Here is a 54559-nt window from a genome sequence, read left to right on the forward strand (position 1 = left end):
GGCACTGCCGCTGTACCGGGCCGTGCACCGGGTGGACCCGGCGTTCATGGACACCGCGGCGCGGCTGACGGCGATCGAGGACAGCACCGACCCCGACGACATGGCCGGCCTGGCCGACGCCTTCGGGTACGGCGGGTACGGCGGCCACCTGAGCGAGGGCTCCGCGGGGCACTACGCGGCGGTCGCGCTGGGCAGCGGGGGCGGGGGCGGCGGGAGCGGCCCGGTCCAGGACATCGCGCCGGACGGGCAGGTGGACGCCGATCCGCCGACGCCCGGGGAACCGCCGGGGACGGGCCGGCTGGAGGGCGTGCGGCACCGGCTGCCGGTGCCCCCGCAGGGCGCCCCGCCCGGCCTGCCGGCCGGGCCGGCCGATCCGGCGCTGCTCGCCGAGGCGCTGGCGGAGCTGGAGCGGATGGTGGGCCTGGAGCCGGTGAAACGGCAGGTGAAGGCATTGTCGGCGCAGCTGCACATGGCCCGGCTGCGGGCCGCGCAGGGCCTTCCGGTGCAGCCGCCGAAGCGGCACTTCGTCTTCTCGGGGCCCTCGGGGACGGGCAAGACCACGGTGGCCCGGATCCTGGGCCGGGTCTTCTACGCGCTGGGGCTGCTGGGCGGGGACCACCTCGTGGAGGCGCAACGGGCCGACCTGGTCGGGGAGTTCCTCGGGCAGACCGCGGTCAAGGCGAACGAGCTGATCGACTCCGCGATCGGCGGGGTGCTGTTCGTGGACGAGGCGTACAGCCTGTCCAACTCGGGCTACAGCAAGGGCGACGCGTACGGCGACGAGGCCCTGCAGGTGCTGCTCAAGCGGGCCGAGGACAACCGGGACCACCTCGTGGTCATCCTGGCGGGCTACCCGGCGGGGATGGACCGGCTGCTGGCCGCCAATCCGGGGCTGTCCTCGCGGTTCACGACCCGGGTCGACTTCCCGAGCTACCGGCCGGCGGAACTGACCGCGATCGGCGGGGTGCTGGCGGAGGCGAACGGGGACTGCTGGGACGAGGAGGCGCGCGAGGAGCTGCGCAGCATCAGCGGGCACGTGGTGGAGCAGGGCTGGATCGACGAGCTGGGCAACGGGCGGTTCCTGCGGACCCTGTACGAGAAGAGCTGCGCGTACCGGGACCTGAGGCTGGCGGGCTTCGCGGGCGAGCCGTCGCGGGAGGACCTCGCCACGCTGCGCCTCCCGGACCTGATGCAGGCCTACGGGGAGGTCCTCTCGGGCCGCGGCCCGAGCCCGGCCTGACGGCTGCCGCCGGGGGCTGTCGGGACCGGGCTGCCGTGGGGCCGTACGTCGCCTGCGGGTGCCTCGCCGCTGCGCGGAGCGGTCCCCCACCCGCCCTTCCGCCGTTCCTCCCCCAGCCACCGCTGGGAGGTGCCCCCAGGCCCCCGCCCCGGCCCCCGCCCCGGCCCCCGCCCCGGCCCCCGGGGCGACCCGGTGGGCAGGCGGTGATCACCCGCGGGTAGGGTCGATCCGCAACACGACGCGAAGGGGAGCCTCAGTGGCGCGGGTTGCAGTGATCGGCGGGGGTATCAGCGGGCTGGGAACGGCCCTCATGCTCGGGCGGCGGGGCCATGCGGTCACCCTGTACGAGCAAGACGTACGGCGGGCCGGAGAGGACCTCGACCGGGACTTCTTCGACTGGGACCGGCCCCGGGTGCCGCAGGCCGTCCAGCCGCATTCCTTCCTCGCCCCCGTGCGCACCGTCCTGCGCGCCGAGGTACCCGACGTCTACGCGGACCTGCTGGCGCGCGGTGCCCGGGAGTACCACGACTTCGACTGGTTCGGCGCGCATCCGCCGGCCCGGGACGGGGACGACGAGCTGGTGACCCTGCGGACCCGCCGCATCGTGCTGGAGGCGGCGCTCGCCGCGGCCGTGCGGCGGGAAGCCGCCGTCGACGTGCGGCAGGGCAGCCGGGTGAGCGGCCTCGCCTTCGCGGAGGGCAGCCCGCCGCGGGTCACCGGCGTGCGGGTGGGGGCCCAGGAGCACCGGGCGGACCTGGTCGTCGACGCGTCCGGGCGCCGCTCGCCGGTTCCCGCCTGGCTCACCGGGGCCGGCTGCCGCCCGCCCGTGGTCGACGGCCACCGCACCGGGCTCGCGTACTTCTGCCGCTGGTACAGGCTGCGGGCCGACGGCCCCCGGGACCCCGGGAAGGTGAAGACCGGGTCGGCCGCGCCGTTCGCGCTCGCCGGGGTGTTCCCCTCCGACAACGACACCTTCGCGGTGCACCTGGTGCTCTCCACCGGCGACCCGACCCGGAGCGCGGTCACCGACCCGGCCGTGTTCGAGGCCGCCGCCCGCCGCTTCCCTGCGGCCGCCGCCTGGCTCGGCCTGGCCCCCGAACCGCAGTCGGCCGTCCTGCCCATGGCGGGCCTGCCCAACCGCTGGACCTCCCTCACCGACGACGCCGGGCCCGTGGTCACCGGCCTGGTCAACGCGGGCGACAGCCTGGTCCACACCAATCCCACGCTGGGGCACGGTGTCGCCTTCGGCCTGCGCGCCGCCCAGTACCTCGCCGCCCACGCCGACGCGACGGCCGCGGACCCGGCCGGCTACCACGACTGGACGGCCCGGAACCTGCGCCCGTGGTTCGACGCCCAGGTGGCCGCCGACCGCGTCAACGAGCAGCGCCTCGCCGAGAGCACGCCGCTCTCGGACCGGCGGGCCGCCGCCGTGGGCGCCTGCGCCTTCGAGGACCCCGTCGTCATGCGGGCCCGGGCCCAGGTCCGCCACCTCCTGCTGCCCGCCGCCGACGCCTACGGCACCGACGAGGTGGACCGGCACGTGACGGCCTGGCTGGAGGCCAACCCGGACTTCTCGCCGGGGCACGACGGCCCCACCCGGGACGAGTGGGAGGCACTCATCCCGGGGTGAGCCGGATCAGACGCGGGCGAAGGGCCGGTGGGCGGGGTCCCGGACCTCGCCGACCAGCATTTCGAGGACGTCCTCCATGGCCACCAGGCCCAGGATCCGGCCCGCGGGGTCGGCCACCTGGGCCAGGTGGGTGGCGTCGCGGCGCATGACGCTGAGGGCGTCGTCCAGCGGGAGGGTGGAGCACAGCGTGGTCATGCGGCGCCACACCCGCTGCGGCACCGCCCGCTCGCGGTCCTCCAGGTCGAGGACGTCCTTGACGTGGAGGTAGCCCATGAAGGCCCCGGTCTCGGAGCGGACGGGGAAGCGGGAGTAGCCCGTGCGCACCGTCAGCTGCTCGATCTGCCGGGGGGTGACGGCCGGGCCCACCGTGACGAGGCGGTCCCGCCGGAGCAGGACGTCGGTGACCGGGCGGCTGCCCAGTTCCAGGGCGTCCTCCAGGCGCTCCTGCTCGACCGGTTCGAGGAGTCCGGCCTGCCGGGAGTCCTCCACGAGCCGGCCCAGCTGCGCACTGGTGTAGACGGCCTCGACCTCGTCCTTCGGCTCGACGTTGAACAGCCGCAGGACGAGCGCCGCGCACGCTCCGAGCGCCGTGGTGACGGGGCCGCAGAGCCGGGCGAAGGCGACCAGCCCGGGGCTGAACCACAGGGAGGTCTTCTCCGGGGCGGCCATCGCGAGGTTCTTCGGGACCATCTCGCCGATGACCAGGTGCAGGAAGACCACCGCCGACAGGGCGACCACGTAGCCGAGGGGGTGGATCAGGCCCTCGGGCACGTGGAGGGCGTGGAAGACGGGCTCCAGCAGCCGGGCCACCGTGGGCTCGGCGACGGCGCCGAGGGTCAGCGAGCACATGGTGATGCCGAACTGGGCGGCGGCCATCATGCGCGGCAGGTTCTCCAGGCCGTACAGCACCTGGCGGGCCCGCTTGGACTCACCGGCCAGCGGCTCGATCTGGCTGCGGCGTACGGAGACGAGCGCGAACTCGGCGCCGACGAAGAATCCGTTGGCCAGGACGAGGAGCAGGGCGAAGACGAGCTGGAGCGCGTTCACCGGGCGGCGCCTTCCAGCTCGGCGGCCGGGCGGCCGCTCGCGGGGGCCGGCACCGCCGTGAGGCGTACCAGCCGTACCCGCTCCGCGCGGTTGCGCCGGACCTGGCGGACGGACAGCTTCCAGCCCGGCAGCTCGGCCCGGTCCCCGGGGGAGGGGATCCGGCCGAGGAGGTCGGCCACGAGCCCGGCGACGGTCTCGTAGGGCCCCTCGGGCACTTCGAGGCCTATCCGGCGCAGGGTGTGGACGCGGCAGCTGCCGTCGGCCTCCCAGGAGGGCCGGCCGTCCTCGCCGGGTACGGCGGCCAGTTCGGGGCTGTCGTCCTCGGCGAGGTCGTGCTCGTCGCGGACCTCTCCGACGAGTTCCTCCACGATGTCCTCCAGGGTGACCACGCCGGCGGTGCCGCCGTACTCGTCGACGACCACGGCCATCGGCTGTTCGCTGCGCAGCCGCTCCAGCAGCGGCTGGACCGGCAGGGAGCCGGGGACCAGCAGCGGGGCGACGCAGATCCGGCCGACGGAGGTGCGGGCGCGTTCGGACTCGGGCACGGCGAGGGCGTCCTTGAGGTGGACGACGCCGGTGACCTCGTCGATGCGCTCGCGGTAGACCGGGAAGCGGGACAGGCCGGTGGCCCGGGTCAGGTTCAGTACGTCGGCCGCGGTGGCCGTGTCCTGGAGGGCGCTGACCTTCACCCGGGGCGTCATGACGTGCTGGGCGGTGAGTTCGCCGAGCGACAGGGTCCGTACGAAGAGGTCGGCGGTGTCCTGTTCGAGGGCGCCGGCCTGGGCCGAATGGCGGACCAGGGAGACCAGTTCGCCGGGGGTCCGGGCGGAGGCCATCTCCTCGGCCGGTTCCACTCCGAGCGCCCGCACGAGGCGGTTGGCGACGGAGTTGAGGCCGGCGATGACGGGCCGGAAGGCCCGGGAGAAGGCCTGCTGCGGGCCGGCCACGAAACGGGCCACCTGGAGCGGCCGGGAGACCGCCCAGTTCTTCGGGACGAGCTCGCCGACGACCATCTGCACGGCGGAGGCGAGCAGCATGCCGGTGAAGACGGCGACGCCGGAGACGGCTCCGGCGGGCAGGCCGGTGGCGGCGAGCGGCCCCGACAGCAGGCCGGCGAGGGCCGGTTCGGCGAGCATGCCGACGACGAGTGAGGTGATGGTGATGCCGAGCTGGGTGCCGGAGAGCTGGAAGGACAGCTCCCCCAGGGCTTGGACGACCGTGCGGGCACGGCGGTCGCCCTCGGCTGCGGCGCGCTCGGCCTCGGGCTTCTCCACCGTGACGAGGCCGAACTCGGCCGCCACGAAGAAACCGTTGGCGAGGATCAGTGCGAATGCCGCCACGAGCAGCAGTAGCGGGATGGTCATGCCGCCGCCTCCGTGGGGAGGGCGGCGCGGGTACTACCGGACGATCCGTCCATTGCTGGAGGGAGTCACTCCTCTGGTCGCAGGTGCCCACGGGCCACGGGGTCCCGGGGCGGTGGGAGGGCGCACGGGCGCGCCCCGCCACCAGGGTAGTCATTGAGATCGCCGCCGCAATGGGACGCAGCGACGAGGCCCGGCCGGGTCAGTGGTCGTTTGCGCCGGTTCCGCGGGTTTCGGCGAGGGCGCGCAGGGCGCGGGCGTCGCCGATGGCCCGTGCCTTGGCCACGCCGGGCTGGATGCCGAGAACGGGCAGGCTGGTGCCGTCGTTGAGGTCGAGGAAGACCCACGGGTCGCCGGGGCGGAGGTTGACGCGGAGGATCTGCGCCCACTCCAGGCGGCGGGTGGTGGTGAGGTTCACCACGGTGACGCCGGTCTCGTCCGCGACCACCTTGGGGCGGCTGAGCAGGACGAGGACGGAGGCCATCAGGGCGGCGGTGAAGACGAAGCTGACCCGCTCGCCGGGGCTGAGGTTCTCCAGGAGCAGCGCGATCGCCGTGATGGTGGCGAACATGGCGAGCCCGACGCTGAGCAGCACCGCCCGGGTGCGGTTCGGCCGGAAGGTGACCGGCAGGGCGGGGGGTGCGGGGTGGGCGGCGGACTCGCTCATGGTGCGCTGGGCCTTCTGGGGTGGCGTACGGGAGGACGGCGCGGGGGTGGTGCGCCGTACGGGGAGGCGGCGGGGGCCGGCGGGCGGTCCGGGTGCGGACCCCTCGCCGGCCGGACGGGCCCTAGAGGCGGCAGGCGTGGATCGAGGTGGTGAGGATCGCGCGCGCGCCGAGCTCGTACAGGTCGTCCATGATCCGCTGGGCCTCCTTGGCGGGGACCATGGCGCGGACCGCGACCCAGCCCTCGTTGTGGAGCGGGGAGATCGTCGGGGACTCCAGGCCGGGGGTGAGGGCGACGGCGCGCTCCAGGTGCTCGGCGCGGCAGTCGTAGTCCATCATCACGTAGCTGCGGGCCACCAGGACGCCCTGGAGGCGGCGCAGGAACTGCGCGACCTTGGGGTCCTCGTTGTCGGCGCCGGTGCGGCGGATGACGGTCGCCTCGGACTTGAGGATCGGCTCGCCGATGACCTCCAGGCCGGCGTTGCGCAGGCTGGTGCCGGTCTCGACGACGTCGGCGATGACCTGCGCGACGCCGAGCTCGATGGCGGTCTCGACGGCGCCGTCCAGGTGGACGACGGAGGCGTCGACGCCCTGGTCGGCGAGGTGCTTGGCGACGATCCCCTCGTACGAGGTGGCGATCGTCATCCCGCCGAAGTCCTCGGGTCCCTTGGCGGTGCCGGGCTTGGTGGCGTAGCGGAAGGTGGACCGGCCGAAGTTCAGCGGCAGGATCTCCTCGGCGTTGGCGCCGGAGTCGAGGAGCAGGTCGCGGCCGGTGATGCCGATGTCCAGCTTGCCCGAGGCGACGTAGATCGCGATGTCCTTCGGGCGGAGGTAGAAGAACTCGACCTCGTTGTCGGGGTCGACCGTGACGAGTTCCTTGGACTCCTTGCGCTGGCGGTAGCCGGCCTCATGGAGCATCGCCGACGCCGGTCCGGAGAGTGAACCCTTGTTGGGGACGGCGATGCGCAGCATGGGGCTTCCTTTGGTGCGTAGGTGGGAAAGGGGTGGGCGGGGGCGGGGCCCCGGTCACGGGGCTCTCCGGCCTAGAGGTGCGCGTAGACGTCTTCGAGGGAGATCCCGCGCGCCACCATCATCACCTGGACGTGGTAGAGCAGCTGGGAGATCTCCTCGGCGGCGGCTTCCTTGCCCTCGTACTCGGCGGCCATCCAGACCTCTGCGGCCTCCTCGACGACCTTCTTGCCGATGGCATGGACGCCCTTGCCCACGAGCTCGGCGGTGCGGGAGGTGCTGGGGTCGCCGTTGGCGGCCTTGAGCTGGAGCTCGGCGAAGAGCTCTTCAAAGGTCTTAACGGATTCGTTCGCCATGATGCCCTTAGAGTACGGGCTCCGCCCCGTCGCCCGGTGCCGGGGTTCACTCCTTGGACTACCGCCAGGGTTCGCTGACCGTACGCAGGGTCATGGCGGTGGAGACGGCGGCGGTGACCGCTTCGTGCCCCTTGTCCTCGTTCGACCCCTCAAGGCCGGCGCGGTCCAGTGCCTGCTCGTCGTTGTCGCAGGTCAGGACGCCGAAGCCGACGGGGACTCCGGTGTCGATCGACACCTGCACCAGGCCCTGGGTGACGCCCTGGCAGACGTAGTCGAAGTGCGGGGTGCCGCCGCGGATGACCACGCCGAGCGCGACGATGGCGTCGTAGCCGCGGCCCGCCAGCACCTTCGCCACGACCGGGAGCTCGAAGCTGCCGGGGACGCGGAGCAGGGTGGGCTCGTCGATGCCCAGCTCGTGCAGGGCCCGCAGGGCGCCGTCGACCAGACCGTCCATGACCTTCTCGTGCCACTGGGCCGCGATCACGGCCACCCGGAGGTCTCCGCAGTTCTTCACGCTCAGTTCGGGTGCGCCCTTGCCGCTCACAGCTCTGCTCCTCGGTGTTTCGGTTCCGCTGGTGTGTACGAGTGGTGTGTCGTGTGTCTGGGTGGTGCCGGTTACCGGTTACTGGTTGCCGCAGGCGGAGGTGGGTACGGCACCCTCCAGCCAGGGCAGGTCGTGGCCCATCCGGTCCCGCTTGGTGCGCAGGTACCGCAGGTTGTGCTCGCCCGCCTCGACGGCCATGGGCTCCCGGCCGGTGACGGCGATGCCGTGGCGGACGAGGGCGGCCGACTTGTCGGGGTTGTTGGTCAGCAGCCGGACGCTGCGGACGCCGAGGTCGGCGAGGATCTGGGCGCCGGCCCCGTAGTCGCGGGCGTCGGCGGGCAGGCCGAGTTCCAGGTTGGCGTCCAGGGTGTCGCGGCCGCGCTCCTGGAGCTCGTAGGCGCGCAGCTTGGACAGCAGTCCGATGCCGCGGCCCTCGTGCCCGCGCAGGTAGACGACCACGCCGCGGCCGGCGTCCTGGATGCGGGCCATGGCGGCCTGGAGCTGGGGACCGCAGTCGCAGCGCTGGGACTGGAAGATGTCGCCGGTCAGGCATTCGGAGTGCATCCGGACCAGGACCTCCTCGCCGTCGCCGACCTCGCCGTGGACGAGGGCGACGTGCTCGACGCCGTCGACGGTGGAGCGGTACCCGTACGCCGTGAACTCGCCGGCGGCGGTGGGCAGGCTGACCTCGGCCTCGCGGCGCACGGTCGGCTCGGAGGAGCGGCGGTAGGCGATCAGGTCCTCGATGGAGATGATCGTCAGGCCGTGCTTGCGGGCGAAGGGGATCAGCTCGGGCAGCCGCAGCATGACCCCGTCCTCGCCGGCGATCTCCACGATGGCGCCGGCGGGGCGCAGGCCCGCGAGGCGGGCGAGGTCGACGGCGGCCTCGGTGTGGCCGTTACGGACCAGGACGCCGCCGGGCTTGGCCCGCAGCGGGAAGATGTGGCCGGGGCGGACGAAGTCGCCGGCCTCGGAGGTGCCGTTGGCCAGCAGCCGCAGGGTGGTGGCGCGGTCGGCGGCGGAGATGCCGGTGGTGACGCCGTGCTCGGCGCCGGCGTCGACGGAGACGGTGAAGGCGGTCTTCATCGACTCGGTGTTCTTCTGGACCATCTGCGGGAGCTCCAGGCGCTCCAGCTCGGGGCCCTCCATCGGCGCGCAGATCAGGCCCCGGCACTCGCTCATCATGAACGCGACGATCTCGGGGGTGGCCTTCTCGGCGGCGATGACGAGGTCGCCCTCGTTCTCGCGGTCCTCGTCGTCGACGACGACCACGGGGCGGCCGGCGGCGATGTCGCGGATGGCCTGCTCGACGGGGTCGAGGCGGAAGGTCTCCTGGGCGGCCTGCTCGGCCGGGTCCGGCACGGACTTGAGGATGGTGGTCATGCCGTTGCTCCTTCGAGGGCCGTGGCGGGGGTGGTGCGCGAGCGCTGGTACCAGTCGTAGGCGCCCCAGAGCACGAGGGCTCCGTAGATCACGTAGACGAACGCGGAGAAGGCGTAGCCGCTGCTGAAGGCGAGGGGGACGCCGACGGCGTCGACGAGCAGCCAGGCGAACCAGAACTCGACCAGTCCCTTGGCCTGGGCGTACATGGCGACGATGGTGCCGACGAAGATGTAGGCGTCCGGCAGCGGGTTCCAGGACATCCACGGGTAGAGGGTGAACAGCCCGGTGACGGCGAGGGTGCCGACGGCGGCGGCGCCGAGCAGCAGGCCGCGCTCGCGCCAGGTGGCGAAGCGGACGGCGAGGGAGGCGTCCTGGGCCTGCCGCTTGCCGCGGGTCCACTGGGCCCAGCCCCACAGGGCCACCAGCATGACGACGATCTGCTTGCCGGCGTTGCCGGAGAGGTGGCCGGCGGCGAAGGCGACGAAGAGGATGACGCCGGAGAGGAACTGGGTCGGCCAGGTCCATATGGAGCGCCGCCAGCCGAGGGCGAGGGCGGCGAGGCCCATGGTGTTGCCGATCGCGTCCGACCAGATGATCTTCTGGCCGAAGGCGGTGAAGGCCTCGGAGTTCAGCCAGGTCAGGGCGCTCACTTCGGCTCCTTGTCGGCGTGCAGCGGGTTCACGCCGGCGGCCAGCAGGCGCTCGACGTACTTCGCGAGGACGTCGACCTCGAGGTTGACCGGGTCGCCGCTCTGCTTGATGCCGAGGGTGGTCAGCGCGAGGGTGGTGGGGATGAGGCTGATGGTGAAGTAGTCGGCGGCGGCTTCCACCACGGTGAGGCTGACGCCGTCCACAGTGATAGAGCCCTTCTCTACGACGTACCTTGCGAGGTTCTCCGGCAGCGAGACCTTGACGATCTCCCAGTGCTCCGAGGGGGTGCGGGAGATGATCCGGCCGGTGCCGTCCACGTGTCCCTGTACGAGGTGGCCGCCGAGCCGTCCGCCGAGGGCCATGGGCCGCTCCAGGTTGACCCGGGAGCCGGCGGCGAGGGCGCCGAGGCTGGAGCGGTTGAGGGTCTCCTGCATGACGTCGGCGGTGAACTCGCCGTCCTCGGTCTCCACCACGGTCAGGCAGACGCCGTTGACGGCGATCGAGTCGCCGTGCTTGGCGCCTTCGGTGACGACGGGGCCGCGCAGGCGGAAGCGGGAGGCCTCGGCGAGCTGCTCGACGGCGGTGACCTCGCCCAGTTCTTCGACGATTCCGGTGAACACTCAGTGCTCCTTGGGGGCGTTGGTGGGGACGGCGGTGATGCGCAGATCGGGGCCGGTGCGGACGGCCTCGGTGATGTCGAGGCGTACGGCGTGGGCGATGTTCGTGATGCCGGCGTCCGCGAGGGCGGCGGGGCCGGCGCCGAGGAGGGCCGGGGCGATGTAGCCGACGACGCGGTCCACGGCTCCGGCCTCCAGGAAGGCTCCGGCGAGGGTGGGGCCGCCTTCGAGGAGGACGGAGCGCACGCCGCGCCCGTACAGCTCGGCGAGGAGGCGGTCGAGGGGGACGCGGCCGTCGCGCAGCGGCAGCCGCAGCACGTCGGTGCCGGGCAGGTGCGCGGTGTCGGCGTCCTCGCCGGTGACGATCAGGGTGGGGGCGGCGCCGTCGAGGATGCGGGCGGTGGCCGGGAGGCCGGCGCGCGCGTCGAGGGCGACGCGCAGCGGCTGGACGGCTCCGTCGACGCCCCGGACGGCGAGGTGGGGGTCGTCGGCGCGCAGGGTGCCGCCGCCGACGAGGACCGCGTCGGCCTCGGCGCGCAGCCGGTGCACGTCGGCACGGGACTCCGGGGAGGTGATCCAGCGGCTGCTGCCGTCCTCGGCGGCGCTGCGGCCGTCGAGGGTGGCGGCGTACTTCCAGGTGACGTGGGGGCGGCCGAGGCGTACGGAGGTCAGCCAGGCGGTGTTGCCCTGTTCGGCCTCGTCGGCCAGGAGCCCGGCCTCGGTGGCGACCCCGGCGGCACGCAGGGTGGCGCCGCCGCCGCTGGCCTGCGGGTTCGGGTCGGAGACGGCGTAGACCACGCGGGCGATCCCGGCGTCGACCAGGGCCTGCGCGCAGGGGCCGGTGCGGCCGGTGTGGTTGCAGGGTTCGAGGGTGACGTAGGCGGTGCCGCCGCGGGCGGCGTCTCCCGCCGCGCGCAGGGCGTGGACCTCGGCGTGCGGGCCGCCGGCCCGCTCGTGCCAGCCTTCGCCGACGACGGCGCCCGCGGGGTCGGTGATGACGCAGCCGACGACGGGGTTGGGGCTGGTGGAGCCGAGTCCGCGGGAGGCCAGCTCGATGGCCCGGCGCATCGCGGTGATGCTCGGGTCGGGTGCTGCCTGCGCGGCGTGTGTCGCCACCGGGTCCTCCTGCCTCATCGGGCACGGACTCCGGGGCCTGTCGGGATACGACAGATGAAGCGGGTAGCGCACGCGGGGACGCCGAGGCCGGAGAACACGGTCCGTCCGACACGTATCCGCAGGGAATACGCCGATGGACCGCCGACGGCGGCGTACCGGTGACTGGCCCGCCGCGCACTGCCTCCCATCCGGACTTTAACCGTCGGTCCAGGAATTTCACCTGGTCAACCGGCCGCTGGATGCGGACGGGTCGCGGACTATACCGCCGGTTCGGAATTACACCGACCCCGGAGTGCGCTGCTACTGGTACTAGGGCCAGTGTGCCACGGGTGATCGGGGGCCATGCGGGTGAGGCGCTGTGGCCTGGCTCACAGGGGCGCCGTTCTCGAGCGCTCCTCTTGCGCCACCGGTGTCGCGCTCTCCCCCTGCCCGGCTTTGGTCCAGACCTATTGACGGGTTGGTCTAGTCCTCTTAACGTTCCCTTCATCTTCCCCGGGAGCCGGCCTGTTGACGTGCGCACGTCACGGGCCAACCAGCGCCACCTTCCTGCCTGTTGCCGCACGTTGGCCCCGCCATCCTCCCCTCCCCAGGAGGCACCATGCCGTCCCCCACACGTATGAGAGCGATGCTCCTGGCATCCGGCGCGACGATCGCCGGACTGCTGGTCGGCGGGCTCTCCGCGGGCGTCTCGCACGCCGCCCCCGAGAACGAGAGCTGTCGCCCGGACGGGCTCTACAAGACGACCGGCGTCGACGTCCCGTACTGCTCGGTCTACGACTCCGAAGGCCGCGAGAAGATGGGCGCCGACCACCAGCGGCGCGTCATCGGCTACTTCACCGGCTGGCGCACCGGCAAGGACGGCAGCCCCGCCTACCTCGCCAACAACATCCCGTGGTCCAAGGTCACCCACCTGAACTACGCGTTCGCCCACGTCGGCGCGGACAACAAGCTCTCGGTCGGCGCGGACAACGCGAACAACGCCGCCACCGGGATGACCTGGCCGGGCGTCGCGGGGGCCGAGATGGACCCGGCCCTGCCGTACAAGGGCCACTTCAACCTGCTGAACAAGTTCAAGAAGCAGTACCCGAACGTGAAGACGCTGATCTCGGTCGGCGGCTGGGCCGAGACCGGCGGCTACTTCGGCGACGACGGCAACCGGGTCGCCTCCGGCGGCTTCTACTCGATGGCCACCAACGCCGACGGCTCGGTCAACCAGGCCGGCATCGAGACCTTCGCGGACTCCTCGGTGGAGTTCGTCCGCAAGTACGGGTTCAACGGCGTCGACATCGACTACGAGTACCCGACCACCATGAAGGACGCGGGCAACCCGCTGGACTGGCAGCTGTCCAACGCCCGCCGCGCCGGCCTGGTCAAGGGCTACGACGTCCTCATGAAGACCCTGCGCGAGAAGCTCGACCGCGCGGGCGCCGCCGACGGCAAGCACTACCTGCTCTCCGTCGCCGCCCCCTCCTCCGGCTACCTGCTGCGGGGCATGGAGACGTTCCAGATGCAGAAGTACCTGGACTACGTCAACATCATGTCCTACGACCTGCACGGTGCCTGGAACGAGTACGTCGGCCCCAACGCCTCCCTCTTCGACGACGGCAAGGACGCCGAGCTGGCGGCCGCGGGCGTCTACTCCACCTCCCAGTACGGCGGCGTCGGCTACCTCAACACCGACTGGGCCTACCACTACTTCCGCGGTTCGATGCCGTCGGGCCGGATCAACATCGGCCTGCCGTACTACACCCGCGGCTTCAAGAACGTGCAGGGCGGCACGGACGGCCTGTGGGGCAAGGCCCCGGCCACCAGCTGCCCGGCGGGCGCCGGTCTGACCAAGTGCGGCGACGGCGCGGTCGGCATCGACAACCTGTGGCACGACAAGGACGCCAACGGGGTCGAGTCCCCGGCCGGCTCCAACCCGATGTGGCACGCCAAGAACCTGGAGAAGGGCGTCGTCGGCGACTACGTCACCACGTACGGCTTCCCCGCGAACACCACCCTGACCGGCAGCTACGCCCGCAAGTACGACTCCACGCTCGTGGCGCCCTGGCTGTGGAACGCGCAGAAGAAGGTCTTCCTGTCGACCGAGGACGAGCAGTCGGTGGCGGCCAAGGCCGACTACGTGGTCGACAAGGGCATCGGCGGCACGATGGTCTGGGAACTGGCCGGCGACTACGCGTACAACGCGGCCAAGGGCCAGTACGAGATGGGCGACACGCTCACCTCGCTGATGTACGACAAGTTCAAGGCGGCCACCCCGTACGGCGCGAGGAAGGCGGGCACCACCGCGCCGCCGGCGCAGGCCGTGGACATCAAGACGGAGTTCACCGAGTTCAAGCTGGGCGACTCCAACTACCCGATCACCCCGAAGCTCAAGATCACCAACAACACGAAGAGCACGCTGCCCGGCGGAACCGAGTTCCAGTTCGACTACGGCACGTCGGCCCCGGCCAACGCCTCGGACCAGTCCGGCTTCGGTACGAAGGTGATCGCCACCGGCCACACCGGCAACAACGTCGGCGGCCTGAAGGGCGACTTCCAGCGGGTCTCCCTGAAGCTCCCGGCCTGGCAGACGCTGGCCCCGGGCGCCTCGGTCGACCTCTCGTTCAACTACTACCTGCCGGTGTCCACGCCCTCCAACTGGACGGTGAACATCTCCGGCACCACCTACGCCCTCGCCGGTGACCTGGCGCGCGGCACCACCACCGGCGAGCCGGGCGGCGGCAGCACCCCGCCCACCACTCCCCCGACGACCCCGCCGACCACCCCCGGGGCCTGCACCTCCCCGGCGTACGTGGCGGGCACGGTCTACAACTCCGGGAGCGTGGTCTCGCACAAGGGCCACACCTGGAAGGCCCAGTGGTGGACGCAGAACGAGGAGCCCGGCAGCACCGGCCAGTGGGGCGTCTGGAAGGACCAGGGCGCCTGCTGATCCCCTGCGGCCGAGCGTGAGCGAGGACCCGGTGGCCCGGCGGCCACCGGGTCCTCCCGCGTACGGAGCCCGCTCGGCGCGGGCTGTCACATTCCGCGGCCCCCGTCTGTCTCCTGGGAGAAGGCACACCCACGCGGAAGGACACCCATCATGAGCACGATCCTCGTCACCGGCGGCACCGGGAACCTCGGAGCACTGGCCGTCGCCCGGCTGCGGGACCGCGGCCAGGAGGTCCGGGTCCTGAGCAGGCGCTCCCCCGACTTCCCCGTCGATCTGCGGGACGGCGGCGGGCTGGACGCGGCGATGGCGGGCGCGCGGGTGGTGGTGCACTGCGCGAGCTCGCCGCGCGGGGGCGACGACACCGCGGCCCGGCACCTGATCGAGGCGGCCCGGCGCGCCGGGACCGTCACCAACATCGTCTACATCTCGATCGTCGGGGTGGACGTGGTGCCGTTGAACTACTACCGGACGAAGCTGCGGGTGGAGCGGATGCTGGAGGAGTCCGGGCTCGGGGTCACCATCCTGCGGACCACCCAGTTCCACGACCTGGTGGCCCGGGTGGTGGAGACGGCGGCCAAGCTGCCGGTGGTCCCGCTGCCCGGGGGCGTACGGGTCCAGCCCATCGCCGTCGAGGAGGTCGCGGACCGGCTGGCGGAGCTGGCCGTGCCGGCCCCGGCGGGGCGGGTGCCGGACATGGGCGGGCCCGAGATCCGCACCCTCCAGGAGTGGGGCCGCGCCTGCCTCGCGGCGACGGGGAGCAGGCGGCGCGTGGTCGCGCTGCCGCTCGCGGGGAAGGCGTACGCGGGCTTCCGGCGCGGCGGGAACCTGGCCCCCGGGCAGGCGGTGGGCCGGACCAGCTTCGGGGAGTTCCTGGAGCGGCGGAAGTAGCCTCCAGGGCCTGATCCGAAAGACACGGCCCAGGGCCTGTCCGACCCTGATCCACCGGACAGGCCCTAGCCGAACAGGTCGTCCTGGGCGGCCGCCCGGGCGGCCAGGCGGGCTCCCTCCAGGACGGCGGGGCCGCCGAGGGCGGTGGCGCGGACCTCCGTCGGGACGGGGGTCAGGGCGGCCAGGCGGTCCGCGACCCGGGCGGCGAGGCCGGGCCCGCCCGCGCGGCCGAGCTCCCCGCCGAGGACCACGCAGCCCGGGTCCAGGACGGCGGCGACGGCCGCCGCCCCGAGGGAGAGCCGCTCGGCGAGGGCGTCGAGGAAGTCCTCCCCCGCCGCGCCGGCCACGGCCTCCTCCACGGGTCCGGTGAAGCCGTGCTCCGCCGCCAGGGCGGCCACCGCCGCGCGTCCTGCCAGGGAGTGGAAGCCACCGCCGCAGTCGGTGGCGGAGGGCAGCCCGGCGGTCCCGGGGACGGGCAGGAAGCCGATCTCGCCGGCCCCGCCGGAGGCGCCCCGGCGCAGCCGTCCGTCCAGGACGACGGCGGCGCCGACGCCCGCGCCGAGCCACAGCAGCACGAAGGAGTCCAGGTCCCGGGCGGCGCCGACGCGCTGCTCGGCGAGGGCCGCCAGGTTGGTCTCGTTCTCCACCACCACCCTGGCCGGCAGGGTCTCCTGGAGGGCGGCCACCAGGTCCCGGTGCCAGGCGGGCAGACCGCCGGTGTCGCGCAGTTCGCCGCCGGCCGGGGCGACCAGTCCGGGCGCGCCGACGACCACGGTGTGCAGCTCCCGCGCGCCGGCCTCCCGGGTCAGCTCCGCCAGCCGGGCGACGGCCTCGCCGACCGCGTCGACGGGCAGGGAGGCGCGGGCCAGGGGGTGTCCGAGCAGGTCGGTGACCACGGCGGTCGCGCTGTCGGTCCGTACGTCCAGGGCGGCCAGGTGGGCGCGGCCGGCGACGATCCCGTAGAGGCGGGCGTTGGGGCCGCGGCGCTGTTCGCCGGACTCCCCCACGACCTCGATCAGCCCGGCCGCGCCGAGCCGTTCGACGAGGTCGGCGACGGAGGGGCGGGACAGCCCGGTCAGCCGCTTGAGCTGGGCTGCCGTCAGGGGCCCCTCCTCCTGGAGGAGTTCGAGGGCGAGGCGGTCGTTGATGGCCCGGGCCGTGCTCGGCGAGGCGGGGGACGGCACGGCCGTCGCGGCGGGGGTCAGCACCTTGGCAGGGGTCACGGCGCCCATCTTATGGAGGCGGAGGCTCTAACTATCAGGCAGGCTCCCTGATAGTTTACTCCCCATGACCGGGGAACCCGACCTCAGCCCGGCGCGCCTGCGCCACGCCCGCCACGCGGTGGCCGCCGTCTTCTGCGTCCACGGCGCCGTCACCGGCTCCTTCGCCACCCGCATCCCCTGGATCCAGGACCACGCCCAGCTCGGCGCGGGAACGCTGGGCCTGGCCCTCGGCTTCCCGGCCCTCGGCGCGGCGCTGGCGATGCCGCTGGCCGGCCGGATCAGCCACCGCTTCGGCGCCCGCGCCGCCCTGCGCGGGCTGCTGGCCCTGTGGACCCTGTCGCTGGCCCTGCCGGGCCTGGCCCCGAACCTGTGGACCCTGTGCGGGGCCCTCTTCGTCTACGGGGCCACCGCCGGCATGTCGGACGTGGCGATGAACGCCCTCGGCGTGGAGACCGAGAACCGGCTCGGCCGTTCGATCATGTCCTCGCTGCACGGCATGTGGAGCGTGGGCGCCCTGCTGGGTTCGGCCGCGGGCACGGTCGCCGCGCACGCGGGGGCCGACGCCCGGCTCCACCACCTGGTCGCGGCGCTGGCGCTGACCGCCGCCGGGCTGGTCGCCGTACGCGGGGTGCTGGACCTGCGCGCCGAGCACGAGGAGGAGGCCCCGCCGCGCTTCGCCCGGCCCCCGAGGACGGCCCTGCTGATCGGCGGGGTGGGCTTCTGCGCGGTCTTCGCGGAAGGGGCGAGCCTGGACTGGTCGGCGGTGTACCTGCGGGACGTACTGGGCTCGGCGGCCGGTCCGGCCGCGGCCTCCACCACCGCTTTCGCGCTGACCATGGCCCTGGCCCGGCTGGCCGGGGACCGGGTGGTGGACCGGTTCGGGGCGGTGCGGACCGTACGGGCGGGCGGGGTGCTGGCGGTCGCGGGCGGGCTGGTGGTGGTCGGCGTCCGGCAGCCGGCGGCGGCCATGGCGGGCTTCGCGCTGATCGGGCTCGGCATCGCGGTGGTGGTGCCGCTGGCCTTCGCGGCGGCGGCGCGCAGCGGTCCGGCTCCGGCGCAGGCCATCGCCGGCGTCGCGACGATCACGTACACCTCGGGCCTGATCGCGCCGTCGGCGATCGGCGCGGTGGCGGACGCCAGCTCGCTGGTGGTGTCGTTCGGGCTGGTGACCCTGCTGGCGTGCGTGCTGACCGCGGGGGCGGGGGTGCTGCGGACGGGGAGGGCGCCGGGCGCGGCCGGTCCCGTCAATCGGGACGAACCAGCATCTATCCGGCCGTAATATATCCGCTGGCCCACTGCGGTGATCTCTGCGGTGATCCCTGTGGTGATCTACCCGCAGGCGGCCAGGATCCTTGATCGGCCGACGGAACGGAAGTGGTGGGACATGGGCTTCGGCGTGCGCTGGACCCTGCACGGAGACGGGCGGACGCCCGCTCCCGGCGCGGTGGTGCGGCCCGAGGAGCGGCTGTCGTGGCCGCGCACGGCCGGGCTCGGCGCCCAGCACGTCGTGGCGATGTTCGGAGCGAGCTTCGTCGCGCCGGTCCTCATGGGCCTGGATCCGAACCTGGCGATCATGATGTCGGGCATCGCGACGGTGATCTTCCTGCTCGCGACGCGCGGCCGGGTCCCCTCCTACCTGGGCTGCTCGCTCTCCTTCGTGGGTGTCGCGGCGGCGATCCGGGCCGGTGGCGGGGACAGCGCGGTGGTCACCGGCGCGGTCTTCACCGTCGGCGCGGCGCTGTTCCTGGCGGGTCTGGCCGTCCAGCGGTTCGGGGCGCGGATCATCCACGCGGCGATGCCGCCGGTGGTGACCGGCGCGGTCGTGATGCTGATCGGCTTCAACCTGGCGCCGGTGACGGCCTCGACGTACTGGCCGCAGGACCAGTGGACGGCGCTGCTGACCATGCTGTTCACCGGGCTCGCGGTGGTGTGCCTGCGCGGATTCTGGTCGCGCATCGCGATCTTCCTGGGCCTGGTGTTCGGGTACGCGGTCTCCTGGGTCTTCGACCTGCTCTTCGGCAAGATCCACTCCACGGTGGGCGGGCCCGAGGCCGTGGACCACTGGCGGCTCGACCTCTCCGGCGTGGGCAAGGCCGACTGGATCGGTCTGCCGTCCTTCCACGCGCCGTCCTTCGAGTGGTCGGCCATCCTGATCGCGCTGCCGGTGGTGATCGCCCTGATCGCCGAGAACGCCGGGCACATCAAGGCCGTCGGCGAGATGACCGGCGACCCGCTCGACGACAAGCTCGGCACCGCCATCGCCGCCGACGGCGCGGCGTCCATGCTGTCCACGGCGGTCGGCGGCCCGCCCAACACCACGTACTCCGAGAACATCGGCGTCATGGCCGCCACCCGCGTCTACTCCACGGCGGCCTACTGGGCGGCGGCCGGCTTCGCCCTGCTCTTCGGCCTCTGCCCCAAGTTCGGGGCGGTCGTGGCCGCGATCCCCGGCGGCGTGCTGGGCGGCATCACCGTGATCCTCTACGGCATGATCGGCCTGCTCGGCGCGCAGATCTGGCTGAACGGGCGGGTGGACCTGCGCAATCCGCTGAACCTGGTGCCGGCCGCTGCGGGCATCATCATCGGCGTCGGCGGGGTCAAGCTGCACTTCACCGACAGCTTCGAGCTGGGCGGCATCGCGCTCGGCACGATCGTGGTCATCAGCGGCTACCACGCACTGCGCTACTTCGCCCCCGCGCACCTGAAGGAGCAGGAGCCGCTGCTGGACTCCGGCACGTCGGACTACGACGCCGGCCCGGCCGCCGGAGCCGAGGGCGACAAGCGGGGTTGACGGACCTTCGCCCGAACCGGCGAAGCGCACGGCCAAGTTCCCCGCGCGGGCCGTCCGGGCTGGGACGCTGCCCTGCATGGAAGCGGTACTCGCGCGGATGCGCGCCCTGGACGAGCGGCTCCCCGCGCAGGACGGTGTGGCCGTCTTCAACCGCGTGTACATGACCGTGACGCAGACCCTGCACCGGCGGATCGGCCAGGGCGGGTTCCCGGCGCCGCGGCGGGCCGAGACGCTGGCCGTGCGGTTCGCGGAGCGGTACCTGGCGGCGGTGGAGGCGGACCGTGCGCCTGCCTGCTGGCGCCCGCTGCTCCAGTACCGGCGCCACCCGGGCGTACGGCCCCTCCAGCACGCGCTGGCCGGGATCAACGCCCACATCGGGCACGACCTGGCCCTCGCGGTGGTGTCCACCTGTCGCGTGCTGGACTGCCCGCCGGCGGCCCTCGAAGCCGACTTCCACCAGGTCGGCGACACCCTGGTCTCCCTGGAGGAGCGCATCCGGGAGGACCTGATGCCGGGCCCGGACCTGCTGGAGGTCGCCGACCCGCTCACCCATCTGCTGGGGTCGTGGAGCCTGGAGCGGGCCCGGGCCGGGGCCTGGGCGTCGGCGCGGCTGCTGTGGACGCTGCGGCGCTCGCCCGACCTGGCGGAGGAGTTCGAGGAGTCCCTCGACGCCGGTGTGGGGCTGGTGGGCCGCTGTCTCCTGACCCCGACGGCCCTTCGGTCCGCTGCGCGGGGGTGCCCGTCCGGCCGGTGACACCGGTCCGCTGCCGCCGGTCCCGCCGGGCGGGGGTGCGCACCGGCCGGTGACGCCGCCGCGTTTTTGCGGGCGGGCCGCTGCGCGGGGCCGTCCCCTACCCGCCCTTCCACCGTTCCCCGGGGCTCCGCCCCGGACCCCCTGGGGGCTCCGCCCCCAGACCCTCCCCCAGCTACCGCTGGGAGGTGCCCCCAGCGCCTCAAACGCCGGCGAGGCTGGGAAACCCAGCCTCGCCGGCGTTTGAGGCGCGGGCGCGCAGCGCCCGTACGGGGTCAGGGGCAGCGCCCCTGGGAACGGTGGAAGGGCGGGTAGGGGAACTCCGCCCGCGCAGCGGCACACCACCCGCACACGACCCACCGGCCCCCGAAACACGAACCGGCCCCGCCCCGCCCACGCCGGACGGAGTCCGGCGCAGCGGCGCGAAGCCGGTAAGGCGCCCAGGCGCCGCACCGCGCGAGCGGCGCGTCAAGAAGGAGTGCGGCGCGTCAAGAAGGACTAGTCCTCGGGGAGTTCGACCGGGGCGATCTCGTCGAAGACGTCACCCGGGCCCGGGTTGGCGGCGTCCGTGGACCCGCCGAGGTGGTGCATGACGCCCCAGACGGCGTTCAGCGCGGTCTGGACCGCACCCTCGGCCCAGCCGGCCGTCCAGGAGATGTCGTCGCCCGCGAGGAAGATGCCGCGCTTGTCCTCGGGGAGGCGGTCCTGCATGAAGTGCGTGTACAGGCGCCGCTGGTAGCGGTAGTGGCCCGGCAGGTTGGCCTTGAACGCGCCCATGAAGTAGGGCTCGTTCTCCCAGGACACGGTCACCGGGTTGCCGATGATGTGACGGCGGATGTCGACCTTGGGGTAGATCTCGCCGAGGGACTTCAGCATGACCTCCATCCGCTCGTTCGCGGACAGCGGCAGCCACTTCAGGCTGTCGTCGCACCAGGTGTACGACAGGCAGATCACGGCCGGCTGGTCCGGGCCGTTGTCCAGCAGGTAGGTGCCGCGGGTCATCCGGTCGGTCAGCGTCATCGACATGACGTCGCGGCCGGTCTCCTCGTCCTTGTCCAGCCAGAACGGCCGGTCCACCGGGATGAAGAGCTTCGAGGACTCCATGTAGTGGGTGCGCTCGATCGCCGTCCAGTGGTCGATCGGGAAGAGCGTGTCGTCGCACGCGATCTTCGACAGCAGCATCCACGACTGGGCCGTGAAGATCGCGGCACGGTAGGTGCGGATGTCGCCCGACGCGTCGGTGACGGTGATGCGGTTGCCGGCCGTGCGGTGCAGGCGGGTGACCGCCGGACGCGGGGCGCCGTCGTGCAGCGAGGACAGGGACGTGCCCTGGGCCCAGTGCAGGATCTTCTCGGGCTCGCGCTCCCACAGGCGCACCGGCAGCTGCTGCGAGCCCCCGACGATGCCGCGGTGGTGGTCGTCCGCCTCGGTGTAGACGACGCGCAGGATCTCCAGGATGGAGTTCGGGAAGTCGGTGTCCCAGCCGCCGGTGCCGAAGCCGACCTGGCCGAAGATCTCGCGCTTGCGGAAGGACTTGAACGCCTCGGACTTGCAGAGGAAGCCGTAGAAGGTCTCGTCGTCGAGCTTCTCGACGAGCTTCGCCCAGATCTCGCGGATGCGCGGGACGTCCCGCTCGCGCATGGCGGTGTTCATGTCGGAGAAGTCGGCGCCCTCGTCGAGGCAGGCGTTCCACGCGGCGGCGACGTCGCGGTAGACCTGCGGGAGGTCGGCGATGGTCTCGGCGTAGTGGGTCTCGCCCTTGAGGTCCACGACCGTGGAGGGGGTGGCCTCGGCCAGCGGGTTCGGGAAGGGCTGGGTCTGCAGGCCCACGAGGTCGATGTAGTGCTGGAGCGCCGTGGAGGACGGCGGGAAGCGCATGGCGCCCATCTCCGCGGTCAGGCCCTCGGTGCCGGCGCCCTCGAAACCGACGGTGCGCAGACGGCCGCCGATCTGGTCGGCCTCGTACACGACGGGCTTGAGGCCCATCTTCATCAGCTCGTAGGCGGAGATGATGCCGGACAGGCCGCCGCCGATGACCGCGACCTCGGTGCCGTGCTCGGTCGCCGGTATCTGGCCCAGGCCCGCCGGGTGGGCGAGGAAGTCGTCGTAGGCGTACGGGAAGTCCGGCCCGAACATGGTGATCGGGGGCTGGCCGTCGCTGTGCGGAACGGCGGTGGTGGGCACCGTGGACGTCATGGGGGTACGTCTCCTTGCGGCAGAACAGGCGGGGCGGGAAGGGCGGGGGCGGAGCCGAGGGCTCAGACGAGGGAGGCGTAGAGCCCCGGGCGGCGGTCGCGCAGGTACGGGTTGGTCTCGCGGGAGGCTTCCAGGAGCTCCGGGTCGACCTGCCCGAACACCATTTCCTCGCCGCGGCCGGCCCGGGTACGGGTGACCCCGTCGGGGCTGGCGAGGCAGCTGAGGCCGACGAACTCGAACTCGCCCTCGGGGCCGGTCCGGTTGACGTACGCGATGTACATCTGGTTCTCGAAGGCCCGTACGGGGACCAGCTGTTCGGCGACGAACTGGAAGGGGTGCATCTGCGCGGTCGGGACCAGGAGGAGGTCGGTCCCGGCGAGCGCGTGGGCCCGTACGTTCTCGGGGAATTCCACGTCGTAGCAGATCATGATGCCGACGCGGAGGCCGTTCAGGTCCGCCTGGACGACGGGGGCGTCGCCGGGGGTGAAGGCGTCCTGCTCGAAGCAGCCGAACAGGTGGGTCTTGCGGTAGTTCGCCAGCCGGGCGCCGTCGGGGCCGATCAGCTGCGCCGAGTTGTAGACGGTGTCGCCGTCCCGCTCCGGGTAGCCGTACAGGACGGCGATCCCGTGGCGGCGGGCGATGCCCGCGATGGCGTGGGCGGACTCGCCGTCGGCCGGTTCGGCGTACCCCGGCACCTCCTGGAGGTCCAGCGCGTAGCCGGTCAGGAACATCTCCGAGGTCACGAGGAGCCCGGCCCCGCCCTGTGCGGCGCGCGACGCGGCCTCGTCGAGCCGCTTCAGGTTCTCGGCGGTGTCGCCGAGCCGTCCGGAGCTCTGGAGGAGTGCGGTGCGCAGCGGGGGCATGGGCGTACCTCTGTGACAGGTGGGGTGGGGGTCGTAAAACGGTACGTTCGCGCGTTCGACCCGGACAAGCCGTGACCGTTGCGCTGGGCGCATCGATTCGTTGCGCGTTCTGCCCGGTGGGCGGTGATTCGTTGCGCGGGCCCATTCGGGTGGGTCCGGGGCCCGGGCGGGAGCCCGCGACCGCGGGAAAAAGCGGCTGCTCAGCCGGGCCGTCGGGGCTTACCCTGCGGCCGTCCCCTACGGAAGGATCCCGCACCGCCATGGCCGCCGAGAATCCCGCCTCCCCGCTCGACAACCCGGTGTGGGCCTCCCTGAACGGCGCGCACCGCGCCTTCGCCGAGTTCTCGGGGAGCGGGGCCGCCCGCTACCTCCTGGAGGCGAACCCCTTCGCCTCCGTCGCCGACCCGGAGGACCCCGCCGCCTGGGCGGACCTGGCCGCGCTGACCGGGCCCGGCGAGGAGGTGTGGCTGACCGGCCTGCCGACCCCGCCGCCGGGCTGGGAGACGGTGCTGTGCATTCCGGGGGTCCAGCTGGACGGCCGGGCGGTAAGGGCCGAGCACGCGCCGGAGGCGGTCCGGCTCGGCCCCGCCGACGTGGCGGAGATGACGGCCCTGGTGAAGCTGACCGAGCCGGGCCCCTTCCTCCCCCGCACCGTCGAGCTGGGCACGTACCTCGGGATCCGGCAAGAGGGCCGGCTCGTGGCGATGGCCGGGGAGCGGATGCGGCCGCCGGGCTGGACCGAGATCAGCGCGGTGTGCACCCACCCGGACTTCCGCGGCCGGGGCCTGGCGGAACGGCTGGTCCGGTCGGTGGCGGCCGTGATCCGGGACCGCGGCGACCTGCCCTTCCTGCACGCGGCGGCGGCCAACACGGGCGCGATCCGGCTGTACGAGTCGATGGGCTTCACGCTGCGCCGCGAGCCGGTCTTCGTCGGCCTGCGCACCCCGGAACAGTGCATCCGTAACGCGGTTTAACACGGGGTTCATCGAGTTCCGCCGGAGTTGCCCGTAGCGTCGGCGGGACGGAGCGCGGGCGGCGGGAAGACGGCCGTGGCGATGAACACGCAGCAGATCAGCGGTCGTCCGGACCGCCGCCGCGCTCCCGGTTCCCACGGCGGTTGCGGGTTTCAGTGGGCGGCGAGTGGTCAGACGCGGGACGAGGCCACTGAAAGGAGCCGCCATGACCGACCTCTCGCGCCTGCCCGGCGCAGCCCTCCACCACTGGCAGTGGCAGTCCCGGGCCGCCTGCCGGGCGCTCGGGCCCAGCCGTTTCTTCCACCCCGCCGGTGAGCGGGGGGAGGAACGTGACGACCGGGACCGGGCGGCGAAGGAGGTCTGCGCCCGATGCCCGGTCCGCGCCGCCTGCCTGGAGCACGCGCTGCGCACCCGGGAGCCCTTCGGCGTCTGGGGCGGGCTGACGGAGGAGGAGCGCCGCGCGCTGACCGGCCCCGCCGCCCGCCGCGCCCTGGCGGTCTGACCCCCGCTACCGCCGCCTCTCCGCCCAGGCGCGGGCGAACAGCTCGTGCGGGGGCGCCGGGGCGAGCAGCCGCAGCAGCGATACGTGGAGCGTCGTACCCGAGGCCGACGCCAGGTGCGGGGCCAGCTTGGCGTGCTCCACGGGGAGGTGCGGGGCCTTGAGCTCCGTCCACTCGCCCGGGACGAACAGGGTGCGTCCCGCGCGGGCCCGCTTGCCGCTCTCCACCGCGCCGGAGGCCGCCAGCTCCGCCTGGGCGGCCTTGTGCCGGGCCGCCGTCCATCCGTTCCAGCGGCGGACGGCGCGGTCCGTCGGGCGGACCAGGGCCAGCAGCTGGAGGTACAGGGCGGCCGCGTCCGCGCCGACGCCCAGGGACGCGGCGGCCTCCGCGACCAGCTCGGGGGTGCTCAGCGCCGGGTTCGCCTCGTAGCCGCCCTCGGGCACCGGGGTGTCCGCGGCGCGGGCGGCCAGCCGGGCGAGGCCGTCGAGGAGGTCCCGGTGGCGGTGCAGGACGGTCAGCAGGTAGCCCTTCCGGACGGTGGAGGCGATCCGCTCGGTCCGCTCCGTCCGGGCCGGGTCGGTGAGGGCGGCCGCCCGCAGGAAGGCGTCCCCGCTGGGCACGGCCACCACGAACGCCCCGTCGTCGAGGGCCCTGGAGGTGCCGGCGGCGCCCTCCCGCAGCGGCTCCGGGCAGGGCAGTACGGGCCCCTCGTACGGGGTGAACGCCGGATCGCCCTCCGCGACGGCGGCCAGCTCCTTGAAGAACGGGCCCAGGGGGATGAGCGCGCCCGGGCCGTCCAGCTGGGCCCGCAGCCGCCCGTACAGGGACAGGGCGCCCCGGGCGCCGGCGTCGCCGACGGGCCGTTCCGTCAGCGCCCAGGCGATCACGGAGGCGGCGGCGTGGTGGGCGGCCTCGGAGCCGACCAGGCCCCCGATGGTGCCGTCCGGCCCGGTGTGGCGGAGGCCGATGCCTCCCATGCGGTCCCCGACGAGTACGAGGCCGTCCTCACCGAAGGGTGCCCCGTCGGGGGTGCGGCCTGCGGGCAGGGCCCGGGCCCAGGGCAGCGGCAGGCCCAGCTCGGCCTCCAGGGCGGCGGCCAGCTCCTCGTCCACCTGCTCCTCGGCGCCCAGCAGGCCGGTCCACACGGCGGCCATCCGCTCGGCGGCGCGGACGGTCCCGCCCGGTTCCCACAGGTCGGCGAGGTCCTGCGGCAGGCCGGCGGCGAGGACCGCGCAGCGGCCCGCGTCACCGAGCCGCCGGGAGAGCTCCCCGTACTCCGCGGCGAGGGACTTGTTCGCCTTGAACGGCGCGGCGGCCAGCAGCTTGAGGTGCTCGTCGTGGCGGTCGCGGCCGGGGAACCCGGCGAGGACCAGGCCCGCCACGGTGCCCCGGACCCCGGTCAGCCGGGTGAAGGCCTCGCGGGCGGCGGGCTCCACGGGCAGCGGGCCCCGCTCGGCGAGCAGCTCCAGCAGCCGGGGCAGGCGTACGGAGTCCTCGTCCTCGACGGTGGTGGTCACGCAGTCCTCGGCGCCCTCGGGGGCGGGGTCGGCGGCCCGCTGGAGGAACGGGGCCCGCCCGTCGCGGACGGCCCCGGAGGCCAGGGTGTGCCCGGCGGCGCGGAGGGCGGCCAGTGCCTCCTCCCCGGCCCGGCCGGTGCGCCAGGTGCCGCCCGCCTCGGCGAAGGGCTGCCCGCTCCAGGTCTCCAGCAGCGCGGCCAGTGCCGTCCGCTCCCCGTCGGGGGTGGTCGCGGCGGCGGCCCGCCAGGCGACGGCGCCGATCCGGCCGAGCAGCGGCTCCCAGGGCTCGGGGGCGGCGGGCCGGGCCAGTACGCGGGCCTCGTCGTCGATCTCGCCGCGCAGGTGGCGCCCGTCGGCGGCGACGGCGGTGAGCATCGCGGGCTGCTGGGCGGGCTCGGGCTCGCCGTAGTAGCGGGGGCGGAGGGACAGCAGCGGGTGGAGGGCGGGGGCGAGGACGGAGTCGGGCACCTCGGTGCGCAGGGTCACGACGGGCGCGGCCCGCATCACGGCGACCCGGCGGGCGAGCTCGCGGAGCCGGCGCAGGACGTCGGCGGCGAGCCGGGCGGCCCGGTCGACCCCGGCGGCGATGCGCGGTTCGAGGCCGCCGGGCAGGGCGGGGGCCGGGTCGCCGGCGAGGGCGGCGTCGAGCAGGGCGCGTACGGCGGTGTCACCGACGGTGCGCAGGGCCTTGGAGGAGGTTTCGCAGCGCGGCGTGAGGAAGTGCCAGAAGGCGGGCGGCGGGACCGGGCCGGCGTCCTCGCCGAAGCCGGGGGTGCGGCGCCGCTCGGAGCCGGGGAAGCCGTGCACCTGCCACAGGAGGGAGTTGTCCTCGGCGGCGTGGCAGCGGATGGCCTCCTGACCGACGAGCACCCCGTCCTCGCCGCCCTGGGGCATCCGCACGACGGCCCAGGGCTCGCGGCCCCAGCGGCGGCTGCGGTAGGGGGCGCGGCGGCCGTCGACGCCTTCCAGGACGAACGAGGTCGGCGAGGGGCCCGCGTAGGGGGTGTGGTGGAGGACGCGGAAGCCGACGAGCCGGCCGTCCTGGCCGAGCGGTGAGGCGGGGGCGCCTTCGGGGAGGGCGGCGAGGGTCTGGCAGGAGGAGGAGAAGCGCTGCGTGCCGGGCGGGAGTTCGGCGAAGGTGTGGAACTCCGGCGGCTCGGTGTCGGTGAGTACCTCGCCCGTCTCGGGGTGGACGCGGGTCAGGACCTGCCCGTACCGGTGGCCGACGCCGCCGGAGCTCCAGTAGCGCCGGCCGTCGGTCATCTGGACGTCGTACGAGCCGATGCCCTCCCGGCCGCCGGGGCGCAGGACGAGGCCGCCCTCGTGGCGGCCACCGCCGTCCGGGGTTTCGAAGTGGTAGCCGAGGCCGCCCTGGATCATGCCGCCGTAGCGGCGCAGGCCGAGCTGCTGCTCGGGCTCGAAGACGTCCTCGGGGCGGTCGGCCCAGAAGGCCCGGTCCCCGAAGGAGGCCTTGGGGGTGGTGCCGAAGCCGACCAGGAAGGCGCCGCCGACGTAGTGCACGGTGTGCGCGGTCGCTTCCCCGGGGAGCCGGAAGGAGCAGGAGGCGCGGGGGCCGGCGTGGTCGACGGCCACGGCCCGGTCGGGCCCGTAGACGGTCAGCAGCGGCCAGGTGCAGGTGACCCCGGTGACCGCGTCGGGGCCGCCGAGGCCGGCGACGGCCTCTTCCAGGGCGGGCCAGCCGTACTCCTCGGGCAGTCCGGCGCGCAGGGCGCGGGCGAGCGGGCCGGTGAGGTCCGGGGCGGCGAGGGCTTCGTCGATGCCGTCCAGGGCGCGGGCGGTGGGCCGGTCGAGGAGGGTGGCGAGCTCGTCGACGGCCTCGTCGGCGGCTCCGAGGCCGCCCCCGCGCAGGGCTCCCAGGAGGGTCTCGACGCGGCCGTGGACCTCGGCGGCGATGCCGGCGTTCTCGGGGAGGCGGCTGATGGCGGTGCCGGATCCGCGCAGGCCGGCGTGGACGGTGCCCTCCAGTCGGGGGCCGAAGACCGGGTCGGCGGCCAGGGCCTTGAGGTCGCGGCGGGAGCGGGCGTCCCAGAAGACCAGCTCCACGGCGACGCCGGGGTCCTGGACGGCGATGCCTTCGGCGAGGCAGGCGTCGAGGAGGTCGGCGTCCAGCCCCCGGTAGGTGTAGCGGTCCTCGTGCAGCCGCAGCGGGCCGTCGCCGGCGCGCAGCCGGGGGGCGAAGAGGGCGAGGAGCTCGAAGAGTTCGGCGGGCATGGGCTGGCGCATGACGCCGCCGCCGCTGCGGCCGTGGGCGTAGCGGCCGGCGTACCGGGAGAACCATTCGGTGAGGCCGCCCTCGGGGACGATCCGCCCGGTCGCGGCGGCCTCGGCGGCGCCGCAGCCGAGGAGCAGGCGCAGCCAGGAGGAGGCGTCGCCGCGGCTCTCGGGGAAGAGGCCGAGGAGCAGGGCCGCGGCCTCCTCCGTCGGGGGGTGGGCGGTCAGCAGCGGGGTGGCGGCGTCCAGCAGCCGGTCGGGGACCTCCTTGCCCCGCGCGGCGCCGAGGACGAGGCCGAGGACGCGGGCCTCCTCGGCGGCGTCGAGGCCCGCGGCGCGCGCCGAGAGCCGGACGCGGCGGGCCAGGTCGGCGGGGAGCTCGCCGGGCGAGCCGGCCCAGGCGTGCAGGACCCGTACGTACTCCTCGTGCGCGGCGGCGGGCTCCAGGTTCTCGGCCAGCCAGGCCTGGTGGCCGCTGAGCCCGGTGGCGGGCAGGGCTCCGGCCCGGGCGAAGAGCAGCAGGTTGGCCCGGTGCCAGTCGGGGTCGACGGGGAGGCGGTGGGTGCGCTCGGCCTTGCGGGCCAGGGCGTGGGCGCGGGCGGCGGAGCGCAGGTGCCAGGCGATGAGCCTGTGGCCGATGGTGTCCCAGAACCAGGGCAGGTGGGCGGGATCCAGTTCCCGTACGCGCCGCTCCAGGCCGTCCACGTAGCGGCCGGGCTTCTCGTAGGCCCGGTGGATCGTGCCGAGGGCCTCGTCGAGCAGCGCGACGGCGGCCGGCTCGGAGCCGGGGTCGTGTGCGCGGGCCCAGTCGGTGTAGACGGTCGAGAGGTGCGGGTCGGCAGGCGGCTGGATCTGGATCTTCATGCGGCCGATGGTGGCACGCGCCGCCGACAGCCGGTCCGCCGTACCTACGCCGACGCCCCCGCCGGATGGTCCGGCGGGGGCGTCGGTGTGTGTGCTCGGGGGTGTCCGGCGGGTCGGGGCCGGAACCCGGGCCCGGCCCTGACCCCGCCGGACTACGCGGGTGCTCCCGAGGTGAAGCGGCGCAGGAGCGGGCTGAGGACGAGGACGGACTTGGTCCGTTCCACGAAGGGCTCGCCCGCGATGCGCTCCAGGACGCGCTCGAAGTGCCTCATGTCGGAGGCGAAGACCTGGACGAGGGCGTCCGCGTCGCCGGTGACGGTCGACGCGGACACCACCTCGGGGTACCGCTCCAGCCCTCGCCGGATGTCGTCCGGCGAGGTGTTGTGGCGGCAGTAGATCTCGATGAAGCCCTCGGTCTCCCAGCCCATCGCGGCCGGGTCCACGCGGACGGTGAAGCCGGTGATGGCGCCTTCGGACCGCAGCCGGTCCACGCGCCGCTTCACGGCCGGGGCCGAGAGCCCGACCTCGGAGCCGATGTCCGCGTAGGAGCGGCGGGCATCCTCGGCGAGGGCGTGCACGATGCGTTCGTCGAGATCGTTCAGTCGCACTGCGGGCGGATCACTTCTCTGCTGTGGCCACTTCTTCCGTGGCCAGTCGGGAGCGGCGGATGCCGTACAGGAAGTAGAACACGAGGCCCACGACCATCCAGCCACCGAAGACCATCCACGTGGCCATATCGAGGCTGAACATCATGAAGCCGCAGGCGAGGAAGCCGAGGATCGGCGTGACGGGGAAGAGCGCCACCTTGAAGGTGCGCGGCATGTCGGGGCGCTTCACGCGCAGGATGATGACGGCGACGTTGACCAGGCCGAAGGCGAAGAGGGTGCCGATGCTGGTGGCGTCGGCGAGCTTGCCCAGCGGGATGAAGGCCGCGAGGACGCCGCAGAACAGGGAGACGATCACCACGTTGGCGCGGGGGGCGCCGGTCTTCTCGTCGACCTTGGCGAAGACCTTGGGGACGAGGCCGTCGCGGGACATCGCGAAGAGGATGCGGGTCTGGCCGTAGAGGACGGCGAAGACGACGGAGAAGATCGCGACGACGGCGCCGGCGGCGAGGACGACGCCCCAGACGCTGGTGCCGGTGACGTCGGTCATGATCTGGGCGAGCGCGGCCTCGGTGCCCTCGAAGTCCTGCCACGGCATGGCGCCGACGGCGACGAAGGCGACGAGGACGTAGAGGACGGTGACGATGGCCAGCGAGAGCATGATCGCCCGCGGCAGGTCCTTCTTCGGGTCCTTGGCCTCCTCGCCGGCGGTGGAGGCGGCGTCGAAGCCGATGTAGGAGAAGAAGAGGGTGGAGGCGCCGGCGGCGATACCGCTCATGCCCAGCGGGGCGAGCGGGGTGTAGTTGCCGGCCTTGATGCCCAGGACGCCGATGCCGATGAAGAGCAGGAGGGTGACGATCTTCACCGCGACCATGATCGAGTTGACCGTGGCGCTCTCCTTGGCGCCGCGCATCAGGAAGACCATCGAGAGCAGCACGACGACCAGGGCCGGCAGGTTGATGAACCCGCCCTCGCCCAGCGGTGCGGAGACCGACTCGGGGATGGTGACGCCGATGGTCCCGTCGAGGAACTCGTTGAGGTACTGGCCCCAGCCGACGGCGACGGCCGCGACGGAGACGGCGTACTCCAGGACCAGGCACCAGCCGCAGATCCAGGCTATGAGCTCGCCCATCGTGGCGTACGCGTACGAGTACGAGGAGCCGGAGACCGGGACGGAGCCGGCCAGCTCGGCGTAGGAGAGGGCCGAGAACAGTGCGGTCAGGCCCGCGATCACGAAGGAGATCGTCACGGCGGGGCCGGCCTTGGGGGCGGCGGTGCCGAGGACGACGAAGATTCCGGTGCCCAGGGTGGCGCCGATGCTGATCATGGTCAGCTGCCACATGGTGAGCGAGCGGCGCAGCGTGCCGCCCTCGCCCTGCCCGCCCTCGGAGACGAGCCGCTCGACCGGCTTGCGCCGCATCAGCGGGTTCACGGGCTTGCGCGTCTCCGGGGAGAGCGTGGGTGCCTGGCCCTGATCGAGCACGAGGGGACTCCTTTGACACTGCGGATGGGGACGGGTCGGGCGTCGACCGCAGCGGTCCGGAGCAGTTTGCAGACAGGGGTGAGCCCGTCTGGGCATGAGGGGACCGCCGAGCAGGCGGTCCGCGCCACTCCACGTACAGGGGGTGAGCCTACGAGCAGAGTGATACCGCCCGTAATGCACCATCCTTGCACATTGGCGGACGATCGTTGCGCGGATCCGCCCGCCATGGCCGTTTGTTGCGCACGGATGATCGATCGCTGCACGGGGCATCGTCGGGCGGTTTTATTGACACCTCGTCAGATGTGCCGCAGCGTGCCACCAGGGATCCGGCCGCGCCCCACACGGCCGGCGCCGGACTCCGCTTCCCGCACCACACGCTCGTTCAGATGTTCGAGAGGGGGGTCGTGATCGTCGCTGATCCGCCGCGTCCGGCGGCGGTACCCGGCGCGCCGGGAGATCCCGCGGCCCCGGTGTGCTCCGCCGCGGTCGAACCGGGCCCGCGCGGGGTACGGGTGAACGCAGCGGCCCCGGGGAAAGCGTGGACCCCGCAGGTCGCCGCAGCGCTCGGACCGGGGGGACGGGAGCGCGACGCCACCGGGGCACCCCCGGGCCGGGCCGGCGTGAAATCCCCGTACCCGACGATCGGAGACGCGGAGTGAGACCACCACTGGGCCCCGACGGGCGGTGGCAGGACCCCGGCCCCTTCCTGCGCGGGGTCGCCTGGCTGGACAAGGGCCGCCCGGTGCGCGCCGACCCGGACGACACCATGCGGCTGCCCTGGGACACCGGCGAGCGGGCCACCCTCCCCATAGGCGTGCGCCTGGAGTTCACGACGCGCACGGCGCACGCGGTGGAGATCCGCTACCGGGCCACCGTTCCCGGCCCCACCGACGCGCTGCGCGACCTCGCGCACGGCTTCGCCCTGTGGAACCGGCACGGGCTGCTCGCCGAGGTCTTCACCGAGCCCGCCGCCGAGTCCGTCGTACGCCTCGAACTGCCCCGGCAGCACGGCCCGTTCATCCTGCACCCGCCCGAGGGGCAGTCCCCGCTGATCCTGGGGCTGCGCGGCATCGGCGGCGATCTCGCCCCCGCCCCCGAGGCCCCCCGCTGGGTGGTGCACGGGGACTCCATCACCGAGGGGTGGTGGTCCACCCGCCCCGCCCACGGCTGGCCCGCCGTCGCCGGCCGGGCGCTGGGCTTCGACACCGTCAACCTCGGCTACGCGGGGGCCGCGCGCGGCGAGCTCGCCACCGCCGAGCAGCTCGCCGCGCTCCCCGCCGACGTCCTCACCCTCGCCTTCGGCACCAACTGCTGGTCCCGCGTGCCCTTCACCGCCCCGCTGCTGTACGAGACCACGCGCGTGTTCCTCGACCTGGTCCGCCAGGGCCACCCGCACACCCCCCTGCTGCTCCTGTCCCCCGTGCTGCGCCCCGACGCCGAGCGCACGCCCAACCGTCTGGGCGCCACCCTGGGGGCGCTGCGGGACGCGATGGAGCGGGCCGTCCGGGACCGGATCGCCGCCGGGGACGGCCGGCTGGCCCTGCTGCCGGGCCGGGACGTGCTCGGGCCCGAGCACCTCGCGGACGGGCTGCACCCCAACGACGCCGGACACCAGGTCCTCGGCCTCGCTGTGGTCACGGCCCTGAGGCGGGCCGGGTTCGACGGCGGGTGAGTGAGACACGCCATACCGCTCCCGCTGAACAGGGCGCCCCCGCGGCGCCGTGTCCCCCACAAGCAGCCGGGGTCCCGGGGCCGCGCACGACGCGGCGGACCGGCCCCGGACCCGGCGGACACACACGTGGGAGAGAACACCATGGGCATCAAGCGCGGAACCACCCTGGCCGCCGTCGCGGTCGTCGTCACCCTGGCGGCGACCGCCTGCGGGGCGAACGTCAAGGGCGACGCGACCGGTCCTGCCGGGGCCGCGTCCGCCCAGGCCCCCGCCGCCGACCCCTACGCCGACGGGCAGCAGCCCGCACAGCAGGCCGGCGACGCCAAGCCCGCCGGCCAGCTGGCGATCGCGGGCACCGACCAGCTCGGACAGGTCCTCACGGACAGCGCCGGCTTCACCCTGTACCGCTTCGACAAGGACACCGCGAAGCCGCCCGCCTCCAACTGCGAGGGAGACTGCGCCAAGGCCTGGCCGGTGGTCGCGGCGGGCGAGGTCACGGCGGCCGCCGGCATGGACCCCGCGCTGCTGGGCGAGGTGGTCCGCAAGGACGGCGGCAAGCAGCTGACGGTGGCCGGCTGGCCCGTGTACCGCTTCGCCAAGGACACCAAGGCGGGCGACCTGAACGGGCAGGGCGTCGGCGGCACCTGGTTCGCCTTCGCCCCCGACGGCAAGAAGGCCGCGAAGGCGGCGGCCTCGCCCGCCCCCGCCGGGGCCGGCCAGGCAGCGGGCGCGCTGACGGTGGCCAAGGACCCGAAGCTGGGCGACCACATCGTCGACGGCAACGGCATGACCGTCTACCGCTTCAAGCCGGACACCGCCTGGCCCATGGTCTCCAAGTGCACCGGCGACTGCCTGGCCAAGTGGCCGGTGGTACCGCCGGTGGACCGGGCGAACGCCAAGGGGATCACCGAGAAGAACTACCTGGTCCTGGACCGCCCCGACGGCAAGAAGCAGCAGACGGTGAACTGCTGGCCCGTCTACACCTTCACCGGCGACAAGAAGGCCGGCGACACCAACGGCCAGGGCGTCGGCGGCACCTGGTACGCCGTCGCCCCCGACGGCTCGCTGATCACCGCCCAGTAGCCCCCGGCCCCCACCCGGAACCGCGCGGCCCCCGCCTCCCTCCCCCCGGGCGGGGGCCGCGCACCGTTTGCCGTGCCGGAGGCCTTCCCTAGACTCGGCCCCATGCTGCGCGTACTGGCCGTCGACGACGAGAAGCCGCTCCTGGAGGAACTCCTCTACCTGTTGCGCTCCGACCCCCGGGTGCGCAGCGCCGAGGGCGCCTCGGACGCCACGGAGGCGCTGCGCCGGATCACCCGGGCGGTGGAGAGCGGGCCGGACGGGCCCGACGCGATCGACGTGGTCTTCCTGGACATCCAGATGGCCGGGCTGACCGGGCTGGACATCGCCCGGCTGCTGGCCGGGTTCGCCCGGCCGCCGCTGATCGTGTTCGTCACCGCGCACGAGGGCTTCGCCGTACAGGCCTTCGACCTCAAGGCGGTGGACTACGTGCTCAAGCCCGTGCGGCCGGAGCGGCTGGCCGAGGCGGTCCGGCGGGTCCGCGAGCTGCTGGCCCGGCCCGCCCGGGAGCAGCAGCCCGAGCCGGAGCGGGCGGCCGTCCCGGCGCCCCGCCGGCCGGCCGGCGAGGGGTCCGCGGCCGAGCGGGCTCCGGAGCAGATCGCCGTCGAACTGGGCGGGGTCACCCGGTTCGTGGCGATCTCGGACATCGCGTACGTGGAGGCCCAGGGGGACTACGCGCGGCTGCACACCGACGGGGGCAGCCACCTCGTGCGGATCCCGCTGTCCACGCTGGAGGAGCGCTGGGCGGCCCGCGGCTTCGTCCGGATCCACCGCCGGCACCTGGTGGCGCTGGGCCGGATCGACGAGCTCCGCCTGGACGCGGGCACCACCAGCGTCCGCGTGGGCCCGGCCGAGCTCCAGGTGAGCCGCCGCCACGCGCGCCAGCTCCGGGACCTGCTGATGCGCCAGGCCACCGGCTGAGGCCCGCCCGGGGCGGACCGGCGTACGACCGCCCGGCGTACCGACGCGCCGTTCGTCGCGCGGGGACGGGCGTACGGCGATCCGCCGGGCCCGTCGGCCGCAGGGCGGCCCCCGGCGGCGCGTCGCGGGGACCGCGCGCGCCTATCGTGGACCATCCGGCCCGGGAGGAGCGATATGTCCGAGATCCAGGCGCTGTTGGACGCGCTGAGCGGACTGCCCCGTACCGGGCCCTCGGGGCCCGCCGAGGCCGAAGAGCTGCTGGCCCGGCTGCGCAGCGCGGCCGCCCGCTGGGCCGATGTGCTGTACGAGGCCCAGGAGGGCGCCCGCCGCGTACTGCCGCCGCGCGCGGAGGCGGCCCTGACGCTCGCCTTCCGGCGCGCGGAGGAGTCGTACGTGGAGCTGGAGATCGCCCTGCGCGACTGCGCGGAACACCGCGATCCGGCGGTGTGATCCAGGGGCCGGAACGGGCCTGTTGTCCCGCTGGAGGCGCTGCGTAGACTCCCAGCACCCCCTCCCCCGTCGAAGGACCTCCGGTGAACCAGACGTACGCGCTGACCGCGGTCACCGTCGTCGTCCTGGTGACGGTGCTGGTCGGTGCGCTGGGGCTGCGGATATCCCGGACCACCTCCGACTTCTACGTGGCCTCGCGGACCGTCGGCCCCCGGCTGAACGCGGCGGCCATCAGCGGGGAGTACCTCTCCGCCGCCTCCTTCCTCGGCGTCGCCGGGCTGGTGCTGCTCCAGGGGCCGGAGATGCTCTGGTACCCCGTCGGCTACACGGCCGGATACCTGGTGCTGCTGGTGCTGGTCGCGGCACCGCTGCGGCGCTCGGGCGCGTACACCCTGCCGGACTTCGCGGAGGCCCGGCTCCAGTCGCAGGCCGTGCGGCGGATCGCGGTGGTGTTCGTGCTCGGGGTGGGCTGGCTGTACCTGCTGCCCCAGCTCCAGGGGGCGGGGCTGACCCTGACCGTGCTGACGGGGGCCCCGCACTGGGCGGGCGGGGTGGTCGTCGCCTTCGTGGTCACGGCGGCCGTGGCGGCGGGCGGGATGCGCAGCATCACCTTCGTGCAGGCCTTCCAGTACTGGCTCAAGCTCTGCGCCCTGCTGGTGCCCGCCTTCTTCCTGCTGGCCGCGTGGGCCGGGGACGGCGCGCCGCGCGCCTCCTTCGACGCCGCGGCGGTCTTCCGCGAGCACACCGCCGTCACCCTCGGGCAGGACGTCCGGCTGTCGCTGGACGAGCCGCTCACCGTGACGGTGACGGGGCGGGTGGACGGGCTCGACCACGCGGACGCCCGGCTGACCCTGGCGCCCGGCCGGCACACGGTACGGGCGCACACCCGGCTGGAGTTCGCCGCCGGGACCGCCGTCCCGGAAACCGCCTCCCGGGCGGGCACGGCGAGCGACTCGCCCGGCTGGGCGAAGCCGCTGTCGGCGGGCGACCGCGAGCACCGGCTGTACGCCACGTACGGGCTGATCCTGGCCACCTTCCTCGGCACGATGGGCCTGCCGCACGTGGCGGTGCGCTTCTACACCAGCCCCGACGGCCGGGCCGCCCGGCGGACCACCCTGGTGGTGCTGGGGCTGCTCGGGGTGTTCTACCTGCTGCCGCAGGTGTACGGGGCGCTGGGCCGGATCTACGCGCCCGAGCTGGCGCTGACCGGGGACGCGGACGCGGCGGTGCTGGTGCTGCCGGAGCGGATGCTGGGCGGCCCGCTCGGGGAGCTGCTGGGGGCGCTGCTGGCCGGGGGCGCGTTCGCGGCGTTCCTGTCGACGGCCTCGGGGCTGACGATGGCGGTGGCGGGGGTGCTGCACCAGGACGTGCTGCCGCGGCGCGGGGTGGGGAGCTTCCGCCTGGCGGTGGTGGTGGCGATGGCCGTGCCGCTGGCGGGCGGGGCGGTGAGCACGCGGGTGCCGGTCGCGGACGCGGTCGGGCTGGCCTTCGCGGTGTCGGCGTCCTCGTTCTGCCCGCTGCTGGTGCTCGGGATCTGGTGGCGGGGTCTGACCCCGCCGGGTGCGGTGGCCGGGCTGCTCACGGGCGGCGGTGCGGCGCTGGGCGCGGTGCTGGCGACGCGGGGCGGGGTGGCGCCGCGGGGGTGGGCGCACGCCCTGCTGGCCTGGCCGGCGGTGTGGTCGGTGCCGCTGGGGTTCCTGACGATGGTGCTGGTGTCGCTGGCCACCCGGTCCCGGGTTCCGGCGGGGACGGCGGCGGCGCTGGCGCGGCTGCACCTGCCCGAGGGCGTGGCCGGGGAGCGGGCGGCGGGGGGCGCCTGGTGACCGGGGCGGCGCTCGGGGTGCTGGCGGCGGCCGGGGCGGTGCTGCTGCCGGCGCTGGGCTGGGCCGGGGGCCGGTGGCAGGCGCGGCGCGGGGAGCGGGCGGCGGGGCTGGACCTGGGCACGCCGGTCGAGCGGGCCACCTTCCACACGCTGCACACCGCTTCGCTGGCCGCTCCCCCGCTGCGGGCGGGGCTGACCGAGGACGCCGCCCGCAAGGCGGCGCGGCGGCTGCGGTCGCTGCTCGGCACGGAGGCGCTGTGCCTGACGGACCGGGAGGCGGTGCTGGCCTGGGACGGCCCGGGCGCCGACCACCACGAGCGGCGGGCGATGGCCCGGGTGGCGGTGATGCTGGAGTCGGGGCGCAGCCAGAGCCTGCGTACGGAGTGCCAGCGGCCGGGGTGCCCGCTCAAGTGGGCGGTGTTCGCGCCGCTGACCGGTGAGGACGGGGTGCTGGGGGCGCTGGTCGCGTACGGGTCGCGGGAGTCGGCGGTGCTGGTGCGGGCCGCGACGGAGGTGGCGCGGTGGGTCTCCGTGCAGCTGGAGCTGTCGGAGCTGGACCGGGCGCGGACGCGGCTGATGGAGGCGGAGATCAAGGCGCTGCGGGCGCAGATCTCCCCGCACTTCATCTTCAACTCCCTCGCGGCGATCGCCTCGTTCGTGCGGACGGATCCGGAGCGGGCGCGGGAGCTGCTGCTGGAGTTCGCGGACTTCACGCGCTACTCCTTCCGCCGGCACGGGGAGTTCACCACGCTGGCCGAGGAGCTGCGGTCGATCGAGCGGTACCTGGCGCTGGCCGGGGCCCGGTTCGGGGACCGGCTGAAGGTGACGTTGCAGGTGGCGCCGGAGGTGCTGCCGGTGGCCCTGCCGTTCCTGTGTCTGCAGCCGCTGGTGGAGAACGCGGTCAAGCACGGGGTGGAGGACTCCACGGAGGAGTGCCGGATCACGATCGCGGCGCGGGACGCCGGGTCGGAGGCGGTGCTGACCATCGAGGACAACGGCGTGGGGATGGATCCGGAGCGGCTGCGGCGGATCCTGGCCGGGGAGCGGGCGGGGTCCGCGTCGGGGATCGGGCTGCCGAACGTCGACGAGCGGATGCGGCAGGTGTACGGGGACGCCTACGGGCTCGTCGTGGAGACGGGTCTGGGAGCGGGGACGAAGGTCACGGTCCGGATCCCCAAGTACCGGGCGGGAGTGCACACCTCGGCCCCGGGGCCCGGCCGGCCGGGCCCGCCGCCCGCGTAGGCCGGGCCCGCCGCCCGCGTAGGCCGGGCCCGCCGCCCGCGTACGGCGGGAACGCCCGTGGCCCCGCCCCCGCCGGAAGGGGCGGGGACGGGGCCACGGGGACACCCCTAGCTCCAGCTGGCGTGCAGCGGCTTGCCCTCGGCGTAGCCGGCGGCGGACTGGATGCCGACGACGGCCTTCTCCTCGAACTCGGCGAGCGAGCCGGCACCGGCGTAGGTGCAGGAGGAACGGACGCCCGCGATGATCGAGTCGATCAGGTCCTCGACGCCCGGGCGGGCCGGGTCGAGGAACATCCGCGAGGTGGAGATGCCCTCCTCGAACAGCGCCTTGCGGGCGCGGTCGTAGGCGGACTCCTCCGAGGTGCGGTTGCGCACGGCGCGCGCCGAGGCCATGCCGAAGGACTCCTTGTACAGGCGGCCGTCGGCCGCCTGCTGGAGGTCGCCCGGGGACTCGTACGTACCGGCGAACCAGGAGCCGATCATGACGTTGGAGGCGCCGGCGGCCAGCGCCATCGCCACGTCGCGCGGGTGGCGGACACCGCCGTCGGCCCAGACGTGCTTGCCGTACTTCTTGGCCTCGGCCGCGCACTCCAGCACCGCGGAGAACTGCGGGCGGCCCACGCCGGTCATCATGCGGGTGGTGCACATGGCGCCGGGGCCCACGCCGACCTTGATGATGTCGGCGCCGGCGTCGATGAGGTCCTTGACGCCCTCGGCGGCGACGATGTTGCCGGCGACGATCGGGACCTTCGGGTCCAGGGCGCGGACGGCCTTGATCGCGTTGATCATCGACTCCTGGTGGCCGTGGGCCGTGTCGATGACGATCGTGTCCACGCCGGCGTCGAGGAGCTGCTTGGCCTTGCCGACGAAGTCGCCGTTGATGCCGACGGCGGCCGCGATGCGGAGCTTGCCGTCGGCGTCGGTGGCGGGGGTGTAGAGGGTCGCGCGCAGGGCGCCCTTGCGGGTCAGGATGCCGACGAGCCTGCCGTCCTTGTCGACGGCCGGGGCCAGCTTGCGGTGGCCCGCGTCGAGCTGGTTGAAGGCGTCGCGGGGGTCGATGTCGGCGTCGATGAGCAGGAGCTCCTTCGACATGACCTCGGAGAGCTGGGTGAAGCGGTCCACGCCGGTGAGGTCGTGGTCGGTGACGACGCCGACGGGCCGGTTGTCCGCGTCGACGACCACACCCGCGCCGTGGGCGCGCTTGGGCAGCAGCGACAGCGCGTCGGCGACGGTCTGGGTGGGCGCCAGCGTGATCGGGGTGTCGAGCACGTGGTGGCGGGTCTTGACCCAGGAGATGACGTCGGTGACGACCTCGATCGGGATGTCCTGGGGGATGACGACGATTCCACCGCGGCGGGCGACGGTCTCGGCCATCCGGCGGCCCGCGATGGCGGTCATGTTCGCCACCACGAGCGGAATGGTGGTGCCGGTGCCGTCGGGCGAAGAAAGGTCCACGCCCTGGCGGGAGCCGACCGCGGAGCGGCTCGGCACCATGAACACATCGTCGTACGTCAGGTCGTACGGCACCGAAGGACGTAGCTCACGTTCACCAGTGCGAGGGTTGAGGAAGCGCATACCACCCAGGGTACGGGGCGCCTCCGGCGGCCGTAGGAAAGGCCATGCACGGTGCTACGCACCTGGTGGAAACGACAAAGCCCCGGTCGCCGAAGAGTGACCGGGGCTAGGAGGACCCTCTACTGAGGCAGCAACTCCCGCGCTTGCTTCATCAGCACCTCGTTGACGATCAGGCGGCGGGTCGTCCGCACCTTGCCGTTGACCTCTTCTTCGACCTCTTCCATTCCGTCGATCAGCGTCAGCCGGCCCGTGTACAGCTCCGAGTGCCCGTACATGAACGCCGTGCCCTTATCGCCGTCGGCGTCCCCGCGAGCGTCCACCTCCAAGTACCACTGGACGTCGTCGAGGGTCATGGAGCCGGGCTTCGGGACAGTCAACGAGGACCATCCCGTGCAGAGGATCCAGTTCGCCTTCGACATGGCTCCTGAGACGTGACGGGCCGCGACGTCGAAGAAGCTCACGTCCGGCACCTCAGGGATTGGGATGTACCCCACGACAGCCGTGGTGCCGAAATGTCCGCTGGACGTATACGCCATAACGCCGTATGTATCGGGCCACATGTGCAACAGCGGGGACAGGGTCACACGCCCCGTCCCCGTAAGCTCTCTCGCCATTCGCGCCTCTCCTCACCCATGGGTCAGCCCCGCCCTGGATCCTGCCAGAGCGGGGCCGTCCTTCACGCGTTTTGCTGGTCAGCTGGTGAAGTCGTCACCGCACCCGGTGGGCGGGTTACCTTCCTGCCCGTCGCTGCCGGCCCCGGTCTCGCCCTGGCTGTTCTCCTCGTTACCCCGAACGATGGCCCAGCGGTCCTCTACCTCGTACATGTGCCTTCCCTTCTTTCGTTGGGTGGTGCATGACTGGTGATCCGGTGGCGCTGATCTCCCGGCTGACACAGAGGCGGTCTCCACGCCGTCGTGCGCTTACAGTCCGTCCGGCTGCCGACCGTCCAAGAGGACAGCCGGACGGAGCCTTGCCCGCCCTCGTCAAGGTCCATGCCCCGCCATGGCGGCTTGGGGCGGATCATCTTGACGAGGACGGAGTCTGATGTGCCGCTCCGGGCGTCGTTAGCACTCGGAGTACTGCCCGGAGCGGCGCCCGTCCCGGAAGGGGCGGAAGCTTAGGTGCGGGGCTCCTGCGGGCGCTGAATGCGGTCCCGCATCTTCGCCGTCAGGGCCGCCCGCTCGTCGCGCTGCCGACGTCGTTCCGCGGCGTCCTTGGCGTCGGCAGCAGCCAGGGTGCCGATCGCGTGGGCCGCCATGCCTTCCCGACGGACCGGCCGGGGGTTGTTTCTCACGGGCGCTCTCCGGCGTCACGCCCGGTCTCGCGGGTGTTGTCGAGAAGCTGATCGAGCGGAACGGCGATGGCGCTCACGAGGTCGTACTCAGGATCTGTGATCTCCCAGGTGTGCCCGCCCGGGTGCCCCTCGAAGCCGCAGCACCCGCAGTTGCTGACTTCATCCTGGGTCGGGCAGTCCGGAAGCACCAAGACCGATACGGACCACGCCCCGGTCTCCCACTGCGCCCACAAGGTCTTCCCCTGAGTGTCGTCGAGGAGGAGATCGAAGTGGGGGCCGTCCTCGTGCTCCTCAATCATGCAGCGCACCGTCCGGGCCGTGCTGAGATCAGCCTTGAGCGAGCCGAACTCCGGCCCCAGGGCGTCGAGGGCGGCCCACATCTGGGAGCGGAGGGCAGTAGCGGGTGCGTTGCACACGTAGCGTCCGAGCGTCATGGCGAATCCTCCGTCACGCGGCACTGCGGGCACCTGCACGGCGGGAACTCGACGCCGAAGCCGTCCCAGTACCCGTCACGGCGGAACCGCGCGACGTCGACGGCCCTGCGGTAGATCCGCGTGCCCGGCTTGCCGGACTGCACCCGCTCCGGCGGGCGCCTCCAGACCTGGACGACCAGGGCGGGGCCGTTCAGTCGGCGGTGCACCCGGTACTTCGTGACGCGGACCGTCATCCGCGGCCGGCTCGATGCCGCGCCGGAGCCCTCAGGCAGCGTCGACGGCGGCCTTCGGCCAGCTAACTCCCGCGTCACGGACTTCAGCGCGTCGTCGAGGCGCCGCATCTGCGAATGACTCACGCCTCCCCCTTCTCGTAGTTGGTAATGGAGCGGGCAGGGCCCCGACCTCACCGCCTTGACCCTGCCGCCCCTCCGCCGTTCAGCTGACTAGGCAGCCGACGGCGGGTCTGTGGGGTGTTCTGTCGGGCCCTCCAGGACCGCAACAAGAGCGGTGGTGCATTCGTGCGTGAACCAGGCCTCTTCGCGCTCCTGGACGGCGTCTGCGACCACCTGTCTCAGCTCCGTCAGGAAGTCAGCGCTGTAGCGGTATCCGGCGCCGCTCACGCCATCCGCCCGGGTCGGCAGTGACGCCGAATCTCGACGGCTGTGTCCGTCGCTGCGGAAAGGTCGTACTCCGGGCTGGCCGGATTCTTCTGCCTGTGCCACTGAGAGAAGAGAGCCACACAGACGTCACACCCGGGAGCCGGCTTGGGCGTGACCGGGAAGAGTCGATTCAGGTCCGCCACAACTGGCGCGTTCATCTCGTACGACACACGTCGCCCCTCACCGCGATTGCTTCGTCACTCGCCGTGTTCCTGAATCCAGGTTGGCAGTTGCAGCACGACAATGCAACTACCCGAACGAGGTTTGCAACGTTGCAAGACTGGGCTTCAACTCCCGGACTCCTGTGGGAACATAGCGGCGGAAGGTTCGTCGATGGCTCGTCTTGGGGAGGATCTGTGAACGCACCTTCAGTGCGGCGTCGGAGACTGGGTTCTGAGCTGCGCGTCCTCCGCGAAGCGGCAGAACTTTCCCAGGAAGAGGCCGCTCGACTCATCGGCATGAGCTACGACAAGACGCGTCTCTCCAAGCTTGAGAACGCCCGTCTTGGCGTTACGCAGGACGCCCTGAAGGAGATGCTGAAGCTCTACGGCGTCGACGACGAGGGGAAGCGGGAGGTGTTGCTCTCCTTGGCACGCGACGGCGCCCGGCGTGGGTGGTGGCAGACCTACAAGGACATCATCTCGCCGACGTACGCGGAGCTGATCGCTCTGGAGGATGACGCGAAGAGCCTGCGGACCTACCAAACGCTACTGCTTCCCGGCCTCCTCCAGACGGCCGCGTATGCCCGCGCGTCCATCTCGGCAATCAACGTCGGGTCTTCCGCCGATGAGGTGAACACGCGCGTTGAAGTACGTATTCAGCGCCAAGCGGCGCTTACCCGCCCCAAGCCCTTGGAGGTCTGGGCGATCATCCACGAGGCGGCGCTCCGCCCCCGGCTCGACGATCCCCGCATCATGACCGACCAGCTTCAACGGCTCCTGGACCTCATCGAGTACCCGACCATCTCAATACAGGTGATCCCGCTGACCGCTCCGTTTCATCCTGGTATCAGCGGTCCCTTTACTGTCTTGGGTTTCCCCGAGAGTGCTGACCTGGATGTAGTCCACGTGGAGGGGTTGGCGTCGGCGCTGTACGTTGAGGAATCCGCGGACGTGGCGGTCTACGGAGCGGCGTTCGAGCATCTTCGCGCGCACGCGCTCCCGCTCGCCTCGTCAGCCGACCTCATCGCGCAACTGAAGAAGGACATCAGACCATGAACGTGATCCCGAACGCGGCCTCGCACGGCCTGTCGTGGACGAAGTCGAGCTACAGCAGCGACGGCGGAAACTGCATCGAGGTGGCCACCGGTCAGCTCCCCGGCGTCGTCCCGGTCCGGGACTCCAAGGTCCCTGCCGGCCCCGCTCTCGTCGTCGGTGACATCGGATGGGGCGTCTTCGTCGAGGCCGTCAAGGGCGGTCAGCTCTAGCTCCATCAGCACCCGGCGCCCGTCTCCACTGCTGGGGGCGGGCGCTTCGTCGTGTCCAGGGAGGGCACATGAGTGAGTCGGAAGATGCAGCGTGGGACGAGCAAGCCTGCAACTTCATCGCCGACAGGTCTCGGCTGGATGCCTGGGACCAGTACGACGGGCCGTGGGGCGAGAACGCGAACGCCTTCTACCGCATGGGCGGTCGCGCACTGGGACGGCACGACACTGACCCGGAGTTCTGGCTCAGTCATGCGGTGGAGCAGCAGCACCCTGGCGGCTACTTCCGCATGGCGCTCGTGCTCCTGCGCCAGGGTAGCGGCGCGAACAAGGTGATCAGCCACCTGCGGGCGGCGCAGTTCTGCGGGCATGCCGACGCAAAAGCCCTCATCAGTGCATGGGCGTCATGCCTCAGCAACGACGTCCATGGCGAGGAAGCAACGGCGGCACTCCTCCACGCCGTCGAGGAAGCGCCGGAGGACCCAGCCTTCGCCGCGGAGGTGGCCATCCTGCTTGCCCGGCTGTTGTAGCGGTCGCAGTCACCCAGACGGGTCCGCCGGCCAGACGCCAGCCCCTCCCCCGCGCCACTCGACGAGGGACGAGAGGGCCGCCGCCTCCGGGTCCAGCTCCAGCCCGGCGCGACGAAGGAACTCCACTAGGTCCCGCATGCTCGTCGCACGCCCCAGAATGACGCCATCGACGTGGACCCTACGGCCGCCCTCGTTGTCGGGCGGGTGGACGACTACGCGAAGGCTCATAAGTTTAGGGTGCGGCGTTGACGCTCAGCCGCACCCAGTGTGAGCCGTCTGGGTGACGGTGGGGGGTCACCGGTGCGGAAGCAGGACCGCGAACCGGTGGCCGCAGGGCTCGAACTTCGCGCCGGCGCTGATCGCTTCCCCGGTCGGCTTCCCCAAGTGCGTGGTGACCTCTCGCGCGGTCGCACCGCATGCCGGGCACTCGGGGCGCGCCTCCGCACCCAAGTGAACCCACCATTCGAGCGTCATCCCGAATGGCGGACCGACGTCAGGATCTTGCCCAGGTCGGGCAGTGGGCACCTGGGCTTCGGTCCAGCGGACGTGCGGAGCGCTGTGTTCGATGCCGCCGTGTACAGGCAGGACGCATTCGATGGCGTCGGGCTGGCCAGGCTGCCACATCACGAGCCGTGCCCGGCAAAGCCCAGCGGATGGCGTTGTCATGGGCCCTACCGATACCGCTTTCCGCCAGCGCACGACAGGGCGCACGGACTCACCCTCGGAACGCAAAAAGCCCCTGCCGGGTCCCCGGCAGGGGCTCAGTCTTGACCTTCTTGGGCTACATGCCTGACACCGTGTGTTCGTCCATGATCTGGAGAAGTTCCGCGACGCCCTTGTCCGCCACGGCAGCCGAGTAGGTGATGCCTTCGCCCTCGTCGCTCGTGTAGGCAAGGAACACCCGCGATGCGTCGACCGGCAGCGTCTCGCCGGGCTCCGCCTTCGCCTCGTCAGCACCGCGCAGAAGGGCGTGCGCCAGGGCGCGGGCGGTCTCAGGCGACAGGGCAGCCACCCTGCGCAACGTCGTGAGAGGGCGGCCGTCGTCTTGGGCCACCAGGGCCACGAAGACATCGTGGCCCGTCTCGGGGCCTACCGTGACGTCGACGATGTCCCCGACGAGGTCCGCGAACTCTTCCTTCACCGTTCCTCCTTAAACGCCGGCCGGGCGTCGGTTGCTGCGGTGTCGAGCGGTGCACTCGCCCAAGTCGACGAGGACGCCGCGGGAGCCCTCCGGGGAGAACTTCCGTACGTGCCCCTGGTTCGCCCATCCTCGAACGGTCGGCTCCGCCACCCCTAGAGTCTCGGCAACCTCAGCGTACGTCCTCAGGATGGGCTTCTGAGGCTCTACCGGGGGCACCGGGGCCGGTTCCTCGTCCGCCTTCGTTTCCGACCCCTCAGCAGGCAACTGCGGTTCCTGCGGGGCTCGTTCCGGCTCCGCCACTCCAGGCGTTGGCGCATTCCGCGAGTGGATCAGCAGCGAACCACCGAAGAAGGCGAGAACGGGCCAGCCCGCGACGGCCACGCGAAGCCAGACGGGCAGGTTCGCCATGTCGAGCACTCCGGCCGTCGCAACGTTCGCCCCGAGGGACGCCGCCAGGGACAGGACGAACCACAGCCACGGACCGGGCGCTCCCTCCCCCGCTCGTCGAGCCTGCCGGATCCTGCGCCACGCCATGACGAGGAGGAGATCCACACTGACCGGGTAGGCCCATGCCTTCCAACCGGTCTGGCCGGCGGCTGCCGCGACGTCATGGATGTGGCTGAAGCTGATGGCAGCCGCGATGACGGCCTGAATCAGGATGGGGTCGACGTCACGCAGGCGGGACAGTCTTTCTCTCATGGCTCCCTCAGTGTGCGTGGTGTGTACATGGGTGGAGCCCCTGCGTCCGCAATTCGCAGGGGCTCCGGTGGTTCGCTACTACTTACCGCAGCACTCAGGTGTGTCGCAGGAGTCGTCGCCCTTGACGAGGCGGCTCCAGCACTTGACGCACAGTCCGGCGCTGCACGGGTTGTTGCTGCGGTTCAGAACGTGGTGGGTGTCGGTGTCGGCCGTGTAGGTGGCCTCAGTCTGCGTGAAGCACACCGCGCAGACATGGAGAGTGTTCGACCGGAACGACAGTCCACCCCGATTCCACCCGATCAGGGCCGGCAGGCTCCACGTCACTGCCACGTCGTCCAGGTCAACCGCGTTGATGACGCTCATTTCGTCCCCCAAGTTCGTGTGGCCCTTGCGTGACTCCATAGTGACACGCTTGTGGAGTACTCCACAACCCCTACAGCCGACCTCCGTAAGGTGCCTTACGGTCCTTCCCGCAGCATCGCCACCAGCGCACCCGACGGGAGGGTGACGACGTGGCCGGCGCGGACCTGCGTAAGGCTCCAGCCACGCGCTACGGCCTGCCGTAACAGACGCCAGTACACCTCCACATCGACGAGCGCCCACGTACCGCTCTCGAACGTCACGCGGTACACGGGCGCTCCGCGACCATGCGGCGGACGGTGATCTCCTCGCAGCGCGGGAGGATTACCACTCCCCCGCCCACGGTGCTCACCTCGACGGCGCCACCGTCCCCCAGGATTCGCGGCTCCCGTGCCGCCACCCACTCACGTCCGTGGCGGGTGAAAACGTCGTGGCGCAGGATCCGGTGGGCGACGGTGGGGACGTCCTTCAGGACGCTCATCGTGATCACGCCCTCGACGCCGTGGCGAGCGCGACCGTCATGACGCGGGTCAGCTCGACACGAGACTTCGCGGGCATGCACCGCACCGCACTGTCGAATGCCTCGACGGCCTCCGCCTCGCTGTCGAACTCCGCCGTCACGTCGTCGTCCGTCGCGTCAACGCGTCGCAGGATGTAGCGCTCCTCGAACTGCACGGTGCCTCCTCAGTGAGTGACTCGCGAATAGGTGGAGCCCCTGCGTCCGCAATTCGCAGGGGCTCCGGGGTGACGTGCTACAGCACCTCGTAGGACTGCGACCACCCCTTCATGGTCTTAGCGACGTCGGCCGGGTCCACGTCCAGGTACCACATGCGACCCTCCTCGTCACGGAAGTCGAAGAGACGCCCTGACGGGGACACGCCTTCCACGTCCCCCACGGTGGTGAAGTGGACCTTCCCCGAGGGGGTGACGCGGGTGAAGCGGATGCGAGCACCGGCGGTGATGGTGGCAGTCATGGCGTCTCCTTCAGTAGCGGGAGCGTGCGTCCCTGGCGTGACTCCATCATGACACGGTTATGGAGTACGCCACAACCACCTTTCGCCGGTCAGACCATGATGACGAGGACGGCCATCACCAGGGCCGCCAGGGCCAGCGCGACGAGGGCGTGAAGACCGGGGTCGTCGGACCACTGGAGTCGGCAGCGCCGGACCGACGACGCCCAGATGACTCGGCCGCGCGCGTCGCGCACGTGGTACGGCTCCAGCAGATCGGCGTAGTAGTCCACGGCCGTCAGCCTCCCGCGGGTGCCGACGTAGAGCCCGGTGGGGGTGGAGGTGATCGCCACCCTGTCACCGGGGCGAAGGGGCCGTCTGGTCATGTCGTCTCCTGGCTTTTGGGCCAGCGGTGCGCGCTGGCGCATTCGAGGTGGGCGAACAGGGCGTCGCCCTTGATCCGGCCGACCACGCGCATGTGCCCGGTGCTGTCCCCCGGGCAGTAGACGCAGTCCCACCCGTCCAGCTGGAACGGCGTCAGCTCGTCGAGCGGCGGGAGGTCGAAGGGGTAGGGGTGGATGCTCACGCCGCCTCCAGCTCGTACGGGTGGTACGCGGCCGGCATCTGGTGCGGGTCGTCGTCCAGGAGCACGGAGTAACAGGCGAAGCATCCTCGCGTCTGCTTGATGGTGCCGAAGCTTCCGGCGGGGACGATCGTCTCGTCCTCCCCCGTCACCGGGGTGTCGACGGTGGTCCGGATGCGCTGGCCAACGGTGAACTCCATGGGTCCTCCACTGGGTGTTGGGTACTTCGAGTGCCCCGGGTGAGCTACGACGCTCGTACGGCTTGACCGTCCCGGGGCCGTGTCAACGCGACTTGGACGCCACAGTGACTTCCGAAACACGGACCACATGCCAGGTGCCGGGCACGGCCACCGCGTCAGCTTCCATGGCAGCTACCGCATCCGACTCGCGGTCGAATTCGGCCAGTACGCGCCACGACCCCGACGGGGCGCGGTAGTAAAGCCGGTACTTCTCTGGGCAGTTCACGAACGTTCTCCTATGCGGTCGGAGGGTGCTTCGAGTGCCCCGCCGCGGATTCGAACCGCGCACCCTCCGAGGGGGGCGGAGGGCGAAGCCTTTGCGGAACGGTGGTCACTCACAGAAGGCGGGCGCGCTCCCCTGCCTGTGCTTCAGGTTCATCTCCGACGCCCACTTGCCGGCACCTGCTCGGGTGGCGAAATAGGCGCGCGGACTGTCAGCGCCGTTCAACTGCGCCACCAGGCCAACGGTGTCATCCGCCACGGCCCACGGCATTCCGGGCAGCACCGAAGCGCTGACGACGAAGAATCGAGTCACCTGCCCGCGACCTTACGGAGACGCGCGGGGGATTCCGTGCGCTGGCCATGGTACGGACCGCTGGACCACTTGACCGTAACGTCCCACTCGATCAGTACGACATGCCCCACTGCTCCGGGACGGCGGGTGTGGGTAACCTCGTCGCCCAGATAGACCGTCTCCAGGCTTCGGCAGTTCGTGCGTACGGCGCCGGTGAACGATGTTTCCATCTCTCCTCCTTCGGCCTGCCTCATCAGCGCGGGGAGGCCACCCTCCGCGGACGCCCCTGAGGGCGTTTCGGCTAATTGCTGTGCTTCTCGACTTCCAACTTTCGCCAACTGGCCGCGAAGCAGATCCAGGATGTGAGAAGAAGGAGCACCGCCACGACCGGCAGTGCCGGGCTTCCCACGCCGTGAGCCCCAACGAGCCCCAGTACGATCGTCAGCCAGGTAGTGATCAGTCCTGCGGCGCACAGCTGGTTGCTGGTCATCGACATCTCTCCTCCAGTGGCCTGCCTCATCAGGAGTGGGAGGCCATTCCCACCCGACGCCCCGAAGGGCGTTTCGGTTAGTTGAAATACGCGTCCGAGTGATCCCACGCCGGTACGTAGCCGTCCGACGCCCCTTCGTCGCACGTTGGGCAGTAACCGTCACAGTGATCAGTGGGACGCTCGATGAAGAGCGCGGTACACCCCCGGCACATGCTCGTAATCTGGCCCGAGCGTCGGACGTCCTTCGCGGATACATACGGGTCAACGTTTCGCATAACTCCCCCTGCCCTCCGAGTGTGTGCTTCGAGTGCCCCGGGCCGGATTTGATCCGGCACCGTCGCGGCTTGGCCGGGGCGGGTGGTGCAGTTACAGCGTCTCGTCGAAGAAGGCGACGACCCCATCCCGGAGGAACCAGTCCCCGACGTCCACGAGGTCCGTAGGGGCGATGACGTGATCGCACGAAGCGTTTGTGCAGCCCAGCACCGTCGAGCGGAGCCGCGCGAACTCCCCGATGTTGCAGACGCCGCACTTCGGCTTGATCAGCATGGTGCACCTCCTGGAGTTTCCGTAAGTCCCTTGCGTGACTCCAGTGTGGCATAGTTGTGGAGTACTCCACAACCCCACCTAAGGGGTCAGGATTCCTCCAGATACAGGGCGACCTTCAGCACGTCGGGCGCTTCCGCGTGGGGGAAGAGCCGCATGGCGGTTTCGAGGAGTTCCAGGCGGGTGGGCGGACGCAGCCACGACGGGTCGACGGCGGGTGTCGGCGCCGGGTCGTCGGCCCGTACTACTTCCTGACACCACCACAAGCCGTCCTCGTCGCCGTGAATGCCGTCACCGAACTTGACTAGGAACGGCGATTCGTCGTTGTCCCGCAGCTTCAGCACTCCGACTCGGCCCACGAAAGATCCCCACCTGGGATCTTCGGCCTTCGTCACGCGCACACGATCACCCACCTCAACGCACTCAGGAGCGGCCGGCGTTGCGCCTCCCCCGTCCACCTCGTCCGCCAGAGCGAGGATGCTGCGGGCAAACATGCGGGCGCTGTCGGCGCTCGCGAACACATCCTTGGTTACTTCGCCGTCGCCGATGGCTTCGAAGATGAGCGGGTGGTGGCTCCCGTCGTGGTCCGTGGTTCGGCGGACTGCGATGCGGTCTCCGTCGTACACGCAGCACGACAGGGTGTGGTCGGTCACGATCTCTCCTCGCGTGAGTTCGGTAGGTCCGTAAGGTGCCTTACGGAGGTCACATGTCGTCGGGGTCGACGGCCATCAGGTCTCTCAGCTCGTCCACGGCGTAGCGGACGTCGTCACTCCAGAGCGCCGCCTCGTCAGGGCGGACGCCCTGGACGTCGTAGGCGTCGAGTGAGGGAAGTCGGGTCATGATCGTTCTCCTGGTAGGGTGCGTGCCTTACGCGACTACGCGGAAGGCAGTGGCCACGGAGCGCGCCCGCTCTACCCCCCGGTGGCGCATGGTGCTGACATGGCGCTTGTGCACTCCCAGCTCGTTGCAAAGCTCTTCGTCAGGGATTCGCTCCATGCCGATGCCGTAAAACGCGCGCAGAGCGTAGGCGTGCGCGGGCTTGACCTGTGTCAGCAGCCAGCGCGCCAAGTCCCGCTTATCGGTGATTGAGGCAAAGTCGCTTTCAGGGTCCGGAATGGTCTCAGCCAGGGTGTGAGCACTGTGCGGGTCGTAGTCCGTGGAGAGGGACACAGGGCAATCCAGAGACAGCGGCGCGGAAAGGATCTCGATGAGAGCTATGAACGTCTCACGCGCTACTTTCCGGTGCCGGTCCGCCGTGGACACAAGCATCCATGCTCCCTCGATGTCACCCTCCGCCTGATGCAGCGCTTGCTTAACCCGCAGTACGGCGGTGGGATCCACGGTGAGCCCCACCGTGGACCGGATCCACTGTTCCGCCACGGCGCGCCGGCATCCGCGGTAGGCGAAGGTGTGCAGCTTGGCCGCAGACGCCTCCGTGTTGTAGTCGCGGACGTGCTCCATGAGCGACACCCGCGCGTCCTGAAGCAGGTCCTCGGCTACTTCGGCAGGCGCCGTCGGCGCCACCGACCGCACGATGCCCCGGAGGATGGTGTCGTGAGCCTCCACGATTTCCCACATGGCGTCACGATCCCCACCCTGAGCGGCGCGGATGAGTTCGTCAGTAACCAGGGCGGCCGTCATGTCGTTCTCCTCATGAGTGCTTTTGGTGACAGGGGAGTTATGGGGGGATGCAGGGAAGAGTCATCACTAACATTTGTGACGTGGGTCACTCATGTGGGGCTGGGTGCAGATACGACGAAGCCCCCGTCCCTCGTGGAACGGGGGCAGGTCCGTAAGGTGCCTTACGGAGCTATGTCGTCAGGTCGTACATGGGGATGGCCAGTGCGTCAGCCATCGTGACGTCGGCGCGGGCCAGAGGGCAGGCGTTCCAGCCGGTGAGGCGGTAGAGGGCCCGGACTTCAGCCCAGACGATGTGGTGCTCGCTGACCAGTAGCGCGCCATGGACGCCGGCGACTTCCGCAAGCTCCCCGCGCTCGTCGGCCGTTCTCTGCGGCCCCGTCATCACGATCATTCACGCCCCCGAGGTACGAAGATTGCGTCCTCCCCTTCCCAACGGGCGAGTGCGCGATCCATTGATGCGGTGACGCCTAGCACGTATGCGGTGGCAGCGGCCAAGTACGAGGCGCCGATCTTGAGTTCGTCGTGCAGCGCCTGACGCGCGTCGTCCAGTGCAATGTCCTCAGTGGGACGAGAGGGCCCGCGCGGTGCAGCGCGGCCGGTCTCATCCGGGGCCGACCGCGGATTACGGCTGCGGGCGGTCGTAGCGTCGTCGTAGGCAGCGGACATCTGACGCAGCTCATCGAGCGCCCCCTGAAGACGTTCGACCAGATGTGACAGCTGATGTTCGCTGGCGTGGTCGACAACGTAAGTCACGCTCTGCTGCGGCGCAATCGCCGTGCGGCTTGAATATGCCAGCCGGTTCATCAAGAAAACTCCCCCTCTGTCCTGATATGGAAAAACCGCGTCGCACGGCGGGGCTTATGGCGTACTCCCCATCCCACCTGCGGATATGACGTACGCCACAAGCCAACGTTCAATTTTTCAGCGAGACCAAACCGTGACCTTATGGAGGAGTCGTGAACGTCCGGATCAGCCACGGGCGCAGCTCTCCGTATTCGGAGTGTCGCGCTCCGCTGACGTATCGCCAGCTAGGAGGGCCACCCAAGCCGTAATGTCCGTATCCGACTTGGCCCGGTTGCAGTCGCGGCACGCCGGCGCCAAGTTGCCCCACTCGTGAAGGCCGCCCTTCGCGAGCGGAGTGACGTGGTCCACCTCCGGCACAACGTCGCCCCCAAAGTCGGCGCCACAGTAGGCGCACGACCACTCATCCTCCTCTTCCCAAAGTGCGAAAACCTCGTGCCGCGAAGGACCACGTGGCGGTTCGACAGGCCGCAAGACAGGAGTAATGCGGACAACCCGGGTGCCTCGCAGCGAGTTTGGTGGTCTGTTTCCAGCCGATGGCCGGACTGCTGTCGTCACACTGCGTACAGGATCATGTGGTCCTCGGGCCGTCATGCGCGCGCCAGTTCAGCGGCTGCTGCCGCCTCCGGGTGCGCCGCGTACCACGGGTCGTTTTCGATCATGGTTGCCACCTTCTTCATGTACAGGGAGCCCCAACTCCGCCCGCCGACCTCCGGATCCGTGTCGAGCGGGACGCCGAAGAAGTCCATCCGCATGGCCGCGCCCACCTCCCGCGCCACGTCCTCCGCGATGTCGTCGGGGGCCGACCCAAGCACCTCGTCGTGAATCGGGAGGTACAGGAACTCGTCAACGAAGCCCTTGTCGTCCATGTCGATAAGGGCCTGACAGAGCACGTCACGCGCGGTCGACTGGACCACGTAGTTCGTGGCCGCGTACACCCGGTCCCGGTCAAGCGGCAGACGCCGGCCGACGGGAGTCCAGACGACGTAGCCGTCCGCCCTCGCGGTGCGCTGGAGCTTGGAGGAGTACCGCTTGATGGCCCGGTACGTCCGGTCGTACGCCGAGATGGCCTTCTGGACGTCGGGCAGCGGCGCCCCGGTCTGCCGACTGAGCGTTGTCGCACCGCCCCCGTAGACCTTGCCGAAGCCGACGCCCTTGCAGAGCTTCCGGTGGAAGGTCGTGTAGTCGGGCCCGTAGATCAACTCAGCCGTGAATCCGTGCAGGTCCCTGCCCTCCGCGATGGCGCGCTTCATCACCGACTCGTCCGCCAGCGCCGCCAACACGCGCATTTCGACGGCCGCGTAGTCAACGCTGAAGATCCTGTGGCCGGGCTCCGGCAACAGCGCTCGCCGGATCGTCCAGTCCCCCGAGGGAAGTTGCTGAAGCGGCGGGCCGGAAATGGACATGCGGGCCGTTCTGGCCTGGAGACTGTTCACCCTCGGGTGGCACCGACCGTCGACGTCGAGCCCATCCCGCATGGCTATGCCGTAGCTCGTACTCCACTTCCCCGCACGCTTCGACCGGAGCACCGCATCCGCAAGGAAGTTCGGACTCCGCGTCCCGCGCGGCTGCCAGTGCTGGTCGAGGTCAGCAAGGTCGAGCAAGATCGACTTGTCCACCTTCAGGGCTCCACTGTCAGTGGTCTCCGTTAGCGTCTCGCCCATGCCTACGAGAGCAGCCGACACCTGCGCCGGAGAGTTCACCGACGTCACGCCGTACTTCCGTGCCCGGGCGGCGTGATGGCCCGCTTCCTCCTCCAGCCGGCCCACGAGGCCTTCGACGTACGGCCGGTCGACGAGCATCCCCCGCCGCTCCATGCGGGCGCATATAGACATGATTCGGTGCTCGAAGTCGACGAGGCGCTGAGGGATTCCAGCCTGCCTCAAGCGTGCTTCGAGCACTGGCAGGAGTCGAGACACGAGAATTGCGTCCAGCCCTGCGTACTGGAGGTAGGTCGGGTGGTTGATGTCGATCGCACGCCACCCCGTGGCCTTCGTCTCCCCGATGCTGCGGAAGACAGCCGTCAAATCTTCCTGCGTGTCCGGGGCCGACGGGTCAACATCCCGGGCGCACAGCTCCTTCAGCTTCAGCCCGTAT

At 71.9% G+C, this 54559-nt stretch carries 60 protein-coding genes, 2 other RNA genes and 1 riboswitch (2 of these 63 running past the window's edge); of the genes, 18 read left to right on the forward strand and 44 right to left on the reverse strand.

The genetic code is table 11. From position 1 onward, the window contains the following. On the forward strand, window positions 1-1240 hold the 3' portion of the coding sequence (locus tag ACZ518_RS22830) for an AAA family ATPase (RefSeq protein ID WP_469114842.1). Its footprint begins 677 nt before the window's first position; 1240 of the gene's 1917 nt are visible here — the last part of the coding sequence; its start codon lies off the left edge, out of view; it ends in the stop codon at window positions 1238-1240. A gap of 256 nt (window positions 1241-1496) precedes the next feature. Continuing rightward, window positions 1497-2870, forward strand: coding sequence for an FAD-dependent oxidoreductase (locus tag ACZ518_RS22835; protein ID WP_469114843.1), 1374 nt, complete (start codon window positions 1497-1499; stop codon window positions 2868-2870). A gap of 6 nt (window positions 2871-2876) precedes the next feature. On the opposite strand, the gene ACZ518_RS22840 is transcribed toward ACZ518_RS22835, so the two are convergent. From ACZ518_RS22840 to ribD, 10 genes are all read right to left on the reverse strand, one after another. After that, window positions 2877-3917, reverse strand: a complete 1041-nt coding sequence (locus tag ACZ518_RS22840; protein WP_469114844.1) for a hemolysin family protein — start codon at window positions 3915-3917, stop codon at window positions 2877-2879. Continuing rightward, entirely contained in the window at window positions 3914-5281 is a 1368-nt protein-coding gene (locus ACZ518_RS22845) for a hemolysin family protein (protein ID WP_469114845.1), read from the reverse strand. The genes ACZ518_RS22840 and ACZ518_RS22845 overlap by 4 nt, the downstream gene beginning before the upstream one ends. Window positions 5282-5480: 199 nt before the next feature. Then, on the reverse strand, window positions 5481-5945 hold the full coding sequence (locus ACZ518_RS22850) for a PH domain-containing protein (protein ID WP_469114846.1): 465 nt from the start codon (window positions 5943-5945) through the stop codon (window positions 5481-5483). A 121-nt stretch (window positions 5946-6066) separates the two neighbouring features. Continuing rightward, window positions 6067-6915, reverse strand: coding sequence for an ATP phosphoribosyltransferase (gene hisG / locus ACZ518_RS22855; RefSeq protein ID WP_469114847.1), 849 nt, complete (start codon window positions 6913-6915; stop codon window positions 6067-6069). A gap of 71 nt (window positions 6916-6986) precedes the next feature. Further along, complete coding sequence (locus ACZ518_RS22860; protein WP_469114848.1) at window positions 6987-7268, reverse strand: phosphoribosyl-ATP diphosphatase; 282 nt, start codon at window positions 7266-7268, stop codon at window positions 6987-6989. A gap of 58 nt (window positions 7269-7326) precedes the next feature. Beyond that, a complete protein-coding gene (ribH, locus tag ACZ518_RS22865; protein ID WP_007262951.1) occupies window positions 7327-7812 on the reverse strand; it encodes a 6,7-dimethyl-8-ribityllumazine synthase in 486 nt (161 codons plus the stop codon). A 78-nt stretch (window positions 7813-7890) separates the two neighbouring features. Then, a complete protein-coding gene (locus tag ACZ518_RS22870; protein ID WP_469114849.1) occupies window positions 7891-9195 on the reverse strand; it encodes a bifunctional 3,4-dihydroxy-2-butanone-4-phosphate synthase/GTP cyclohydrolase II in 1305 nt (434 codons plus the stop codon). After that, window positions 9192-9845, reverse strand: coding sequence for a nicotinamide mononucleotide transporter family protein (locus tag ACZ518_RS22875; RefSeq protein ID WP_469114850.1), 654 nt, complete (start codon window positions 9843-9845; stop codon window positions 9192-9194). The genes ACZ518_RS22870 and ACZ518_RS22875 overlap by 4 nt, the downstream gene beginning before the upstream one ends. Beyond that, window positions 9842-10465, reverse strand: a complete 624-nt coding sequence (locus ACZ518_RS22880) for a riboflavin synthase (RefSeq protein ID WP_469114851.1) — start codon at window positions 10463-10465, stop codon at window positions 9842-9844. The genes ACZ518_RS22875 and ACZ518_RS22880 overlap by 4 nt, the downstream gene beginning before the upstream one ends. Further along, a complete protein-coding gene (ribD, locus tag ACZ518_RS22885; RefSeq protein WP_469114852.1) occupies window positions 10466-11596 on the reverse strand; it encodes a bifunctional diaminohydroxyphosphoribosylaminopyrimidine deaminase/5-amino-6-(5-phosphoribosylamino)uracil reductase RibD in 1131 nt (376 codons plus the stop codon). A gap of 152 nt (window positions 11597-11748) precedes the next feature. Beyond that, window positions 11749-11878, reverse strand: a riboswitch (FMN riboswitch). A gap of 298 nt (window positions 11879-12176) precedes the next feature. Between ribD and ACZ518_RS22890 the strand changes: the two genes are divergently transcribed. Together ACZ518_RS22890 and ACZ518_RS22895 are read left to right on the forward strand one after the other, a co-directional pair. Further along, on the forward strand, window positions 12177-14513 hold the full coding sequence (locus ACZ518_RS22890; protein WP_469114853.1) for a chitinase C-terminal domain-containing protein: 2337 nt from the start codon (window positions 12177-12179) through the stop codon (window positions 14511-14513). A gap of 150 nt (window positions 14514-14663) precedes the next feature. After that, complete coding sequence (locus ACZ518_RS22895; protein ID WP_469114854.1) at window positions 14664-15401, forward strand: SDR family oxidoreductase; 738 nt, start codon at window positions 14664-14666, stop codon at window positions 15399-15401. A gap of 65 nt (window positions 15402-15466) precedes the next feature. Here the strand turns inward: ACZ518_RS22895 and ACZ518_RS22900 are convergent, their stop codons facing one another. Next, complete coding sequence (locus ACZ518_RS22900; RefSeq protein WP_469114855.1) at window positions 15467-16633, reverse strand: ROK family transcriptional regulator; 1167 nt, start codon at window positions 16631-16633, stop codon at window positions 15467-15469. Between the two features lie 55 nt (window positions 16634-16688). Here ACZ518_RS22900 and ACZ518_RS22905 point away from each other — a divergent pair, with 55 nt between their 5' ends. The 3 genes from ACZ518_RS22905 (at window position 16689) to ACZ518_RS22915 (ending at window position 20169) form a co-directional block, all read left to right on the forward strand. Further along, complete coding sequence (locus ACZ518_RS22905) at window positions 16689-17903, forward strand: MFS transporter (RefSeq protein WP_469114856.1); 1215 nt, start codon at window positions 16689-16691, stop codon at window positions 17901-17903. Between the two features lie 105 nt (window positions 17904-18008). Continuing rightward, window positions 18009-19415 (forward strand): uracil-xanthine permease family protein, encoded by a 1407-nt coding sequence (locus ACZ518_RS22910; RefSeq protein WP_469115134.1) that lies wholly within the window; start codon window positions 18009-18011, stop codon window positions 19413-19415. 76 nt (window positions 19416-19491) lie between these two features. After that, complete coding sequence (locus ACZ518_RS22915) at window positions 19492-20169, forward strand: DUF5995 family protein (protein ID WP_469114857.1); 678 nt, start codon at window positions 19492-19494, stop codon at window positions 20167-20169. A 495-nt stretch (window positions 20170-20664) separates the two neighbouring features. On the opposite strand, the gene ACZ518_RS22920 is transcribed toward ACZ518_RS22915, so the two are convergent. Both ACZ518_RS22920 and ACZ518_RS22925 read right to left on the reverse strand, forming a co-directional pair. After that, window positions 20665-22362, reverse strand: coding sequence for a flavin monoamine oxidase family protein (locus tag ACZ518_RS22920; protein WP_469114858.1), 1698 nt, complete (start codon window positions 22360-22362; stop codon window positions 20665-20667). 62 nt (window positions 22363-22424) lie between these two features. Beyond that, the gene (locus tag ACZ518_RS22925; RefSeq protein WP_469114859.1) at window positions 22425-23225 is read right to left on the reverse strand and encodes a carbon-nitrogen hydrolase family protein; all 801 of its coding nucleotides are present in this window, start codon (window positions 23223-23225) and stop codon (window positions 22425-22427) included. 260 nt (window positions 23226-23485) lie between these two features. Between ACZ518_RS22925 and ACZ518_RS22930 the strand changes: the two genes are divergently transcribed. Together ACZ518_RS22930 and ACZ518_RS22935 are read left to right on the forward strand one after the other, a co-directional pair. Beyond that, complete coding sequence (locus ACZ518_RS22930; RefSeq protein ID WP_469114860.1) at window positions 23486-24199, forward strand: GNAT family N-acetyltransferase; 714 nt, start codon at window positions 23486-23488, stop codon at window positions 24197-24199. A gap of 205 nt (window positions 24200-24404) precedes the next feature. Then, complete coding sequence (locus tag ACZ518_RS22935) at window positions 24405-24701, forward strand: WhiB family transcriptional regulator (RefSeq protein ID WP_469114861.1); 297 nt, start codon at window positions 24405-24407, stop codon at window positions 24699-24701. A gap of 6 nt (window positions 24702-24707) precedes the next feature. Here ACZ518_RS22935 and ACZ518_RS22940 read toward each other — a convergent pair whose 3' ends face one another. From ACZ518_RS22940 to ACZ518_RS22950, 3 genes are all read right to left on the reverse strand, one after another. Further along, window positions 24708-29312, reverse strand: a complete 4605-nt coding sequence (locus ACZ518_RS22940; protein WP_469114862.1) for a hypothetical protein — start codon at window positions 29310-29312, stop codon at window positions 24708-24710. A 152-nt stretch (window positions 29313-29464) separates the two neighbouring features. Further along, on the reverse strand, window positions 29465-29920 hold the full coding sequence (locus ACZ518_RS22945) for an Lrp/AsnC family transcriptional regulator (protein WP_179177713.1): 456 nt from the start codon (window positions 29918-29920) through the stop codon (window positions 29465-29467). A gap of 10 nt (window positions 29921-29930) precedes the next feature. Further along, window positions 29931-31400, reverse strand: coding sequence for an amino acid permease (locus tag ACZ518_RS22950; RefSeq protein WP_469114863.1), 1470 nt, complete (start codon window positions 31398-31400; stop codon window positions 29931-29933). Between the two features lie 655 nt (window positions 31401-32055). Between ACZ518_RS22950 and ACZ518_RS22955 the strand changes: the two genes are divergently transcribed. The 6 genes from ACZ518_RS22955 to ACZ518_RS22980 all read left to right on the forward strand — a co-directional run bounded on the left by ACZ518_RS22955 (window position 32056) and on the right by ACZ518_RS22980 (window position 38587). Continuing rightward, window positions 32056-33072: a GDSL-type esterase/lipase family protein gene (locus ACZ518_RS22955; RefSeq protein WP_469114864.1), complete on the forward strand. Its 1017-nt coding sequence runs from the start codon at window positions 32056-32058 to the stop codon at window positions 33070-33072. Window positions 33073-33213: 141 nt separating this feature from the next. Then, window positions 33214-34155 carry an SCO0930 family lipoprotein gene (locus tag ACZ518_RS22960; protein ID WP_469115135.1) on the forward strand — a complete coding sequence of 314 codons (942 nt, stop codon included), beginning with the start codon at window positions 33214-33216 and terminating at the stop codon, window positions 34153-34155. Window positions 34156-34257: 102 nt separating this feature from the next. Then, complete coding sequence (locus ACZ518_RS22965; protein WP_469114865.1) at window positions 34258-35073, forward strand: LytR/AlgR family response regulator transcription factor; 816 nt, start codon at window positions 34258-34260, stop codon at window positions 35071-35073. Between the two features lie 174 nt (window positions 35074-35247). Beyond that, complete coding sequence (locus tag ACZ518_RS22970; RefSeq protein ID WP_469114866.1) at window positions 35248-35523, forward strand: hypothetical protein; 276 nt, start codon at window positions 35248-35250, stop codon at window positions 35521-35523. An 83-nt stretch (window positions 35524-35606) separates the two neighbouring features. Next, window positions 35607-37346 (forward strand): sodium/solute symporter, encoded by a 1740-nt coding sequence (locus ACZ518_RS22975; protein WP_469114867.1) that lies wholly within the window; start codon window positions 35607-35609, stop codon window positions 37344-37346. Then, on the forward strand, window positions 37343-38587 hold the full coding sequence (locus ACZ518_RS22980) for a sensor histidine kinase (protein WP_469114868.1): 1245 nt from the start codon (window positions 37343-37345) through the stop codon (window positions 38585-38587). The genes ACZ518_RS22975 and ACZ518_RS22980 overlap by 4 nt, the downstream gene beginning before the upstream one ends. 107 nt (window positions 38588-38694) lie before the next feature. Here the strand turns inward: ACZ518_RS22980 and ACZ518_RS22985 are convergent, their stop codons facing one another. The 6 genes from ACZ518_RS22985 to ACZ518_RS23010 all read right to left on the reverse strand — a co-directional run bounded on the left by ACZ518_RS22985 (window position 38695) and on the right by ACZ518_RS23010 (window position 42245). Beyond that, a complete protein-coding gene (locus ACZ518_RS22985; RefSeq protein ID WP_469114869.1) occupies window positions 38695-40161 on the reverse strand; it encodes a GuaB1 family IMP dehydrogenase-related protein in 1467 nt (488 codons plus the stop codon). 119 nt (window positions 40162-40280) lie between these two features. Then, window positions 40281-40622: a hypothetical protein gene (locus ACZ518_RS22990; protein WP_469114870.1), complete on the reverse strand. Its 342-nt coding sequence runs from the start codon at window positions 40620-40622 to the stop codon at window positions 40281-40283. Window positions 40623-40853: 231 nt separating this feature from the next. Next, entirely contained in the window at window positions 40854-40985 is a 132-nt protein-coding gene (locus ACZ518_RS22995) for a hypothetical protein (protein ID WP_469114871.1), read from the reverse strand. 293 nt (window positions 40986-41278) lie between these two features. Further along, window positions 41279-41455 carry a hypothetical protein gene (locus ACZ518_RS23000; protein ID WP_469114872.1) on the reverse strand — a complete coding sequence of 59 codons (177 nt, stop codon included), beginning with the start codon at window positions 41453-41455 and terminating at the stop codon, window positions 41279-41281. Further along, window positions 41452-41889: a hypothetical protein gene (locus ACZ518_RS23005; RefSeq protein WP_469114873.1), complete on the reverse strand. Its 438-nt coding sequence runs from the start codon at window positions 41887-41889 to the stop codon at window positions 41452-41454. The genes ACZ518_RS23000 and ACZ518_RS23005 overlap by 4 nt, the downstream gene beginning before the upstream one ends. After that, window positions 41886-42245, reverse strand: a complete 360-nt coding sequence (locus tag ACZ518_RS23010; protein ID WP_469114874.1) for a hypothetical protein — start codon at window positions 42243-42245, stop codon at window positions 41886-41888. The genes ACZ518_RS23005 and ACZ518_RS23010 overlap by 4 nt, the downstream gene beginning before the upstream one ends. A 674-nt stretch (window positions 42246-42919) precedes the next feature. Here ACZ518_RS23010 and ACZ518_RS23015 point away from each other — a divergent pair. The 3 genes from ACZ518_RS23015 to ACZ518_RS23025 all read left to right on the forward strand — a co-directional run bounded on the left by ACZ518_RS23015 (window position 42920) and on the right by ACZ518_RS23025 (window position 44501). Further along, the gene (locus ACZ518_RS23015; RefSeq protein WP_469115136.1) at window positions 42920-43765 is read left to right on the forward strand and encodes a helix-turn-helix domain-containing protein; all 846 of its coding nucleotides are present in this window, start codon (window positions 42920-42922) and stop codon (window positions 43763-43765) included. After that, the gene (locus tag ACZ518_RS23020) at window positions 43762-43974 is read left to right on the forward strand and encodes a DUF397 domain-containing protein (protein WP_469114875.1); all 213 of its coding nucleotides are present in this window, start codon (window positions 43762-43764) and stop codon (window positions 43972-43974) included. The genes ACZ518_RS23015 and ACZ518_RS23020 overlap by 4 nt, the downstream gene beginning before the upstream one ends. A gap of 68 nt (window positions 43975-44042) precedes the next feature. Further along, window positions 44043-44501, forward strand: a complete 459-nt coding sequence (locus ACZ518_RS23025) for a hypothetical protein (protein ID WP_469114876.1) — start codon at window positions 44043-44045, stop codon at window positions 44499-44501. A 781-nt stretch (window positions 44502-45282) separates the two neighbouring features. Here ACZ518_RS23025 and ACZ518_RS23030 read toward each other — a convergent pair. From ACZ518_RS23030 to ACZ518_RS23135, 22 genes are all read right to left on the reverse strand, one after another. Continuing rightward, window positions 45283-45642, reverse strand: a complete 360-nt coding sequence (locus tag ACZ518_RS23030; protein WP_469114877.1) for a hypothetical protein — start codon at window positions 45640-45642, stop codon at window positions 45283-45285. Between the two features lie 9 nt (window positions 45643-45651). Then, window positions 45652-46341, reverse strand: a complete 690-nt coding sequence (locus ACZ518_RS23035; protein WP_469114878.1) for a DUF2637 domain-containing protein — start codon at window positions 46339-46341, stop codon at window positions 45652-45654. 78 nt (window positions 46342-46419) lie between these two features. Further along, entirely contained in the window at window positions 46420-46704 is a 285-nt protein-coding gene (locus tag ACZ518_RS23040) for a hypothetical protein (protein ID WP_469114879.1), read from the reverse strand. Between the two features lie 256 nt (window positions 46705-46960). Then, a complete protein-coding gene (locus ACZ518_RS23045; RefSeq protein WP_469114880.1) occupies window positions 46961-47182 on the reverse strand; it encodes a hypothetical protein in 222 nt (73 codons plus the stop codon). A gap of 5 nt (window positions 47183-47187) precedes the next feature. Then, a complete protein-coding gene (locus ACZ518_RS23050; protein WP_469114881.1) occupies window positions 47188-47376 on the reverse strand; it encodes a hypothetical protein in 189 nt (62 codons plus the stop codon). A gap of 77 nt (window positions 47377-47453) precedes the next feature. After that, on the reverse strand, window positions 47454-47675 hold the full coding sequence (locus ACZ518_RS23055) for a hypothetical protein (RefSeq protein WP_469114882.1): 222 nt from the start codon (window positions 47673-47675) through the stop codon (window positions 47454-47456). Between the two features lie 89 nt (window positions 47676-47764). Next, window positions 47765-48037 carry a hypothetical protein gene (locus ACZ518_RS23060; RefSeq protein WP_469114883.1) on the reverse strand — a complete coding sequence of 91 codons (273 nt, stop codon included), beginning with the start codon at window positions 48035-48037 and terminating at the stop codon, window positions 47765-47767. Beyond that, the gene (locus ACZ518_RS23065; protein WP_469114884.1) at window positions 48034-48237 is read right to left on the reverse strand and encodes a hypothetical protein; all 204 of its coding nucleotides are present in this window, start codon (window positions 48235-48237) and stop codon (window positions 48034-48036) included. The genes ACZ518_RS23060 and ACZ518_RS23065 overlap by 4 nt, the downstream gene beginning before the upstream one ends. Continuing rightward, complete coding sequence (locus tag ACZ518_RS23070) at window positions 48234-48434, reverse strand: hypothetical protein (RefSeq protein WP_469114885.1); 201 nt, start codon at window positions 48432-48434, stop codon at window positions 48234-48236. The genes ACZ518_RS23065 and ACZ518_RS23070 overlap by 4 nt, the downstream gene beginning before the upstream one ends. An 82-nt stretch (window positions 48435-48516) precedes the next feature. Further along, entirely contained in the window at window positions 48517-48699 is a 183-nt protein-coding gene (locus ACZ518_RS23075) for a hypothetical protein (protein WP_469114886.1), read from the reverse strand. A 105-nt stretch (window positions 48700-48804) separates the two neighbouring features. After that, window positions 48805-49008, reverse strand: a complete 204-nt coding sequence (locus ACZ518_RS23080) for a hypothetical protein (RefSeq protein WP_469114887.1) — start codon at window positions 49006-49008, stop codon at window positions 48805-48807. Between the two features lie 218 nt (window positions 49009-49226). Continuing rightward, window positions 49227-49290: hammerhead ribozyme type II (locus tag ACZ518_RS23085), an RNA gene on the reverse strand. Then, the gene (locus ACZ518_RS23090) at window positions 49289-49477 is read right to left on the reverse strand and encodes a hypothetical protein (protein WP_469114888.1); all 189 of its coding nucleotides are present in this window, start codon (window positions 49475-49477) and stop codon (window positions 49289-49291) included. The genes ACZ518_RS23085 and ACZ518_RS23090 overlap by 2 nt, the downstream gene beginning before the upstream one ends. 15 nt (window positions 49478-49492) lie before the next feature. Next, window positions 49493-49556, reverse strand: an RNA gene (locus ACZ518_RS23095) — hammerhead ribozyme type II. 287 nt (window positions 49557-49843) lie between these two features. Next, window positions 49844-50023: a hypothetical protein gene (locus tag ACZ518_RS23100; protein ID WP_469114889.1), complete on the reverse strand. Its 180-nt coding sequence runs from the start codon at window positions 50021-50023 to the stop codon at window positions 49844-49846. Window positions 50024-50109: 86 nt separating this feature from the next. After that, window positions 50110-50673 carry a hypothetical protein gene (locus ACZ518_RS23105; RefSeq protein WP_469114890.1) on the reverse strand — a complete coding sequence of 188 codons (564 nt, stop codon included), beginning with the start codon at window positions 50671-50673 and terminating at the stop codon, window positions 50110-50112. A gap of 49 nt (window positions 50674-50722) precedes the next feature. Beyond that, window positions 50723-50860, reverse strand: a complete 138-nt coding sequence (locus ACZ518_RS23110) for a hypothetical protein (protein ID WP_469114891.1) — start codon at window positions 50858-50860, stop codon at window positions 50723-50725. 27 nt (window positions 50861-50887) lie between these two features. Beyond that, complete coding sequence (locus tag ACZ518_RS23115; protein ID WP_469114892.1) at window positions 50888-51661, reverse strand: sigma-70 family RNA polymerase sigma factor; 774 nt, start codon at window positions 51659-51661, stop codon at window positions 50888-50890. A gap of 169 nt (window positions 51662-51830) precedes the next feature. Continuing rightward, entirely contained in the window at window positions 51831-52052 is a 222-nt protein-coding gene (locus ACZ518_RS23120) for a hypothetical protein (RefSeq protein WP_469114893.1), read from the reverse strand. After that, entirely contained in the window at window positions 52049-52465 is a 417-nt protein-coding gene (locus ACZ518_RS23125) for a DUF7169 domain-containing protein (RefSeq protein WP_469114894.1), read from the reverse strand. Before ACZ518_RS23125 ends, ACZ518_RS23120 begins: the two co-directional genes overlap by 4 nt. Window positions 52466-52630: 165 nt before the next feature. Further along, on the reverse strand, window positions 52631-53056 hold the full coding sequence (locus ACZ518_RS23130; RefSeq protein ID WP_469114895.1) for an HNH endonuclease: 426 nt from the start codon (window positions 53054-53056) through the stop codon (window positions 52631-52633). Then, on the reverse strand, window positions 53053-54559 hold the 3' portion of the coding sequence (locus tag ACZ518_RS23135; protein ID WP_469114896.1) for a DNA polymerase. It continues 422 nt past the right edge of the window; 1507 of the gene's 1929 nt are visible here — the last part of the coding sequence; its start codon lies beyond the right edge, outside the window — the gene reads right to left on this strand; it ends in the stop codon at window positions 53053-53055. The genes ACZ518_RS23130 and ACZ518_RS23135 overlap by 4 nt, the downstream gene beginning before the upstream one ends.

The organism is Streptomyces sp. NPDC033966, from assembly GCF_055575955.1.

Bases quoted from the DNA above. Each gene is read 5' to 3' on its own strand.
- ACZ518_RS22970 (WP_469114866.1), top strand. From the start codon at position 35,248: ATGTCCGAGATCCAGGCGCTGTTGGACGCGCTGAGCGGACTGCCCCGT.
- ACZ518_RS22995 (WP_469114871.1), bottom strand. From the start codon at position 40,985: ATGTACGAGGTAGAGGACCGCTGGGCCATCGTTCGGGGTAACGAGGAG.
- ACZ518_RS22910 (WP_469115134.1), top strand. From the start codon at position 18,009: ATGGGCTTCGGCGTGCGCTGGACCCTGCACGGAGACGGGCGGACGCCC.
- ACZ518_RS23090 (WP_469114888.1), bottom strand. From the start codon at position 49,477: ATGACCAGCAACCAGCTGTGCGCCGCAGGACTGATCACTACCTGGCTG.
- ACZ518_RS22845 (WP_469114845.1), bottom strand. From the start codon at position 5,281: ATGACCATCCCGCTACTGCTGCTCGTGGCGGCATTCGCACTGATCCTC.
- ACZ518_RS22930 (WP_469114860.1), top strand. From the start codon at position 23,486: ATGGCCGCCGAGAATCCCGCCTCCCCGCTCGACAACCCGGTGTGGGCC.
- ACZ518_RS22920 (WP_469114858.1), bottom strand. From the start codon at position 22,362: ATGACGTCCACGGTGCCCACCACCGCCGTTCCGCACAGCGACGGCCAG.
- ACZ518_RS22850 (WP_469114846.1), bottom strand. From the start codon at position 5,945: ATGAGCGAGTCCGCCGCCCACCCCGCACCCCCCGCCCTGCCGGTCACC.
- ACZ518_RS22860 (WP_469114848.1), bottom strand. From the start codon at position 7,268: ATGGCGAACGAATCCGTTAAGACCTTTGAAGAGCTCTTCGCCGAGCTC.
- ACZ518_RS23110 (WP_469114891.1), bottom strand. From the start codon at position 50,860: ATGACCCGACTTCCCTCACTCGACGCCTACGACGTCCAGGGCGTCCGC.
- ACZ518_RS22895 (WP_469114854.1), top strand. From the start codon at position 14,664: ATGAGCACGATCCTCGTCACCGGCGGCACCGGGAACCTCGGAGCACTG.
- hisG (WP_469114847.1), bottom strand. From the start codon at position 6,915: ATGCTGCGCATCGCCGTCCCCAACAAGGGTTCACTCTCCGGACCGGCG.
- ACZ518_RS23035 (WP_469114878.1), bottom strand. From the start codon at position 46,341: ATGAGAGAAAGACTGTCCCGCCTGCGTGACGTCGACCCCATCCTGATT.
- ACZ518_RS22985 (WP_469114869.1), bottom strand. From the start codon at position 40,161: ATGCGCTTCCTCAACCCTCGCACTGGTGAACGTGAGCTACGTCCTTCG.
- ribD (WP_469114852.1), bottom strand. From the start codon at position 11,596: ATGAGGCAGGAGGACCCGGTGGCGACACACGCCGCGCAGGCAGCACCC.
- ACZ518_RS22940 (WP_469114862.1), bottom strand. From the start codon at position 29,312: ATGAAGATCCAGATCCAGCCGCCTGCCGACCCGCACCTCTCGACCGTC.
- ACZ518_RS23070 (WP_469114885.1), bottom strand. From the start codon at position 48,434: ATGGAGTTCACCGTTGGCCAGCGCATCCGGACCACCGTCGACACCCCG.
- ACZ518_RS22900 (WP_469114855.1), bottom strand. From the start codon at position 16,633: ATGGGCGCCGTGACCCCTGCCAAGGTGCTGACCCCCGCCGCGACGGCC.
- ACZ518_RS22925 (WP_469114859.1), bottom strand. From the start codon at position 23,225: ATGCCCCCGCTGCGCACCGCACTCCTCCAGAGCTCCGGACGGCTCGGC.
- ACZ518_RS22960 (WP_469115135.1), top strand. From the start codon at position 33,214: ATGGGCATCAAGCGCGGAACCACCCTGGCCGCCGTCGCGGTCGTCGTC.
- ACZ518_RS22965 (WP_469114865.1), top strand. From the start codon at position 34,258: ATGCTGCGCGTACTGGCCGTCGACGACGAGAAGCCGCTCCTGGAGGAA.
- ACZ518_RS22890 (WP_469114853.1), top strand. From the start codon at position 12,177: ATGCCGTCCCCCACACGTATGAGAGCGATGCTCCTGGCATCCGGCGCG.
- ACZ518_RS23125 (WP_469114894.1), bottom strand. From the start codon at position 52,465: ATGAACCGGCTGGCATATTCAAGCCGCACGGCGATTGCGCCGCAGCAG.
- ACZ518_RS23060 (WP_469114883.1), bottom strand. From the start codon at position 48,037: ATGACCAGACGGCCCCTTCGCCCCGGTGACAGGGTGGCGATCACCTCC.
- ACZ518_RS22935 (WP_469114861.1), top strand. From the start codon at position 24,405: ATGACCGACCTCTCGCGCCTGCCCGGCGCAGCCCTCCACCACTGGCAG.
- ACZ518_RS23040 (WP_469114879.1), bottom strand. From the start codon at position 46,704: ATGAGCGTCATCAACGCGGTTGACCTGGACGACGTGGCAGTGACGTGG.
- ACZ518_RS23120 (WP_469114893.1), bottom strand. From the start codon at position 52,052: ATGATCGTGATGACGGGGCCGCAGAGAACGGCCGACGAGCGCGGGGAG.
- ACZ518_RS22870 (WP_469114849.1), bottom strand. From the start codon at position 9,195: ATGACCACCATCCTCAAGTCCGTGCCGGACCCGGCCGAGCAGGCCGCC.
- ACZ518_RS23100 (WP_469114889.1), bottom strand. From the start codon at position 50,023: ATGCTGATCAAGCCGAAGTGCGGCGTCTGCAACATCGGGGAGTTCGCG.
- ACZ518_RS23130 (WP_469114895.1), bottom strand. From the start codon at position 53,056: ATGACGGCCCGAGGACCACATGATCCTGTACGCAGTGTGACGACAGCA.
- ACZ518_RS23025 (WP_469114876.1), top strand. From the start codon at position 44,043: ATGAGTGAGTCGGAAGATGCAGCGTGGGACGAGCAAGCCTGCAACTTC.
- ACZ518_RS23115 (WP_469114892.1), bottom strand. From the start codon at position 51,661: ATGACGGCCGCCCTGGTTACTGACGAACTCATCCGCGCCGCTCAGGGT.
- ACZ518_RS23020 (WP_469114875.1), top strand. From the start codon at position 43,762: ATGAACGTGATCCCGAACGCGGCCTCGCACGGCCTGTCGTGGACGAAG.
- ACZ518_RS22915 (WP_469114857.1), top strand. From the start codon at position 19,492: ATGGAAGCGGTACTCGCGCGGATGCGCGCCCTGGACGAGCGGCTCCCC.
- ACZ518_RS22905 (WP_469114856.1), top strand. From the start codon at position 16,689: ATGACCGGGGAACCCGACCTCAGCCCGGCGCGCCTGCGCCACGCCCGC.
- ACZ518_RS23005 (WP_469114873.1), bottom strand. From the start codon at position 41,889: ATGACGCTCGGACGCTACGTGTGCAACGCACCCGCTACTGCCCTCCGC.
- ACZ518_RS23045 (WP_469114880.1), bottom strand. From the start codon at position 47,182: ATGAGCGTCCTGAAGGACGTCCCCACCGTCGCCCACCGGATCCTGCGC.
- ACZ518_RS23055 (WP_469114882.1), bottom strand. From the start codon at position 47,675: ATGACTGCCACCATCACCGCCGGTGCTCGCATCCGCTTCACCCGCGTC.